Source organism: Jatrophihabitans sp. YIM 134969, from assembly GCF_054456675.1.
Window position 1 is genome coordinate 1 of record NZ_JBTJEQ010000022.1, and the last position, 57,671, is coordinate 57,671.

Below are 57,671 nucleotides of genomic sequence, written 5' to 3' on the forward strand. Positions count from 1 at the left end.
GGGCGGCGGCCGAGTTGCGCGCGGCCGGCGCGGCCCAGCCGGACCGCCGGAGCCGGCCGCCGGTCGGTGCGCTCTCGTCACTCACGGCCCAGGAGTTCGAGATCGCCCACCTCGCGGCCGACGGTTGGTCCAACAAGGAGATCGCGGACCAGGTCCACCTGTCGCACCGCACGGTCGGCAGCCACCTCTACCGGATCTTCCCGAAGCTCGGCGTGCGCTCACGCGGCCAGTTGCGCGACGTCCTGGATCGCTGAGTCCGATCTCCTGCTGCGGGCGTCGGACACGGCACCGACCCGGTCGGCGCCGTGTCCGAGACACCTCCCGGCTCAGTCGCCCAGCACGGTCCAGAGTCGCGCGATCGCACCGTCGGCCACCTGGACGACGTCGAGGCCTCGCAGCACCGGGTCACCCCCGGGCGGTCCGAGCCGCCACGGGCGCATGCCCAGGTCGCCGACGCCGCGGAACGGGCCGTCCGGGACGAACACGAATCCCGGTGCTCGCGCCAGCAACGCCGTCACCGTCGCGGCCAGGTCGTTCCGGCCGGTGACCGTGCGCTCGCCGTCGACGAACACCACATCGGCCGTGAACACCTCGTCGACGGCGGACGCCCGCTGTCCTGCGTCCGGCTGGTTGAAGACGTCCTGCACCATCCGCTCGAGCAGCGCCTCGGCCGAGACACCCGGCATCAGTCGGTCCCGAGGACGCGACGCAGGAACGCGATGCCCTGGGCGATGGCGGCTTCCGCGGCGTACGTGCGACGCAGCGGGTTGAGGCCGACGAAGTCGTGGACGATGCCGCCGTACCGGACCGTCGTGATGGGGACCCCGGCCGCGCGGAGCTTGGCGGCGTACGCCTCACCCTCGTCCCGCAGGACGTCGGCCTCACCGACGACGACCAGGGCCTGCGGCAGTCCCGACAGCTCCTCGACCGACGCCCGCAGCGGCGACGCGGTGATCTCCGCGCGTTCCGCGGGATCGGTCGTGTATTGGTCCCAGAACCACTGCATGCCCTCGCGTGCGAGGAAGTACCCCTCGGCGAACTGGTGGTAGCTCGAGGTGTCGAACGAGGCGTCGGTGACCGGGTAGTAGAGCAGCTGCCCGACGAACGACACCCCGCCACGCTGCTTGGCGAGGATCGTGGTCACCGCGGCCATGTTGCCGCCGACCGAGTCCCCCGCGATCGCGATGCGCGAGGTGTCCAGGCTCTGCTCCGGGCCGTTCATCGACAGCCAGTCCGCGACCGCGTACACCTGCTCGATCTGCGTCGGGTACTTCTTCTCGGGCGCGAGGTCGTAGTCGGGGAAGACCACCGCGGCGCCCGTTCCCACCGCGAGTTCGCGCACCAGACGGTCGTGGGTCTGCGGGCCGCCGAACACCCAACCCAGGCCGTGGACGTACAGGATCACCGGCAGGACGCCGGTGCTCCCGGCGGGCCGGATGATGCGCACGCGCACCGATCCGGTCGGTCCGCCCTCGACGGTCAGGTCGGAGATGTCGGCGGCGGGCAGCACGGGCGGCGGGTCCGACTGCACGCCGTTCACGATCGTGCGCCCCTCCTCGGGCGAGAGCTGGAACAGGAACGGCGGGTTGGCGTTCGCGTCGGCGAAGGCCTGCGCTGCTGGTTCGAGAACGGGTTCCACGGGCTGGGTCATCGGTCTTCCTCTCCGACGGACGACGGTCGTCCGGTCGCACCGTCGACCCTCGGCGAGGTCGGGGCGGCGCACATCAGTCACCTGACTCCGGTTCCGCCACGTCGCCGCACCGCCGCGAGCCGGAGTCAGATGACCGATGCGATCGACCACTCCCCCTCCGCATGGTGGCGGTCCACGGAGCCCGCCCGGGCCTCGCGACACAGGAGACGACATGACGACGATCGGCATCATCGGCACCGGCAACGTCGGGAGTCAGCTCGCCCGGGCGGCGGTGCGCGCCGGCTACTCGGTCGTGCTCGCCAACTCCCGGGGCCCGGAGTCGATCGCCGACCTGGCGACCGAACTGGGAGAACACGCTCGCGCTGCAACGATCGACGACGCGGCGAGCGCCGGCCGGATCGTCGTGGTCAGCATCCCGCTCCAGGGATATCCCGACCTGCCGGTCGATGCGCTCGACGGCCGGATCGTGGTCGACACCGGCAACTACTACCCCGCGTGGAACGGGCAGATCGACGCCCTCGACGCCGCGACGACGACGAGTTCGGAGATGCTGCAGGCGCTCCTGCCCGGCAGCCGCGTCGTCAAGGCGTTCAACAACCTCGGTGCGGCCGACATGACCACCGACGGTGCGCCGGCCGGGCAGCCCGGTCGGCGCGCGCTCGTCGTGGCGGGCGACGACGCCGACGCGCGGCGGCAGGTCGCCGTGGTGGTGGACGCGTTCGGGTTCGACGTGGTGGACGCGGGTCCGCTCGCCGAGGGCTGGCGTTACCAACCGGACCAGCCCGCCTACGGCGTGCGCCACGACGCGGCCGGCATGCGAGCGGCAGTCGCCGCGGCCCGCCGGTGATGAGCATGAGCCCCATCCGCACGCCGTTCTCCGCCCGCAGCACCGCGTCCGACGTCATCGCGGGGGTGAGTCTCGAGGGTCGACGCATGATCGTCACCGGCGGTGCGTCGGGACTCGGGGCGGCAACGGTGCGGGCGTTGCACGACGCCGGCGCCGAGGTCACGGTGGCCACCCGCAACCCGGTCGCGGCGCAACCGCTGGTCGACGAACTGCCTCGCGTCGACGCGGCCGCGCTCGACCTCGCCGACCCTGCCTCGGTGCGTCGTTTCGTCAACGGCTGGACCGGTCCGCTCCACGCCCTGGTGGCGAACGCCGGCATCATGGCGCTGCCGACACGGCAGGTGAATCCCGCGGGATGGGAGCTGCAACTGGCGACGAACTTCCTCGGCCACTTCCTCCTCGCGCACGGTCTGCACGGCAACCTGCGCGCGGCCGGATCGGCCCGACTCGTGATGGTCAGTTCGGGCGCCCAACTGCGCAGCCCGGTCGACCTCGACGACCCGCAGTTCGAACGCCGCCCCTACGACCCCTGGACGGCGTACTCGCAGTCCAAGACCGCCGTGGTGCTGTTGGCGGTCGGTGTGAGCCGTCGGTGGGCCGCCGACGGCATCCTCGCCAACGCGCTCGCTCCGGGCTCGATCCACACCAACCTCCAACGCAGCCTGGGTCCCGAGACGATGCGCGCGATGGGGGCGATGGACGACGAGGGGAACCTCGTGACGCCGGCCCACTTCAAGACCGTCGAGCAGGGCGCCGCCACCTCCGTGCTCCTGGCCGGCTCACCCCTGCTCGCCGGCGTCACCGGGCGGTTCTTCGAGGACAACCAGGAGGCTCCGACGGTCACGGGTGGCCCCGACGCTCCGCCCGGCGTGGCTGAGTGGTCACTCGACCCCGTCGCGGCCGATCGCCTGTGGGACCTCGCCTCGCAGACCGTGTGATCAATCCTGCGACAGCATCTGGGCGTTGATCGCCGGTACCGCCCGCGACTGCTTCAGGCGCAACCCTCGGCGGTTGTCACGGATGAGTGCCGGCGGCGGCGTGATGACGGTCGGCCTCGGCGGTGATCTCCTCGCGGGTCACGGGCGGACACCAGGAACGTTGCACGACGGTCGGGTCACAGCCGCGTCGACGCCGGTCACAGCGCACGCAGCGTCGCGCGCAGTTCCTCCGCGAAGATGTCGGGCTGCTCCCACGCCGCGAAGTGCCCGCCACGCTCGGGTTCACCCCAGTGGACGATGCTGCGGAAACGACGCTCCGCCTGCCGGCGGGACGGGCGCGGCACCTCACCCGGGAAGACGCTCGCACCGGTCGGTACGTCGATGACGTCCGACGTCCGCGAGGTGAGCCACTCGCTCACCTCGGCGATGCTCTCCCAGTAGAGCCGGGTCGAGGACGCGGCCGTCCGCGTGAACCAGTAGAGGCTGACGTCGTCGAGCACCTGGTCGCGGGTGAGACCGTCCGTGCGCGGGTCGGTCCACCTCCACAACTTCTCGCCGAGCCAGGCAGCGAGCGCGGCCGGCGAGTCGGTGAGCCCGTACCCGAGCGTCTGCGGGCGGGTGGCGTGCACCGCTGAGTAGCCCGAACCGGTGCGGCTGCGCTCGTCCAGATCGCGTAGCGCGACACGCTCGGCGTCGGTCAGGTCGTCCGCGTCGCGATCGGGTGGGACCAGCGGTGGCACCAGGTGCAGGCCCAGCAGCCGATCGGGGCGTTGGAGCGCGATGCTCGTCGAGACGCTGGTGCCCCAGTCGCTCCCCGCGGCCACGAACCGTTCGTGACCGAGGCGGGTCATGAGCTCGCACCAGGCCCGGGCGATGCGGTGGATGTCCCAGCCGGGCACGGCCGGTCGGCCGCTGAACGCGTACCCGGGCAGAGACGGCACGACCACGTGGCACGCGGGCGCACCGGGTGGCGGGTCGACCAGACGGAACGCGGCCTGCTCGAACTCCAGGAACGAGCCCGGCCAACCGTGGGTGAGGACGACCGGGAGGGCGTCGGCGTGAGCGGAACGCACTTCGACGTAGTGGATGACGACACCGTCGATCGACGTGCGGAACTGCTGCAGCCGGTTGAGGCGTCGTTCGGTGGCGCGCCAGTCGTAGCCGTCCGCCCAGTACCCGACGAGGTCGCGGACGACGTGCAGCGGCGCGCCTTGCGACCAGTCGGTCACGACCTCGCGATCGGGCCAGCGGGTTCCGCGCAGGCGGCGCCGCAGATCCTCGAGCGCGACGTCCGGGACGGCGATCTGGAAGGGCGTGACGAGGTCGGTCATGCTGCACCTCCTCGGGTGTGGGGTCAGCATCCCGGTGTGCCCCCTGGTGGTCCACCAGGCACGATCCGGGCTTGACCCTCGAGTGGGTCGAGACAGGAGCGTCGTGGACGTGGAGAACGAACTGCTCGGCATCGGCCGGATGTCGTCGCTCAGCGGGCTGCCCCACAGCGCACTGCGCTTCTACGACGGCGCCGGGGTGTTGCGGCCGGCGGTGGTGGACCCGGCGTCCGGGTACCGCTTCTACCGTCCGGACCAGGTGGCGACGGCCCGACTCGTGGCGCACCTGCGCCGGGTCGACCTCCCGCTCGCGGACATCGCGGTCGTGCTGCGGGAACCGGCTCAGGCCACGCGGGTCCTGACCGCTCACCTGGACCGCCTGGAGGCCGGCTTGGCCGACGCCCGCAGGGAGATCTCCATCGTCCGACACCTACTCGAGCACGAGGAGAACACCGTGAACCACTGCACCCTGCCCGCCGCCGACCTGATCCGCGCGTTGCGCGACGTCCGGTACGCCGTCGGTGACGACCCCGACACGCCGCGCCTGGCCGGGGTCTACCTCGACAGCGAACCCGGGCGGCTGCGGGTGGTCGCGACCGACCGCTACCGGCTCGTCGTGAGCATGGTGACGACGTCCGACCCGGTCGACCTGCACCTGCTGCTGCCGACCTCGGCCGTCGACGAACTCCTCGGCAGCGGCGGCACCGGAACCCTCGACGTCGTCGTGGCCGACGGCGAGATCACCCTGTCCGGTGGGGACGTCGTCGTCCGGGCGGAGGTGCCCGACGTCGACTTCCCCCCGTACCGCAGCTGGTTGGAGCTCGGCCGCCGCCGGGAGGTCACCGTCGACTCGGCAGCGCTCTGCGCCGACCTCGACGCCGGGGACACCCACACCCTCACCCGCGACCACGACGGCGTCGCCTTCGACGTCAGCAGCGTCAGCATCACCTCGGACGGCGTCCGCGTCGGCCGCAGCGACGACCCCGACGCCGTGGTGGTCGGCGTCAACCGCGACTTCCTGCGCCAGGCCCTCGCGGCCGGCGATCAACTCGTCCTCGGCCTGGACGACCCCATCACTCCCCTCGCCGTCCGCCACCCCGGACGCGAGGGCACCATGTCGATCCTGATGCCGGTCCGGCTCGACCGACCCGCCTGACCTCGCTACCCGCTGACGGGCGTCGGCAGCGCGACGACGTCGAAGAACACCGCTCCGGTGGCGGACTCGATCTGCGTGCCCATCGGCGGCGGGTCCGGCGGATCGTGGCCCGGATCGGGGACGACCTCGTCCTCCACCTCGAACACGCGGACGCGTCCGACGGTGTGACCGGCGGGCACGGTGTAGACGATCGTGTCGCCGACGGCGCCGTAGCGCACGTCGGGGACGACCGGGAACAGGCCGGGGCCGGTGCGGTGCACGGGCGCGGGCGTGGTGCCGTCCGTGGTCGGCTCGAACGCGACCATGACGACGTTGCCCCACGCACCCTCACTCTGCGGGGTGATCCCCGTCAGCGTGACGGCGATCCGGGTGCCGACGACCGCGACGGTGAGCGTGCGGTCCGGCAGCAGCGGGACGAAGTCGGCGAGCACGACGGCCGACAGCTCGCATCCCGGTTCGCTGCGTCGTTGGTAGCGGGCGAGAGCGGGGCGCATCAGCGGCCGGTAGGAGCCACCGGCCGCCGTGGGCAGTGCGAAGTCGGCGAACCACCGACCCGCGGCGGGATCGGCGAAGACCTCGGCCGGTACGACGTCGACCTGTCGGCCGTCGACGGACCGGACGACGGTGGCGACGGGGTCGCTGCTCGCCACGACGTCGGCCGCCGACGGGAACCGGGGTGGTGTGACGGTGGCCTGCACCGGGTCGCGGCCGACCTCGGTGACGTCGACCGTCGTGTCGCCCGTGGCGGGGCGGGCGAACACCAGCGCGATCCGTTCGTCGTCCCCGCTGTCGAACCACGGACGCTCGAGCTCGACGCGGACCCGATTCCCTCGACGGACACGGGTGATCGTCGAACCCGTCGACGTCGTGTCCCACGCGAAGGCCGGCACCACGGCGGCCACCTTCGGCGGGGCGGGTCGCTCGGAACTCGGCACGTCGACGGTGAGCGTCAGCGGTGCCGCGGCGAAGTCCTCGTCGGGGCCGTCGGGGAAGAACCCGCGGAACCGGCTCACGGCCGTGACGTCGTAGGTGACCTGTCGGTAGCGCGTGTCCGGCAGGTGGTGGACGACCTCCGCGGTGGTGTCGCCGCGGTGGACGACCAGCGACTGCACCGGGACGCCGCCGACCGGTTGACGTGACGGCATCGCGGCGTCCGGCACCGTGGGGCCGTCGGCGACCTCGGTCCACGACGCGGTGACGTCCACCTGCCCGGTGCTCGCGGTGTCGACACCGAACACCGGACGGGTGGGTGTGATCGACACGCTCGCTCCGTCGCGCGCGCCGAGGACGATCGCCCCGCTCGCCGGCAGCAGCGGCCGACGTACGGCGTGCACGCACGACACGGTCATCGTGGGCGTCACCATCGGGTGCCGGCCGACGGTCGCGGCGGTGAGGCCGGCGTCGGTGCCGTGCGCGATCGAACTCGGATCGCTCCATCCGGCCACAGCGAGTTGCTCCAGAACAGCACGGTCGACGGTCGAGGCGAGGGCGACGGTCGCCTCCTGCGCAGGGGCGAGGCTCACGACGAGGCCGTCGTCGGTCCACGCCAACAACGGGCTGTCGGCATCGGCCGGGCGCACCACGATGGTGGTCGCGGTCGTGTCGGGCCACGCCGACCACGGCCGGGTCGCCGGGCCGACGGTCACGGTGTCCGACACCGCGGTCGCGGTCAGCCCGTACGCGGCAGGGTCGGGCAACTGCTGCGCCGCCGCCAACTGCACGAGCGGCCAGGTCGTCTCCGCGTCACCCGAGAGCGCCCCGTGCCACTCGGCGGTGGTCAGCGCGACCGTCGGCCGGGTCAACGTCCGCTGCGTCCGACCCGTGCTGGGCGGGTCGGCCGCGCCACCGGAGGGGTCACCGCCCTCGCTGGTGACGACCAACTGGCCGAGGGGGAAGCCAGAGCCATCCGCGTCGCTGTCCACGGCAGTGATCCCGGGCGACGCCACGGGTTCGTAGCGGGCGAAGGTGAACGCCGTCGTGGCGTGGTCGGTCGGCGAGGCGACGTCGACCGGGACACCGCCGCCGGCGATGTCGGCGACCCTCGCCCGCAGCTGGTAGGACGTCCCGAACCGCAGCGGGGGCAGGCTCGCCGCCGGCACGGCGAACTCGGTGCTCAGTCGGTACGGCAGGTCGGCGGGGTCCGGTGGGTCGGACAGGTCGTCCCCCGCCCCGGGAAGACCCGTGCTGCGCAGGGGAAACGGCCTCGGTACCGCCAGACTCCACCCGTCCCACCGGGTGACGACCTCGTCGGTGCGCACCTGCCCGGACGCGTCGCGCACCGCGGCGTGGACCTTGACGTGGCCTTCCTCGAACGCCGCCGCGGTGCCGACGAGGGTGTCGTCGAGGTGGTACGTCGCCTGTCGCGCGCACAACGGGTTCCAGGTGGTCTCGTCCGCCGCCCGCACGTCGATGCGGTAGCCGAGCACGAGGTCCTCGGCGTGCAGCACCGGGTCCTCGGCGGCCGCCAGGGCGAGCGAACGGGCCCGCCGGGTGTCGAAGACCTGTTGACGGTCGACGCGCAGCAGCAGCAGGCCCGCCGTGCGGAGAGCGGGGAGCACGTCGAGCACCGGCTCCGACCCGCTCCGGCTGGGCGCCTCCATCCGTGACGCTGCGGACTCGGAGTCGACGGCGGCGAGCCGCCAGCGTGTCGGGTCGTCGAGGGGGACGACGCCGTGGTCGATCTCGGCCGGATCAGCCGCGGCCGGCAGGAATACGGCGTCGACGTACGCGGTCGAGCGGGGCACGACGGTCGGAAGAACCGGGGTGGTGTCCCCCGCCCCGGGCCAGTCGACCCGCACCGTCCCGTCGCCGGGCGGCACGGTTCCGGACGGCAGTTCGAGTTCGAAGATCAGCCCGAGCGCCTCGAGCACGCGTGGGTGTTCCCGCAGCAGCCCGTAGATCCGGTTCGCGTCGGTGACGCTCGGCGGGGTGTCCACCCGCGGCTGCGCGAGTTCGGACGGAGGGCCGAGCGAGATCACCGGCGGCGCCCACGCCGGGCTCTGCAGCTCGCGGGCCACCACCGTCGCGTAGGCGTCCTGGGCGCCCGTCGGGTCCGGACCGGCCGTGGCGGCGAACGCCTGCGTCGCGGCCCGGAAGCTCGCGTCGAGCGCGGCGACGGTGAGGCTGGTCGGGGTGACCGTCACGCCGCCCGCGGCCGCCGCCCGTGCGGTCGCGACCGCGGGTGGCACCGTCGCCCGCCCGAACACCAACGGCCACAGGCCTGGCTGGTCCCTCCACCGCGGTGTGACCTCGACCGTCACCGGGTTGCCCGTCGTCGGGGTGAGCGTGACGGACAGGGACGTCCGGAGGGTGGGCGGCGGCCACGCCGCGAGGAAGTTGTCGGCCGGCGGACCGGCGTCGAGACGCGGCACGACGACGACACGCAACACGGCCGAGCCGTCCGCGTCGACGCCGCCCGGAACGGGACACAGCAGCAGCGTGCTCACGCGCCGAACGCCGCGCGATAGGCCTGCCACGCCGCGTGTTGCTCGTCGCCGACGTCGAGTGCGGCCACGTGGTCGTCGCCGCGGCCGCCGGCGATCACCCACTCACCGCTGTCGAGTTCGACGGAGTCGGACCAGATCGTGACGTCGACGTCGATGACCAGGGTCGCCCGGCCGGACAGGGTGCTGTGGTCGCCGTTCCGCGCGTAGCTGAGCTCCAGCGACAGTTCGACCGAGACGGTGACCACGCCGAGGACCTGCAGCGAGCCGCCGAACCGCAGGAAGGCGCTGGCGGTGATGTCCGTGGTCGTGGCGGTGACCTCCACGAGGAAGCGCACCCCGCCGAACGCGTGCACCTCGCCCGCGGCGACGATGAAGTCGACCGCCAGTTGCGCCCCGAAGTCCAACGAGCCCTCGAAGCGTCGCATCCCGCTGGTGTCGACGAGCAGGTCGACGTACCCACCGCCGCCGAAGGCGAGCACGGTGGCGGTGAACGGGTTGTCGCGGGTGGCGAAGTGCATCGCGATGCTGACCGGGTCGCCGGTGAACGGGACGACGGCCGAGGCACCGAAGTCCACGTTGCGCAGGCAGATCACGCCGGCGCTGACCTCGGGTGCGGAGAACGAGTACGACGCCGTGATGCCGTCGGCGTCGAGCCTCACCAGTTGCCCGGCGTCGCCGAAGTCCACGGCTTTCTCGAGCATCGCGATGACGTCGAGGTCGCCTCCGAAGTGCGCGGCGACGCCGGACGCGGTCAGCGTCGGCGGCCGTCCCTGTTGCGCGTCGAACGTCAGCGACCCGAACGTCACCGTCAGCAACGGGTTCGTCCGGTCGGGGATGGCGAGGGCGAAGTCGCTCAGGACGCACTGCACGGTCGAGGCGTCGGCGGAGACCGTGGCGCTCAGGTCGAGGGTGGTGTCGTGGCCGTCGGGTGAGGCCAGGAACGAGTCCTTGCCGAGCGGCTTCAGACCTGTCCAGGTCAGGGTGACGGGCGGCGGCTTCCCGGCCGCGACGTCCTCGGCGGTACGGGCGAGTTGGAGGATCTGGGGAACGGGCAGGTCGCCCATCGTCGTCGGGAGCAGGTCCCGCAGTGACAACCCGAGCAGTTCCGCCTCGCCGAACAGGTCTTTCACGCTGTCGGTGACCGGTGAGTCGGCTGCGGCGGAGAGCAGGGCCTTCGCGGTGGGTCCGAGCTCGCGCGACACGGTGTCGGCGACCAGGGAGGGACTGACCAGCGCGCCGGAGCGTTGCGGATCGCCGGCGAACGCCAGCACCAGCGCCGCGTCCTCGCCGGCCGGGACGTCGGCGACGCGCAGGTCCTGCAGCACGGTGGTCGCCTGCGCACCGACATCCGCGAGTTCGTCGCTCAACGCGGCGTCGACCACCGACGGCACGCCGGGCGGCAGCAGGGTCCGGACGGCCGGCGGGTCCACGCGGACCGAGGAGATCGTGGGCACGTAGCTCAGCGGGTCGTCGACGGCGCCTCCGGCTGCGAGCAGGGTCTGCACCGTGATCCCGTGGACGATGTGCACGTCGGACGGTTTCGGCGCCGCTGCGCGGACGAGGTCGACCGGGACGGCCGGCACCGGGATCCGGGCGGTGGCGAACGCGACGTCGAATCCTGCCGGGGACGGCGGGTCGACGTGCGGCAGGTCGTGGGGTGGCGGCTCGTGGTCACCGCGACCCGGCGGTGTCGCGGCGCTCGACTCGTCGAGGTCGGACGTCTGCGCCCCGACGAACACCATCGCCACCGCGACGTCGACCGGGCCCAGGGCGCCGGACAGCCGCACCGGGACCTGCACGTCGACCGAACCCCGCTGCAACGGTCCCTGGGGCGGGGTGCCGGTCAGGGTCACCGGGTCGAGTCCCGCGATCGTCGTCGTCAGCACCTCGGCGCGGTCGAAGGGGAACGCGTACCCCACACCGGGAGCTCCGGCGACGTACTCGCGGACCGGCTGCACGTGGACGGTCGTCCACACCCGCATCAACGCGACGCCGCCGGAACCCTCGGTCTCCACGGATCTCTCTGCCAGTTCGACCAGGACCGCGGCATGGCCGAACGGCAGCAGGACGCCCGGCTGGGTGAACAGCACGCGGCGGTCGCGGCCGAGCGCGAGATCGTGCTGCCAGGTGGTGGTCGTGACCGCACCGGGGTCCGTGTCGCCGTCACCCGTCACGGACGGCTGCCCCCACGTTCCGTGAGCGGTCAACGTGCCACCGAGGGCGGACAGCCGCATGCGCTCGACGGTCGGGCGGACCGGCGTCCCACTCTGCTCCGCGGCGCGGGACACGGACAGGATGGCCGCCCGCTGGCCCTGGAACAGCGGGCCGTCGGTGGTGTGGGGCACCGAGCCGGTCGGTTGGACGTCGCCGAAGGCGTCGAGCACCATGGCCTGCAACCCCGACGGTGCCGTCACCTCGGTCTGCCACAGCGCGGTCGTGCCGGCGTGAGTCCGGGCGGTGACGGGGTGGTGCAGCGTGACCGGCTCCCCGCTGACCCTCGGCGCCGGGGCGAGGACGAGGCCGGCCGGCATCTCCACCCCGGCGTACCGCGGCTCCGCGGCCGGCGGCACCCACACGGGGAACGAACCGATCGCACCGAGCACCCCGTCGACGGTGACCGGCACGACCGTGCCGGTCGGAACCGTGATCGTCAGCGTCGACAGCCCGGACGGGTCCGATCCGGCCAGACCACCCGGCGGCCACGGGTACTCCTGGTCGAGCTTCTGTTCGTACTCGGCCTGCGTTCCGAAGGTCACCACCACCGCCGCGAGGTCCGCCGCGACCATCGTCACCGGGCCGCCGGGTGTCGGCGTTGCGGTGAAGCTCTGGAAGGAGACCTCCAGCCGGAGTTGGTCCTCCGGCCGGATCACGACCCAGGTCGGGAGTCCGGGTCCGGGGTCGCCCGCCGTCTGCTGGTGCTCCACGGACCGGCCCCTCTCGAGCGGGTGTGATCGGGTCGCGACGGCGCGCCGGCTCACGCTAAGGACTCGGCTGATCCGAGGTCAACGATCGGGGACAACCCTGACGCCGACGTGACCCGTGCCTGATCCTGCGACGGAGATCTGTACGAATGGCGCAGAGTGCAACGCTCCGCCACCACCCACGGCATCGAGTCGCCACCGCGGGTGGGGTGCGACATCCTGTGTCGGTGCACCGTCGCCCGCGAACGCCGCTCATCGTCGCCGCTGTCGCCGTGCTGGTGCTCGCGGTCGGCACGACCATCTTCTTCACCCACTGGCACGAGTTCCCCGGCGGCGCGGAGGTCGGCTACTCCAGCTACCAACCGCTCGAGGCGTTGTCAGCGCCGTCGTCCACGGGCGTGCTGTGGAGTGGGACCGCCGTCGCCGGACTCGCCGTGACGGCGGTCGGCCTCCTGCTGCTCGCGGGCGTCGCCGGGTTCCTGATCGGGCGACGGAACGCGTCAGGGCTGGTCGGGTAGCTCACCGCCCGGTGCGTCCTCGTCGTGGCGGTCACGGCGGTGTTCACGGATGCGCCACACCACCAACGCCACGACGACGACCGCCGCGACGGCGATCGCCGCGCCGCGGCCCACGGTCTTCTCGATGCGCTGGTAGGAGTTGCCGGCCAGGTACCCGAGCATGACGAACCCGGCGCCCCACACCAGACCGCCGGCGGCGTTGAAGGACAGGAACCGCAGGTAGGGCATCCGCGACGTGCCGGCCAGAGCGGGCATCACCGCGCGGAAGAACGCGACGAACCGGCCGAGGAAGACGGCCGTGCCGCCGCGGCGCCGCAGGAAGTCCTGCGCCTGGTCGAGACGACGGCGCCGCGTGCGGAGGAAGCGGGCGCCGAGGATGCGCGGGCCGAGGTGGCGGCCGACTTCGTACCCCACGCTGTCGCCGATCACGGCCGCGGCGACGACCACGACGAGCATGAGGGCGAGCGGCGCCTGGCCGCGGCTGGCGATGACTCCCCCGAGCACCGCGGCCGTCTCACCGGGCAGGACGAACCCCACGAACAGCGCGTCCTCCGCGAACACGAGCGCGCCGACGACGACGTAGACGACGACCCCGTGCACGCCGAGGAGCTTGTCGACGAGTCCGGTCATCGGGAACCCGTCAGCCCGTGCGCCCGGCGAGGACGCCCCGCACACCCGTGCGGAACCGACGGCACGCTCAGGCCGCGGTGACGGGCCGAGGTGGTGTGGACGTCAGGCGCGCCAACAACACCTCGTTCAGCTCGTCGACCTCTGAGGGCAGCGCCGCTTCGAGGAGGGCGATCGCGTCCGGGCCGTACGGGAGCGGCCACGCCTGCCGCGCGCGCGGCAGCGCCGCCGGAAGGTCCCGAGGTGAGGTCACTGTGAAATCGTGACAGACCAGGAGGGCACCGCAACTCGAAGCCCCGATGCGTCACGGGAACTCGGGCGGGACGTCGGCCGCGAACGAGTGGCGGACCAGGGGCTCGCCATGGTGACCCGCGGGAAGTCGGTGTTTCCACGGAGGTCACGAGGAAGAACCGGACGCACGCTGATCCCATGACTCACGACGATGCGCCCGCGATCGAGGTGCTCCACGATCCGCCAGCCGCAGCAGCAGAGCCCGGAACGGTCGCCGCGCCGCGCTCGAGCGACGGGGTCGGACCGGAGGAACCGGCTCGGACGATCACCCCCGAACTCCTGGCGACCCTCGCGGGCAACGCCGCCGCAACCGAGTCGGCGGGCCGACTCGCACCGGCCTCCCTCGACGCGCTCCGAGCGGCGGGGTGCTTCTCGACCGCCGGCACCGTCGCAGCCTGGCAGGACCCACGCCAGCTCGCGGCCGACCTGCAGGTGCTCGGCGCTGCGTGTCCCGCGTCGGCGTGGGTCGTCGCGTTGACGACCGCCGTGACCGGGTTGCTGCCGTTCGCCTCCGCAGCAGCCCGATCGACCCTGGCGGCTGCGAACAGTCCGGTCATCGAGAACTTCGCACCGGGATCGCTGACATCCCACGACGACGGGTTCCTGCTCGACGGCACGTGGCCGTACTGCTCCGGATCGGAAGTCGCGACGTACGCGATGCTCGGGGCGCTCCTGGTGGAGGCCGGCCGGCCTCCGCGCATGCGGATGGCGGTCGTGCCGACAGCGGAGCTCCGACTGGTCCGGACCTGGGACGTCGCCGGACTGCAGGGCACGGGAAGCCACACCTTCGTCGCCGAGAACGTCCACGTGGCGGACGACTTCGTCTTCGACCTGCCCGCCGATCCCCAGGTGACCGGACGCGCGACGCTGCTCACGACGACGCTCACGTCAGCCGCCATCGTCGGTATGGCGAGGGGTGCGCTCGGCGTCGTGACCGCGCTGGTGCACAGCGGGAAAGGCCCGTCACGAACCCGGTACACCTCCTACGCCGCATCACCGGGTGCCCGCGCCCTGTTCGCCCGATCACGCGCACAGATCACGGACGCCGCGGCGCGCGTGGATGCCGTCGCCGCGGAACTCGCCCGCCATCCCGCCGCCGGCGACCCTGAGCCGTTCGACCTGTCGGCCAGACTCGAACTCCGTCGATCCTTGATCGCCGCGGTCCGTGACGCACGCAGCGCCGTCGACGACCTGCTCGACCTCCACGGGTCCGGGTCGAGCGCGTTCCCACGGTCGAACCCACTGCAACGGTTCTGGCGCGACATCGGGGTCGGCAGCCGACATGCCGGGTTGCGCGGCTACCTGCTCGACGAGGACCTCGCCCGCGCGCTGCTCGGTCGAGACGACTACGCATCCACCCGGTGGTGAGCACGGGTCGACCACGGAAGCCCGGCGCCGACGCCGGATGCCCTGCACGTGGATCGTGCGTGCGACGGTGGTGCCGAGGTTCTGGAGCGCCGCCGCTCACCGGGTCCTGTCACGGGCCCACCACGAGCCGCCGACGGTGGCCGACGTGAGCCACCGGGGCGGCCTCGAGCCGGCGGACGACCACACCGACGACGTCGTCGGTGTGGAACAGGCCCAGTTGCCGCGAGTCCAGGCTGCGCGACGCGTTGTCGCCGAGAGCCACGAGCCGTCCGGCGGGCACCTCACCGGCCGGTGTCGACGTGGCGCGGACGGCCACGGGCACGGCGTCGCCGGGTAGCGCGGCCACCCGCTTGATCAGCCGTCGAGGCGTCGGGTCGGGCGGTCGCGGCCCGCGCCGGGCGGCGCGTGCCTCGGCTGGCGGCGCGAGGACCACGACCGCGCCGCGTCGCAGCCCGGCCGGACCACAGCGGCGGACCAGGACGCGACTGCCCGCGGGCAGCGTGGGCTCCATGCTGTGGCCCTCGACCGTCACGACGACCAGAGCCCGTCGCAGGACCACCGTGGTGGCCAGGAGGAACCCGCCGACGCACGCGGCCTTCCGGCTCATCGTGGACCGGCCACGGTGACCGCCGGTCCGGCCGTGGCGACCTCGCGATAGCCGTCGGCCTGGGCCGCGAACAGGTCGGCGTACAGGCCGTCCTCGAGGTCGACGAGATCGGCGTGGCTGCCGGACTCGGCGATCACGCCGTCGGCGAGCACCACCACGCGGTCGGCACCGCGCAGTGAGCCCAGCCGGTGGCTGATGAGGATCCGGGTGGCGCCGACGTGGTGCTGCGCGAGTCGCCGGTGCAGGTCGCGTTCCGCGGCGGCGTCGAGCCCCGCGTTGGGCTCGTCGAGCAGCAGCAGGTCACGGTCCTGCCGCATGAACGCGCGGGCCAGCGCGACGCGTTGCCACTGACCGCCGGACAGCGGGACACCGTCGCCGTCGCCCGGGTCCTCGAAGGAGCGCGAGAGCAGGGTGTCGTACCCGCGCGGCAACTCGCGCAGCATCGGGTCGACACCGGCGCGGGTCGCGGCCGCCTGTACCGCCGACCGGTCGTCCAACCGACCGACGTCACCGAGTCCGACGTTGTCCGCGGCCGACAGGTCGTAGGTCACGAAGTCCTGGAACACGGCGGCGATCCGGGCGCGCAGGTCGGCGGGAGCGACGTCACGGATGTCGAGGCCGTCCCACAGCACCCGCCCCCGGGTGGGGTCGTAGAACCGGCACAGCAGCTTGACCAACGTGCTCTTGCCGGCCCCGTTGAGCCCGACGATCGCGAGCGAGCACCCGTGCGGGATGTGCAGGTCGACCCCGCGCAGCACCCAGGGCCCGTCGTCGGAGTACCGGAACCAGACGTCCTCCAGCGTGATGCCGTGTCGCAGCGTCGTGAGCGGCACGGGCGCGACACCGGGTCGCCGGGGCAGCAGGTCGGCGGGCGTGTCCTCGACCGCGACGAAGTGGTCGAACGCGGCGACGGCCTGGTGGACCGTGGCGACGCGGTTGACCTGCGCCGCCACCGCGGCCTGCAGTCCGCCGATGGCCCCGAGGTACGCGACCAACGCCCCCACCGCCTGCGCGCCCACCGGACCGGCGACGACCGTCCACAGCAGGCCGGCGCCGGAGACCACGGCGGCGAGCGCGGCCAGGGAGATCTGGACCCACAGGTCGCGACGGTCGACGCAGCGACGCCGACGATCGGCCTCGGTCAGTTCGGTCAGCATCCGCCGACGGAACAGACCACCCAGGCCCAGCAGGCGGACCTCCTTCGCGGCGTCCAGGCTGGTGAGCAGCTCGCCGTAGAAGAACTCCCGCCGCTCCACCGGCGCGGTCCGGAGCAGGACGTCGGCGCGCAGCCGGCTCACCCGGATCTCGGCCACCAGCGCCGGGACGGCGGCCAGCAGTGCCACCACGGTCATCACCGGGTTGACCCGCGCGAGGACGAGGGCGAGCCCCACGATCGTCACCGCGCCCTGCACGACGCCGACCACCCCGTCGACCACCTGGCCCGGCCCGGTGCGACCCCCGTACTGCGCGAGTCGCAACCGGTCGCGGAAGGCCGGGTCCTCGAACCGGACGAGGCCGGACAACCGGTCGGTGGCCGCGAATAGGGCGTCCTGGGCCGCCCGGCCGGTGGCGCGCAGGAGCTCGGCGAGCATGAACTGCGCGACCGAGGGCACCACGGCGGCGACGAGGCCGGTGACGACGATCGCGAGACCGGTCCCGACCAGCGCCCGACCCCCCGCGACCGAGGCCGCGGCCGTGCTGAGCAACCACACCGCCGCCACCGGCAGCAGACCACTCAGCGTGCAGACGGCGAGGTACGCCGTGACGACACCCGGCCGGGCGCGCCACGCGAGTCGCCAGGCCGCCCAGCACGACCGACCGAACCTCGACGTGCCGGTCACCGCGTCGCTCAGCGGCCGACGGGCAACGGCAGGTCGCTCAGGTCGTACCCGCTCGCCACGACCCGTCCGCCCACGTCCACCACGGCCACGACCGGGAAACCCTGGACGCCGAAGGAGACGGGCACCTGACCGCCGTCGACGTCGCGCACGACCTTCGCGACGGGGGCGAGCTCGGACCGGAACTGTTCGTAGACGTCGTCGTCACCGCCCTCGGGCTCGCCGACCACGACCCCCAGCACCCGCTCACGGCCACCGGGCCACGACCGGGCGGCGTCGACGACACCGGGAAGCGCGTCGCGGCACGACGAGCAGTGGGTGGACAAGAAGGCCACGAGAGTGGGCCCGGACAACCCTTCGCGGGTCACGGGTTCGTCCTCGGAGCTCAGCGCCATGAAGGGGTGGACGGTGCCGCCGTCGGCGATGCTCATGGCGGGTTCGGGCGCCCACGGCGTGGCCGCGGCGACGACGCCACGAGCCAGGCGGGTCTCGTGGTCCTGCAGCCTCCGGACCACCCCGAACGTCAGGACGAGATTGATGCACAGGGCAACGGCCAGTACGACGACGACGGCAACGAGAACGGCCATCTCAACTCCCGGAAGCGGTGGGGACGGGGGTGAACAACGCGACGACGTCGTCGAAGCGGATGACGAGCAGGGCGCCGACGAGCGCGAGACCGGCGGCGAGGACGGCGGGGGCGACGGCGGGAGCGGTGGTCGCCGGTGCCGTGACCGTCGTCAGCACGGCGACCGCCAGCAGGGCCAGGTTGCGGACCACGTGACGGGCCCCGACCGGAGCCGTCGAGGCGCCGAAGCAGGCGCAACCGGTGACGACGCCGCGACGCAGCAGCAGCACCAGTCCGGCGGTGAGCCCGAGCAGCAGCAGCGCGGCGAGCACGCTCACGGCGAGGCGGAACCCGGCGACGGGCAGGAACACGGAGGTCAGCAGCAGCACGGTGGTCACCAGTTCGAGGCCGGTGACGGCGGCGGCGACCCGACCGGCGTACCGGTCGGGCGCCACCCGCCAACCCCGCACCGACGACACGAACCGCCGGCGGACCTCCCGGCTGTGGAGCTTGCTCCACGACGACACCGCGAGGACCCCGCCGAGCAGGACGACACCGAACAGATGAAGGGAGGACACGTCGTCGTCTCAGGCGCAGTTGCGGACGACGTAGTAGCAGGGCCCGCAGCTGAGCTGGCACGTTGGCGTGTACGAGCAGTTCTGCACCCGGGCCTTCCTGTAGGGCGCCGGACAGTACGGGCTGCAGTTCCGCGTGAAGTTGTCCGGCGGGCAGCCGGCGGCGGCGTCCATGCCCGGCACGACGGTGACGAGCAGTCGCTCGCCGAGTCGCTCCAACGTCTTGCGCATGTGGTGCTCCCTTCGCTCCCGGGAACGGGGGTCGTCCCAGCGGGGTGCAGGTGATTCCAGCGCCAAGTCCCCGTGGACGACGGCCCTGATGGACAATCGTGGACGTTCCCGGACACCGGACGGACCGGCAGCGAGGAGGGGGTCGGACGGGTGACGGGTGCATCCGGGCCGCCCGAGCCCGATCGGATCGAGGACCTGGCCGACCTCGCCTCCCACCTCGACGCCCTGCGCCGCCGCGCGGCCGACGGCACGGGCAAGGCCCGGGTGTCGCTCGCGGCGTTGGCCGGTGCCGTCGGCATCCCACGCTCGACCACGCACCTGTACGTCACCGGTCGGTCGCTGCCGCCTGCCGACGTGCTGGACGGGATCGTGATCGCGTTGGGTGCGACGCCGGAGGAGCAACGGGCGTGGGCCGAGGCCTGGTACCGGGCAGGCGTGCGGCGCGACGTCCCCCCGCCGCCCCCGGGCGAGGCCGACCGCCCACCACTCGTCCCCTGGTCGGCCCCGACGCCGCGCCAACTGCCGCCGGCCAGCCGGTTGTTCGGCCGCGACGACGCCCTCCGCGACGTGGTCGACGCCCTCACCGCCCCACGAGCCCCGTCCGCCGACGACGTCCCGACCGTCGTGCTGCTGCACGGGTTGGCGGGTCAGGGCAAGACGGCCCTCGGGGTGCGCGCGGCCCACCTCGTCGCGGACGGTTACCCGGACGGCCAGCTGTACGCGGATCTCGGCGGCGGGCCGGGCGGTCGGTCGCCGGCCGACGTCCTGGCCATGTTCCTGCGGGCACTCGGCGTCGACACGACAGGTTCTCGCACCGACCTCGACGAGCTGTCCGCCGCGTTCCGCACCGCGACCGCCGACCGCCGGTTGCTCATCGTGCTCGACAACGCCCACGACGAGGCCCAGGTGCTCCCGCTCGTGCCGGGGTCGAACGGGTGCGCGACGCTCGTGACCAGCCGCGCCGCGCTGCCCGACCTCGACGTCGCGCTCCGGCACCGCGTCGCGCCGCTGGACGAGACGGCGTCGCTGTCACTGCTCGCCGCGGTCTGCGGCGCGGAGCGCACGGTGGCCGAACCGGCCGCCGCGGCCGCGGTCGTCGCCCACTGCAGCGGCCTCCCCCTCGCCCTGCGCATCCTGGGTGGTCGGCTCGCGACCCAGCCGCAGCTCGGGCTCGCCGAGCTCGCCGCCCGCCTCGTGGACGAGGACCGGCGCGTGCGGCACCTCGCCTCGGCCGGGCGCAGCGTGCACGCGGGTCTCCGGCAGACGACAGGAACGCTCGGCCGGCACGCGGTGCAGGCCCTGAACGCCGCGGCGGCCTTCGGCCCCGTCGACTTCGGGTGGTGGCTGGTCGCGCCGCTCGCGGACGTGGAGCTCGACCAGGCCGCGAGCGTCGCCGAGGAGCTGGTCCTCGCGGGGGTCCTGGAACCCGCGAGCCGACCCCCGGCGCCGTCGCGGTACCGCCTGCACGACCTCGTGCGTGCCTTCGCCGCGCCGTCGGCGGACCCCGCCGCTGTCCAGCGCGCGGTCAGGTGGGTCCTGGACCTGACGGCCGTCGCCGATGCGGCGTTCACCGGTCGCACGGTGGACAGCGGGCCCGTGACCGGCGCGACCGGCCGCCGCAACCCGCAGGTGACGGCCCTGGTCGGCGCCGTCCGGTCCGACCCCGGGAGCTGGAGCGGGAGGGACCTCGACGTCGCCGGAGCTGCGCTCACGCTCGCGGTCCGCCGCGACGACGCCGCCCTCGCCGCGAGGCTGCTCACCCACCTCGCCCCGCTGCTGACCCGACTGCAGGACGTCGACCGGGTGGTCGAGGCGGTGGCGACCTGCCGGACGGTGGTCGGCGAGGACCCGGAGGCCGCCGTCAGGTGCGACGTGGTGCTCGGACAGGCGTTGCTGCAGCGCAGCGAGTACCCCAGGGCCACGCAGCTGCTCACGGCTGCCGCCGGCGCCTCGGACGCACTGCCCCTCCACGTCCAGGCCGACGTCTGGCGCAACCTCGGCTTCGGCCGGACCTTCTGCGACGACCCGGACGGGGCCGTCACCGCGCTGCGCGCCGCGCTCGACCGGTCACTGGACGCCGACGACGTCTGGGGCCTGGCGGAGGCGCACCGCGGCCTGTCGGTCGTCCACCGCGAGACGGACGTCGCGGCGGCCGTGCGTCACGGTGAGACCGCACGCGAGCTCGCCGACGCGACCCCGGACCACCGGGCGCGGTCGATCGCCCGCTTCGGGCTCGCCCGGTTGGCGCTGCGCGTGGGCGACCCGCGGCTCGCGGTGAGACACGCGGAGCAGGCGTGGGAGATCGCCCACGCGCAGCACGACCCGACCGCCGAGGGTTGGTGTTCGGTGCTCCTCGCCGACGCCCACCGTGCGGCGGACGACCTGGTCACCGCCCGCGTGTTCGCGCAACGCGCGGCCGAGATCGCCGACTCGACCCAACGCGCGGACCTGCGGGCCGCGGCGTACGCCGCGCTCGGGCGGGTCGAGCAGCGTCGCGGCGACGGCGCGGCCGCGGAACGGTGGCGGCGTTCCGCGACCGGCTTGCACCGCCGTTTCGACAGTCCGAGGGAACGACGCGAACTCCGGGACGGGACGCACGACCACGACGCCCGCACCCCCGACGTCGACACGGCCTGAGGCGCGGCAGCCCACGCCCGGTCGCAGGTGCCACCACCTGCAATCTCGCAGTTGCACACCCGTCCGTGACATGCAACTGTGGAGTTGCACAACACGTCACCGACCGAGGGAGGTCCTCATGGACGACACGGACACCACCACCGTCACCCCTGACGTCGACGGGCTCGATCCCCTCGACCGCATCGACAAGAGCATCGACATCGACGCCAGCGCGGAAGAGGTGTTCGCCCTGGTGTCGCGGCCCGGCTGGTGGATCAACACCGGCAGCATCGACCCCGCGCCCGACCTGCGGTCGGACGACGACCTGACAGTGCTCACCCACGCCGAGTACGGAGAGTTCCGGTTGCAGACGGTCGAACGGCGCTCACCGTCGTACGTGTCGTTCCGGTGGCATCACCGGTTGCCCGACGACGGCAAGCACCGTTCCACCCTGGTCGAGTTCCACATCCGGGATCGAGCCGAGGGTGGGGTGACACTGCGCGTGGTCGAGAGCGGGTTCACCGCCCTGCAGAAGCCCCGGGAGGAATGGCTCGAGGACCGGTCGGACAACGACACGGGCTGGGACATGGAACTCGGCGCCGCCCGGACCTTCCTCGAGGAGAAGTGACCGCGAGCCTGACACCGGTCTTCACGGCGCTGGCGGACGACACCCGCTGGCTGGTACTCACCCGCCTGGGCCACAACCCGGCGTCAGCATCGGCTCTCGCCCGCGACCTGCCGGTCAGCCGGCAGGCCATCGTCAAACACCTGGAAGTGCTGCGGGCTGCGGGTCTCACCGAGACCCGGCAGCAGGGCCGCGAACTCGTCCACTCCGCGCGGAGTGGACGGCTGGAAGATCTCGCTCGTGACCTCCAGGGGATCGCACGGGGCTGGGACGAGTCGCTCGCCCGGATCAAACGGCTCGCCGAGGGAACCCCGTGAACTGACCTCCTGCGTCGCAGCCGACCTGCCTGCGACTCGAGGACGCGGTGGTCGATCTCCGCAGCTCCGTCAGCCCGGGAGCTTGTCGGCGATGATGTCGATCTTCTCGATCCGCGGCTCGGAGAACAGGACGCCGGTGTTCGGCCCCAGGGCTTGACCCACGCCGCCGGCGAGGTGGGCGTCCCTGGCCGCGTCGTCGGGGAACACGTCGTAGACGCCGAAGCTCGACGGACCGAAGCGGAGGGCGAACCACGCCACCGTCCCGGGCTCCCCCATCACGATCGACCTCGCGCCGGACAGGAACTCGGCCAGGTCGCTCTCCCTGCCAGGCAGTGCTTCGAGACGCACGAGCAGGGCCTTGGTCACCATGGTGGACTCCTCGACACGCGCTGATCCGCACGCATGGACGCTTCGGCGACTGCGTCCACCGTCCGGGCCCACCGGGAACGGCCGGTTCCGGTGATGGTTCTCGCCGCGTGTTCGACGTGGTGCCACCTGCCGCGAACGCTAGCGCTCCCGCACCGCGCAGACAACGGGCTCACCCGATGGGAGCAACGTCGCCCGAGCCGGGTCCGGACCGACACGGACCAGCGTCGCGAACGACTCGTTGGACAAGAGGTGCGACGTCGGCCAACCCGGAGATGCGCAGTGCCTGTCGACACCCTCGTGTCGTGCGACGACGCTCACGGCTGCGCCGAGCGGTCAGGCCTCGCCCATCACCAGGCCCTCGATGGTGTGCTTCTGGGTGATCGGGGTCAGCCGGTCGACGACCGGGCAGGCGAGGTGCCGGCGCACAGCGTCGGGAAGCGTCTCCCACCAGTCGCGGGTGACGGCCATGTCGTGGCGCTCGAAGTTGGTGCCGTCCGGGCCGTCCATCCCCACCACGAGCACGGGACGCCGCTTCGGTGACACGTGCCGGGTTCCGCGGTGCAGCGTGAGGGCGGTGCGGGCGGAGATGTCGCCGCGCTGCGGGTACCGCCGGACCGCGCGTTCCTCGTAGCGGGGGTACAGCGACGCCGGCGGGAACATGCCGTGCTCGAAGGTCTCGCCGTCGTCCCACTGCGTCCCGGGCGCGATCTCGAACGGACCCATGTCGTCCTCGGTGTCGACCGCCGTGATGTTGAAGTGCAGCGACGTGAGCCGCCGCTCGCGGTGCGCCTCGTCGGGCATCGCGAAGTCGCGGTGCCAGGGCTGGTTCATCGCGCCGGGACCTGGGACGTCGAAGCCGACCTCGGTGACGGTCCACTCCGGGCCGAGCACCGCCTCGGTCGCGGCGACGACCCACGGGTGGGTGACGATGTCGACGAAGCCGCGCAGGGCCTGCGGGTGGATCTCGACGTAGTACCGGTTCGGGCCACGACCCACCGCCCCGCCGGGGCGTGCCATCGCCTCGGCGAACGCGGCGTCGACGTCCTCGGCCAGGTTGTCGACCCACCCGCGCTCGAACGCGCCCGTGCGGCCGATGATGCCGTCGGTGTGGATCGCGCGACGGATCTCGTCGCGGTCGATGTCGTCGCCGACGGGAGTGACGGCAGGGCTGGTGTGCGCTTCGGTGGAGGTCACGGGCTCAGTATTGCCACGTTGCATGCAACGTGGCAACAGGGCTCTTCCCGCCCCGGACTGGAAGGATCGGGCCCCGTGACCGTCAGCCTGCGTGCCGTCGCCGCTCGGGCGGGTGTGTCGGTGCGGACCGTGTCGAACGTGGTGAGCGGCGCGCCCCACGTGGCGCCCGCGACCCGCGCGTCGGTGCAGGCCGTGCTCGACGAACTCGGGTACCGCCCCAACCTGGCCGCCCGGCAGTTGCGGCGCGGTCGTACCGGCGCGGTCGGCCTGGTGGTTCCGGAGGTGCACTCGCCGTACTTCGGGCAGCTGGCCTCCGTCGTCGTGCGCCTCGCCGAAGCCCGCGGTCTGACGGTGCTCATCGATCAGACGGAGGGCGACCCGGAGCGGGAACGGCGCCTGCTCGGGGGGTCGTCGGGCTTCGCCGTGGACGGCATGATCCTGTCCCCCTGGTCGCTCGACGTCGACGAGATCGCGCGCCGGACCGGTGCCCTGCCGCTGGTCCTGCTGGGCGAGCGCGGCGGTGGGTCGACGGTCGACCACGTCGGCTTCGACAACGTCGCGGCGGCACGGGAGGCGACGGCGCACCTGCTGGCGCTCGGCCGGCACCGGGTCGCAGCGGTCGGGGTGCAGCCGCACCGCACGAACGACACCGGCCGGCAGCGACTGGAGGGCTACCACGCGGCCCTGCGCGACGCCGGTCGCACCGCCGACCCGCGGCTCGAGGTCGCGGTGGAGTCGCTGCACCGTGCGGACGGCGTGGTGGCCATGCGCTCGCTCCTCGCGGGGTCGGTCGTGCCCGACGCGGTGTTCTGTTTCACCGACGAACTCGCGCTCGGCGCTGTCCGAGTGCTGGCCGACCACGGGTTGCGGGTGCCGGACGACGTCGCGGTGGTCGGGTTCGACGACATCGAGGACGGCCGGTTCAGCGTGCCGACGCTGACGACCGTCGCCCCGGACAAGGAGCAGATCGCCGCCGGCTGCCTCGACCTCCTGGCCGAGCGGCTCCGCGATCCCGCAGGCCCCGCCCGCGAGGTCGTCACCGGCTTCCGCCTGGAGGTCCGGGAGAGTTCCGGGGGACGACGCGAGACGGTCACGGTCGATGGACCGGAGGTGGTGACCGGAGCAGATCGGCGAGGTCGGTCAGGGCGGCGTCCAGGTCGCCGCTCAGAACCCCGGGAAGACCGTGCGCACCGCCTCGAGCGTGGTGTTACCGGTGACAGTGACAGTGCTCGGGGTGTGCGTGGGATCCAAGCGGCCGGTGAGCAGCCGTAACGCGGCGTCCGGCCCACCGGTGAACGTCGCAGTGGTGGCCGTGGGCGCGGCAACCAGGGCCACGGTGTCGGTCGCCACGAGGGTGAGACCGGTCCCGGCCACCTCCAGCGACACCGGCTCGGCGAGCGCCTCGGCCGTGCCCAGCAACCCCAGCAGGAAAGCCATCCCGCCGCTGAGGTGCTCCAGCACCACGGTCGCCGAGTCGGGCGCGACCGTCGCGTGCGGGTCGAGGGCCACGCGGACGTCCCAGGCGTGCAGCGTCAGCTCGTCGAGGCGCATCCCGGCGAACGTCGTCATCGTGATCGGCTCCGGCAGGCGCCGGAACGGCAGCCTCACGTTGTCTCGCTGATCGGCGTCCAGGGCCTCGAAGCGAGAAACGAGTGCGGCATCCGCGGCGACGAAGCCATCTGCCTGGTCACGCGGCGACATCGCGTTCCAGCGGTCCCACACCGACTGGTTGAACCCGTCCGGCGCTGCGCCACCCCGGAGGGTCGCCTCCATGCCTGCAAGCGTGATCTGCGCGCCGCTGCCCAGGTGCGACAGCACGTCGGCGACCGACCACCGCGACGCGCCCGAGGGCTCGGTCAGCTGGTCGTCGTCGAGGCGACCCACCACCTCGACCAGGGCATCGTGCTCCACGCGCATCGCCTCGATGGTGCGGTCCGCGAGAGTGGTCACGGAGCCGACCCTGCCAGACGCCGACGGACGCCCCCGAGGTCGGCTCGCGCGTTGCAGCCCCCCACGCCACCGTGCGACCGCCACACCACGCCGAAGCCCTCCGACAACAGGCGCAGCTGATGATGATGATCGGGTTGTGAGGTCTACTGATGGCACGAGTCCACCACCGTCGGATCCGCGCTGAGGTGCGGTCGGAGAAGCGAGTCATGGAAGCCGTGGAGCACGACGTCAGCCAGTACTTCCAGACAGCGAAAGTCAACTGCGGGTACACCGCACTGGCCATGCAGCTGTCGTACCACGGATCAGTCCTCACTCCCGAGGACATCTCCCGGTCGGCTCCGCGGGCCGTGGTGGACGGCGTGGAACTGCCCGGCAGCCTCGCGACCCAACTCGCGACCTGGGCCGTCGGACAGGGGTTCCGAGCTCACCTCACGACTTTCGACTTCCTGATCGTCGACCTCTCGTGGGCCTCGCTCGACCGTGCATCGTTGATCTCCCGCCTCACCGCGGTGCGAGACACCCGTGACGTGCCCTCACTCGGCCCGGCACTGTCGCGTGCCTACGTCGACGCGTACGTGCAGTACCTGGATGCCGGCGGCGAGCTGTCGATCGCTCCGCACGTGAGCGCGGGAAGCCTGTACGAGAAGCTGCGTCGCGGTCCCCTCGGCGTGAGCGTGTGCACGGCTCCGCTGTACGGCCACGGGCGGATGTCCGAGGCGCTGCCCGGTCGCGAGGTCGCCGACGATGTCCACGGAACCATCGGAACCCACAGCGTCGTGATCATCGGGAACACCACGTCCGGCGACTTCCGCCTCGCCGACCCGTGGCGCGGCCGGACGCAGGTGTCAGCGGATGCCCTGATCTGCGCGATGGCTGCCGCCGAGATCGAGTGCGATGCCCTCTGCATCGAGTTCGACCGGCGGTAGGCCACGCGCCGTCCAGCCATCGTGGTGGCCGATCCGTGCACGGAAGTGGTCCGTGCGTCAGGGCACGGCGGTGACCACGCCTTGAGCCGGCGGGCCTCGACCCTGCCGGTGCGCGGCGTGAGCCTGATACGCCACGCGTCGCCCGGGGTCGTCGAACCTGGCCAGCCGCGACTGACGATTCCCCTACCGGTGATCAGGACGCGGTACTGGCCGGCGGGAACACCGATCTCGGTGACACCCATGGTGGGACTGTCGTACCGAAGCCCGTTGTCGTCGACGTCGATCGAGGCCTCGAAGGCCTCGTCCCACGCGTCCAGGTCGTCAGGCATCGGAGCCGACACCACCTCGACTCGCAGCGTCATCTCGACGTTGTTCTGATGCGGCACGACGACGGTCACCAGCGATCCGTCCTGGGCGATCCCGGACTCCATGGCCCGGTCCAGCAGAGCCGCCTCGTCGACCTCGTCATCCCATTCGCCCGCCCAGATCTGGAATTGGCCGTAGTCGAGCCCCACAACGCCGTCCCACTCGAACTCGACACCACCGTCACGTCCGGCCGACGACGCCTTCTCCGGCGATCGCATCGGGGCCCCAGCCTGCTCAACGCCGGAACCGGGCTCGTCGCGTCGGTCCCACCCCTCGGCCAGCGCCAACGGGTTCGCCGGCCAGAACTGCATCAGGAACCGCTGCTGCTCCCCCACGGGAGGATCAGCGACGTAGAGCCAGAAGAACCTGTTCTCCCCGGGCAGGTTCAGGCTCCCCGGGCAGGTTCAGGCCGACCTCGCCAGGGGCGCCGCTCCGGTCGACAGTGCAGCTCACCCGCATGCCGGGGAAGATCTCGGCTCCGCTGACCGTCGACTGCCATCCGGGAAGTTCCCACGACGGCTCACCGTCCAGCAGTTGCAGGGTGAACAGCGGCCTGTCACGGGAGACGGGCACTCTGACGAAGCCCGGTCCGACGCGCACCGAGCGCCCGGGGTCGCACGCGGATTCGGAGTTGTACTCAGCCAGGACATGCCGCGCTCGTGGCGGCCGCGTCCACCCGACGACGGACACCGTCCCATCCACGGGCACCAGCGACTCGTCGCTCACCTCGCGCACGGTTCGCACGCGCGGAACGTAACAGCCCGCTGCAGGCCCGTCGCTGCGGTGCGACCTACGCCTGCCGAGCGCATCGTCCAGGCAGGCGCCACTGGTCGGTCGGTCAGTGTGGCGACGCCGGGCGGAGCGGACACGGCAAGCGCCTCCATCGAAGGCGTGTCATGCTCCGCCCGTCGAGTACCTCGAGGCGTGGTCACGTGAACGGGTGTGCGCATGATTCGGATGAACCACGGTCGCCCGATGGCACACGTGGCGGTGGCGGCAGTCGCGTTGGTCGGCTCGTTGCTGCCCTCGGCAACCGCCGCCGCGAGCACGGTCGACGTCCCGACCGGGCACGTCGTCATCTTCGGTGAAGGGCCGGACTGCACCATCGAGGTCGACGTGACCGGGTTCGTTCGGGAGAGCGACTCGCGGTGACATGGCACCGGCCCGCTGGTGACAAACTGCTGGGTCACCTCAAGGCGAACAGCACCGGCGGTTGGTCCTCGGCCGGCGGTCAGCCCATCTCGACTCCGGCCACCGCGCCGGTGGGTCCGTTCCGCGGCGCCATCACCGGCGAGACCTCGGGACGAGTCCTGCAATGGGCGGGAGAGGTCACCGCGCCCACGGCAGAGCTCTTCACGAGCCCGTTCGGGGTAGGGGGAGATCAACTGGAGCTGGTCGTGACCGGGTTCGGCCGCCGTACATCGGACCCCATCGACGTCACGATCGACGGTGTACTGCAGGACTTCCGGCCCGTCTCCAACCTCAACCCGCTCACCGCGTACCTGTCCGTGCCGGCCCTGCTCCTGCCGGGCCAGCACCGGTACCAGCTCACGCAACACAGCACGCCGACACGGACAGCGGGCTTCGACTACACCATCGTCACGCCGACCCTCCGGGTTCGTGGTGGACCGCAGGGCAGCGCCGTGCGGCTGCAGGCGTTGCTGGCCGACTTCCCGGGCGACGACCGGGTCACCGTTGCTCTCACCGATGCCACCGGCCGCGTGTTCACCACGCCTGAGCGCGACCCTCAGACCGCCGACGCCCTGTTCACCGCATCGCCCGTGGCGCCCGGGCCCGCGCGGTTGACGGCGACCAGCGCCGCCAACGGTGTCACCGTCGCGGTGCCGCTGCAGATCTGGCCGGCCACCGCGCGCTCCGCATCCACACTCTCGACTGGGCAGTCGCTGGTGAGCGCCCAGGGTCGTTACGCCCTCACCCTGCAGTCCGATGGGAACCTCGTGCTGCGCGGCCCGTACGACTCGGTTCCCGCAACGGGGATCACGCCGCCCGCGGTGTGGAACAGCCGGACCGGCGGACACCCCGGCGCCAAGCTGAGTGTGCAGACCGACGGCAACGTCGTCCTGCGCGACCGCGGCGGCAAAGCCCTGTGGGTCACCAACACCGTCGGCGCCGGAGCCGTGGCACTTGCGGTCACCGACCAGCCCAACCTGACCCTCCGCACATCCACGGGCCGCCTCGTCTGGAAGGCCCGCTGACCGCACGTCTCGTGCACGGACACCCAGCTGAAAGGCCAGCCGCTGGCGGCGCTCTCGACGCCGTGCGAAAGGGGTCGGCTGCCGCAGTGTCCCGGTGGCGAAGCGCCGCCCTGACAGTCGGAGTTGCGCCCGGCGCGACACTGACCGGGTGGAGTGGTCGTCCCGGGTCGATCCGGGTGGGTGGATCGCGCCGCGACTGGCCGCGTTCGGTAGCGGAGGTGCATCGGTCGTACCAAGCGGATTCGAGCGGTACGCGCGGCTGTTCCACCCTGCCGGCAGTGACAGGCCGCAGGACGCCGGTTCACCGTGGTCGGTCGTGGCGGCGTGGGCCGGCACCACACTGACGGCGGCTTCGACATGGTTGGAGCTGGCACTGCCCGAGCGCAGGCCTGAAGCCTGCTTGCCGTGGGATGGGAACGGCCCCGACATCGGCGCGTATCCCTCCGCGACGTCAGCCGCGTTGGTGCAGGCACTGACGGACCACACGTCCGACCCCGGCGACGTGTGGGCCGGCTGGCGGGAAGGGTGGGGCGACCTCGCGGTGACTTCCGACGTCCCTCGGCTGCACCACCCGGCCCGTGCCTACGCGCTGCGCCACGGGACGCTGACCGGCACGTCGCGGATCGCAGGCGATCCGCCGTGGCTGTCGCGGCCACCGAACCTGTGGTGGCCGACGGACCGCAGCTGGTGCGTCGCGACGGAGATCGACGCCGACTGCACCTACATCGGCGGCAGCGCCTCACTCGTCACCAGCCTCCTCGCCCACCCCGACCTCGAGGCCGCACAGGTCGATCCCGCCGCATCATCACCCGCACTGACCTCGCCGGCCTGGCTCGCTGAAGTACTCACCCACGCTCAGACCCGCCTGCACGACAGCGGCACCGCCGTCCTCGAGCTGTCCAGGGGGGCGATCACAGCGAACTTGAGCATTCGACGCCGCGGCCGCGCCGGGGAGCTGACCACCAGCAGCGTCGACGACCGCGGAGGAAGGCGCGGCAGCACCTCGACACTGCGCGCCTCAGAAGCGGACCTCGACACCCAGGTATCGGCCGCGCTGCTCTGGGCCGTGTACGAACTGACCATCTGACGCCGTCGCCGAGGGCGACACCACACAGGACCATCCTGCGTCGGCAGCCCACCGAGAGATCCGCTGCTGCGAGGTCGGGTCTGTCGGCGTCCTCGAAGGCGTTCGGAACGGTTCCTCGGTTGAGGGGATCGCATCGTGACACCGGGCGACCGCGGTCTGGCTGGTCCACGACACACGCACGGTCGGCTAGCGCAACGTCAGTACTCGACCGGCTCGGGCGAGGTCTGGCGGCTCATCGTCGATGGCCGTGCCGACCGGACCGTACGTGGTGGCGTCGATGATCAGTTGAGCGTGGCTACCGGTAGGGGCGGCCGTCACCGAGAAGCAGGTGTCACAGACGTATCGGGTGGGGCCGGAGATGTCCACCAGCCAGACGCGGGCGGTGTCGACCGGCGCCGAGGTCCCGGAATCCAGCACGGCGTCAGCGACGGTCCGCGTCGTGAGGACAGCCGCGACGTGGGCGGCGGTCCCCTGGTACGTGGTCGCCCTGCTGTCTGCAATCGCCAGCAGTCTTGCCGCCACCAGGTCAGTTGGTGTCTGGCGTGTCTCCGACGCCGGCACCGGCTGCGTGGACGCGGTGGACAGCGGTGCAGCAGCGGTGTGCCTGACCGACGCGCCCGCGCAACCGCACACGAGCAGACACATCACAGCACCGACGGCCAGACCTGGAGATCTGACGACGGGACAACTCGCGAGGGCCGGGAACAGCCTGCGGATCATCGACGGCCCCGCTCCCGCTCAGCCACGGCGATCACGGATGGAGTGTCGGGGTCCGGTGGGATCGCTGTCCAGGGCTTCGAGGTCAGCTGGGTGGGTGCGGAGCTGCAGACCGGCACGTCCAGAGAGGGCCTTGTGTCGCAGACGTCGATCCCCTGCTGCAAGACCAGAGGCGTCGGCACGCTGAACGGTGCGCGGAAGGGATTCCCTGTGAGACGCCTGCGTTGGAGGCACTAAAGCCCAGCAGTGTCTCGGGCAGAATCGAGCCCGTGGAGATCAGAGACGCCGGCATGAGTCGGGAGGAGGCATCGCAGCTCGCTGACCAGGTTCGTGAGACAACCGGACTGGACGACATCGAAGTGGGTGCCCAGGACGGCTTCTACGTCGTCCACGTCGTCACCGTGTCGCCTGGCGCGCGCAACGTGTTCACGCTCCACGACGAGAACGACTGGGACTGGCTTCGCCCGCGAATTGTTGGCCTAGAAGATCCCTCAGGCGCAGCTGTCCGAACCACGGCCGACGGACTGACACCCGAGACGCTCGCGGATTTGCCCGACGATGGCGGTGGGCGGGCCGAGCTGATCAAGGGCCTTGTCGGACCCGGGGGGGCTGACCAAGCGTGCCGACGCGCGCTGGAGGCCGGCGCGGTACGTAGTACGAGCACGGAGCGAGTGGCCGTTGCAGAGCTGGTCACGATCTACGGCCGTCGGATGAGGCATCTGCACGACCGGGGCATCCCGATGATTGGGTCCGAGACGGCGATTGCTCGGCTGAAAGCATCGGGGTGCGTGGAGGTTCGTTTGGCCCGGATCCATTCTGTTGAGTTCGACTTCGTGGTGTTCTTGGACGACGTCGCTGGAGTCGTCTCGAGCTTAGGCGTGGCGGCATCGACTGCTACTCCGGGCGTAGCTTGGCCCGGCTCCTGATCCGGGGCGATCAGGTCGTCCGCACTGCTGCGACTTGCCGGGCGGAGGGTGCGCCCGTGCGTGAGGGCACGACGCCCGCCGGCGGACGGCGCGTCCCCGTGCACCCGTTCCCGCGAGGATCGGCTGCCGCGACAGTCACGCAGTCAGTGACCCCGACGGTGAGCGGAAAGGACCCATTCCTGCTGCAGCCGGCGACGCCTGCAACCCGCGGCACCAGTTACTCGGTGGCCTCGGTCCGGACTGCGCGGGTCCGACCTGGGGGCCGGGTGGTCGCTGGCCCGGCCGGCGCGGTGGCGTTGTAACGAAACGCTCGGTGCAGGGAGTATCCACTCGTGGGCCGAAGTGACGTGGATGCCAGGGCGTCGTTCGAGGCGCTCTACCGCGCCCACCACGCCGCGGTGTGGGCCTACGCCCGACGACGCGTCGGCCCGGGCCACGACTGCGACGACGTGACCACCGAGGTGTTCGCTGCGGCATGGCGCCACCGCGACGACCTCAACCGGATCGACCTGCCGTGGCTGCTACGCGCGGCCCACAACGAGGTGCTGCACGAATACCGGTCGAGTGGACGGCGAGACCGGTTGGCCTCGCGCCTCGACGCGCTGCAGCCGCCACCCGCCGTCGACCCGATCGAGCGGATAGCCGACGACATGGACACCGCCACCGCTGTGTCCGTGGCAATGGCCCAACTCATCGACGGTGACCAAGAACTGCTACGCCTGCTCGTGTGGGAGCAACTGCGGCCCCGCGAGATCGCCACCGTGGTCGGTTGCTCACCTACCGCGGCCCGGGTCCGCATCCACCGTGCGAGCCGCCGCCTCGCAGATCTGTTGAACACACCAGCACCCGAGGTGCCGTCCCCCGAGCCACTCAGGAGGGTCCCGTGAACCGCAGACAAGCCCTCACCCTGCTCGCGCAGGCCGACCCGATGACAGCTGTCGAACCACCCGTCCAAGACCACGGCGAGACGGCTGAGCGGATCACCGGCCGGGCGCCGGGAGCGGCCGAGGAGATCACCACGGTCATACCTGCGAGGCGCCGCCGCACGATCGCTGGACCGGTGCTGGCCACCGTCGTCGCAGCAGTGCTGATCGTCGTGGTCGGGGGTGTCCTGCTGGCCGTTCGACAGCAACAGAAGCCGGCCAAAGGGGTGACAACCGATGCAACAGCTGACGTCATCGAGTTCCCTGTCGACGCGGACAACGTCCTGACCCGCGACGTCATCGTCTTCAGTGTCGACCTCCGCGTTCCCGGACCAGACCAACGAGGCGACTTGACGGCCGCACAAGCTCTTGAGGCCTGCCGCACCCAAGGTGTGGGCTGCGACCCGCTACCCGAACCGCTCTCGATCGCCTTGGCGTCGGCGACGTCGGACACACCCGCCAAGATCAACCCCGACGGCACCTGGGCCAAGGAGAACGACAACCGCCTCGTCTGGGCGATCATCTGGCGCTCCGATTGTTTCGACGTCGGCGGCCCCGGGCTCCAGGTCTCCGGAGCTCCACCCACGCCACCCGCCGTCACCCACTGCGACAACCTCGTACTCATCGACGCACACACCGGCGCCTTGGCAATTGACACGTCGGGCTCAAATCCCGGCCGCTGAATTCCGCCGCTGCGTCGCGACGACGTACACGCTGACCAGAGGGGCAGCAGGCGACTGCTCGGCTGCGTCGAGGTGGAGAACGCGGTAAGTGCAACGCGCCGCCGATGCGCATGGAGGGATTGTGAACCGTAACGACGGCCAGCCCGCGGGCCACCAGGTACCCGTAGGCTTCGATCCGTGTCTTGGCGAGGCGCTTTTCAGAACATCGGCATGGCCCTGATCTTCTCCTCTGCGCTGCTCTTGCTGTTGAAGTACATGCCGCTGCCCGACGACGAGAAGCGCCGACCGTCCATGGTTCGGCTGCGTGGCGCCCGACTTGGCCTCCTTGGCGTCTACTTCGCGGTCGGGGCGGTTCTTGTCGGCGTCAGCTACCTGTAGCGGGCTGTCCCCAAGTCGCCCAGCCAATCTCAGCTCGCCGCATTGGCGGAACTTTCCGATGGCCCGGTCGGACAAGCACGAGGTCGGCGACGCCGACAGGGCCGACGGTCGCCCTGCGGGGCGTCCACTGCGACCACGGGCAGCCCCACCCCCGTCGTGTGGCAAGGGATCCGCCGCTGCGAGGTTGAGGCAGCCATGACCGTCGGTGGCGTGCGGAACGGATCCCGATCTGCGAAAGTTCACCACCTGGAGCACTCTCGCTACGTCCGAAAGGTCCGTCACTGGCGCCTCTCGCCCAGTCGACGAGCGAGTTGGGGCGCGGCGCCGGTAGCGTGCCGCGCGATGAAGATCAGTCAGTACGTGTACCTGTGCATCTACAGCCAGACCATCGATGCAGAACAGATCACGGACGCCTTGGGAGTTGCCCCAGACGCCGTCAAGATGCGGGGCAGCCGAACAGCTCAACCACCGCGACCTCTCGAACACAGTTGGCAGATTGAGTGCCGAGACGCTGGCATGGCGATTGATGATCAGGTGGAAGCGCTGCTAGACCGCATCACGCCTGTGGTTGCCAAGCTCCGCGCCCTCGTTGACGAGTCCGATGTCTCCGTAGGTCTGCAGATGGTCCGCTCCTTTGATGATGAAGGTGGCGAAGACGAGCTGCTTCCCGAGATCAAGACCGAGGATGGACGCCACCTAGTGAAGCTGTCCGGTCAGCATCAGCCTCTTGGCTGGGTGCTCAAACCCGAACAGATTCAGCTGCTCGGCTCCGTGGGCGCCTGGATCTCCGCCGATGAGTACGCCTGAGCCCACCCGCACTGACGCACCACACCGACCGCCAGCCGCTGCCACCCGTCACAACGACGATCCGGTAAAGCGATGTCACCGCCGTCGGTACTCCCGGCGGCGGCTGGATGGGTTCGGCTACTGCGACGGACAGCCACACGCGACCTCAGATGTCACCTAGTCGTGCAGCGGATCCCGACGCCGCCTAAGTCCCGGCCGCGTGCGGAAGGTATCGCCCGGCGGGTGGACACGGTCGATGTGACAACCTGGTCGCGTGCCGCTTATCCGGGCCAACTTGCTCCTCAGGTCCTACGGCACGCGCGCCGGCGTCGCACCTCACGACCTCGCTGAGGTCGAGAACACCCTAGGTGTAAAACTGTCGCAGTCGGTCCGTGAGCTGTATGAGTTCAGCGATGGTCTGTACGACTCCCTCGGCTACCCGTGGATCTGGCCGGTGGCGGACCTGGTGGCGGAGGACCGTCGGCTCCGCGACACAACGCCTTTCGATCGGTCGTTCGTCGGCATCGGAGGAGACGGCGCCGGCGCCGTGTTCTGCGTGCGCAGCGCGCCGAGCTCGCCGGTGCACTGCTGGTACCCGATCGAGATGGAGACCCGGCAGCTCGCAGACGACCTCAACGCCTTCCTGCTGGGCTGGGCGGACGGGGCGATCACTACCTGAGCCGCGACCTCTCCCGATCAGGACGGGCAAGAGCGACGGTCACTTCGACGTTCACGCCCCCTGCCGGAGTCGACCTGTTGCAGCGTCTCAAAGCTGACGGCCCCGTCCTCCCCCGCAGGATCATTCGGGTCAACGTCGACGCTGAGTCTTGGCATGGTCAACGCAGGTCGACGTCTTCGACTCGCCCAAGATGCGGGGTCAGAGCCGACTCGACCTCGCGGGTGACGCGACCCCGCAGCATGACCCAACGCTGCCAGGGCTGCGTGATGAAGTTGTGGTCCAATGCATGTAAGACGCCGTACGAGCCGGGCGCGGCGACGGCGACGGCGACGGCGACGGCGACGGCGCGGAAGAAGTTGATGGCGGGCTCGTGACGATGATTGTGGTTACCGGCAAGCCAGAGATGCAGCTCACCGTTCGCGTTCCGGAGGTCGAAGACCTCATTGCGGTCGCCGGCGAAGGTCTCGACCATCGCTCGTACCTCAGCCTCCGCGCGTCGCTGCGCGGCGTCGACCGCGTCGTCGTCGTCACTCGCGGCGCCCGCTCGGATGGTCGCCCAGCCATGCCACTCGAACACCCGGATACGGTCTCACCCTGAAACGCCCGGAACATAGTCAACGGCGGGATTTGCATGAACGAGACGAAGCCGCACAGGCGGATCCGCTGCTGACAGATGGACATTGTCAGCGCCTCCGACGCCGCGTGGAACAGAACCTTCGCTGCGCGTCCGGCTGTGTCGAGCCGCACGAGAGTGTGCGGAACAACTGGTCGTCTGCAGCAGCGGTGAAGACTCGGTTGAGCAGCTGATCTGGTTAGTTGGGCTGGCCGGTGACCTCGAGTCTTGGAGTCGGACGGACGCTCGTCGGTGTACAGGCGCGTCGGGCTTACCGACACGGACTTCGACACCTGTTTGTGGGCTGGGCCTAGCGTCGCGGCTGTGGCCACGCGGGTCGACAACGGCGCCTTGTCGGCACCCATGTACCCCCGAAGCGGATCAAGCTGAGCTAGCTCAGTCCGGCACTGAGATCGTGCATGTCACCGGCAGGTGGTCAGAGATTCCGAGACGTGACCGCGGGTCGTATGGACGCGGAACTCCGCGCTCGGAGCACCAGCGTACGTCGTGCGCTCCGACTGAAACAGTCCGCGGCGCCACGAGGCGCACCGAACCGGGAACGAACCTGACTCCGGCGCCGGCGACCATCCCCGGTGAGTACAACACCTGATCGAGCAGATACCAGTCGGCGTTCCAGTACACGCTGCCGGGAGGTTCGCCGGCGAGCAGTGGCCAGCACGGGTTCACCAACGGGAACTGCTTCGACAGGTACTGGTCTACTGAACCCTCTGTCAACGACGCCAGGGCATCCAGCGCCGCGGTGGCACGGCGGGGGTCGCGCACGCCGTTGACCACCTGGGCGATGCTCGTGTCGTAAGGCGAGTCGTTGAAGTCGCCCATGAGCAGTACCGGTGTGGCGGCGCGGGCCTCGAGCTGCTGCGCATCGGGCAGCCGCCGCACGCCGTCGACATCGCGGAGTCGGCTGTACTCCACACGAGGCAGCCCGTCGACGAGGCGCCGGCACCAATCACCGGCTGCGATCCGAAGCGCCTCAGAGTTCGACATCATCCGCGATGGCCAGTGGCAGGCAATGACGTCGAGTGGGAAGCCGGAACGCGTGCCCAACTGAACGTGGTAGATGTCTCGAGTCGTGAACCTGTTGCTGATGTTGTAGGCCGTGGCGCCGCGCACCTGTGGGAACACCTCCGGGTCGACGAGCAGCACTACGTCGGCCCCCTCGAATCCTTCGGCGTCGCTCCGCACAACCTGCATTCCCAGGTCCGCGACGCGGTTTATTCGTTCGGCTAGGTCGTCGTCGGCCACCTCGGCCAGGCCGATGATTGCTGGGCGACCGGAGCCCGCGACCGCGCGCAGCGTCGCCGCGGTCCGCGCGAGCTTCTCGGCGAACGTGGTCCGCGTCCAGCCATCGTCACTCGTCGCCTGCAACGTGTTCGACAAGTTCGACCGGTTCGGTCGCAGCAACCGCTGGACGTTCCACCAGATGACCTGGTGATCGGTCGGCCCCCGTTGTCGACGTCTGGTCACGCCGCGATGGGCTGGTTCACGTAGCCCGCGAATTTGCGTTCGGTGTAGGGCGCGCCTTTGCGGAGCTTCAGTGTCTCGTCCCCGGAATCGTTGGTGACGTCACCCCAGTGGTAGGTGTACTTCTCGTAATCCTGCTGGGTCCGGACCTTGTAACGCGCGTACACCTGTTGACCATCGGCGCCACCGATGTCGTTTTGGTAGGTGAAAGTAGTGGTGTCCGTGTGCGAGCTACCGTCCTGGCCGCCGTACGAACCGCCGATCTCGCCGCCTACCTTGATTCCGCCGACCTCTTTGGTCCCGGAGATTTTCGGGTAGACGACCCAGGATCGGCCAGTCGACCAAGTTTGCGCCCTGCTTGCGCTCCCCCCTCGTGGCACGGTAGCGACCCACTGCAGTTCCTCGGTGTCACCGACGGTGTCGGTACCGCCCCCGTCGTCGGTGACATCAACCTGGGCGGTACTCAGGTTGCAACCACAGTTGTAGTGGACCGGAAATGGGACGCTGGTCCACCGCCACCCGCCGTCGAAACCTTGACACTCCTCGCAGGCGCCCGCCTCGGCCTCGAACTCCTGGTAGTCACGGGCCGGCAGTGCATCAACGTAGGTGTCGGTCACTTTCCGCTCCTCTTCTGGGCTCCTGCTCGTTCGCGGTACCGCCGTACAGCGAGAACCACCTCGGCGTCCGCAGCCTGGAGCTTGAAGTCGGGGGTTACCGCGAGGACGTCGCCCACCTTCGACCCGCTCGGGATGAGCCGCGCGGGAGACTCCACAACGGAGTCGACGACCAGGTCACCGGCGCGGCTGTGCACCGCTGAAATTAGGACGCTTCTGTCTGCTCCCATTTGCTCGATTAGCAACAGGGAGCCGACACTCAGGCCTCGTACACTCGCAACACCAACTCGCACGACGTTCCGCGCCGGAGCAACGACAGCTCCCGCGGCCCTTTTCACGTCATCCAGCTTGGCCACGACGGCCCGATCGTTGATCATCAACGTCTGCACCTGCACGGGGTTGGTCGTGCCGGCCATCACGGTGAGAGTGCACCAGCCGGAACCCACGCGGAGGGCGAACAGTGCAACGTTTCCCCGTGACAGACTCGGTCCGAGCAACCTCCCTGATCGATCCGCACCAATGGTCCAACTCGTCGTCGCGCCCGAGCCGGCCGGGCCCGCGACGAACAGTTGCACGCCGGTCTCGGGTCCGTCTGCGCCCTGGGGCAGGAGCAGGACTTCAAACATGGTCATTGCTCTCGCGGCCAATCTCTGCAGCTCTTCGCACGCGCGACGGGTTGGCGCTGGCCTAAGCGCGGCGAGAGCGGCGACGACGGTGCCGGCTGGAGCGGCCACGAGATCTGCGTAATCTGCGAAGCCGGCCGCGACAAGCGCCGCCGCGCCCTTCTCGCCGAGGTCGCCTAGCATCACGAACCAGCACTGCGAGAGGATGCTCGAAGACTCGGCTGCCAATGCTGGGACGGCAGAGCTGATGCGTGAGGGGGCATCCGTGCCGGCGGCTACGACCTCTTCGACGCTGCCAAGTCCGAACGCGGTGAGGCGCGCTGCCTGGCTACGACCGACGCCGTCAATCGACCCGATGAAGCGCAACTTGGTCCTGGAGACAGGCATGCTACCCACCTATTTAGGGGCGTGAATACTTGGTAACTGAAGATTCCGCTCTGCCTCGAGACGTTGTCAATCAGGCGTGCCCTATCGGGCCATTCATAAAATGACAACGGCGTCCAAGCCTTGAACCTCTTCTGCGTGATGTTTGGAAAGGGAAAGCGACGCGTAAGGCCGTAGTTCCTGACCGGTCCTTAATTGACGCACGCATGCGTGCGGACAGCCCCAGCCCCAGCGCCACCGTCATCAGCAGCCCGACCCGCTGGGCCTGACGCGCCAGCGGGTCTTCCGCTGCCTGTCCGGCCGCGCCGAGCCGCCCGAGCGTGTGCGGAACAGGTGGTCGTCCGCAACAGCAGCGGAGCCTTGCGCAAATCGGATCCGCGTGTGGGACGCACCCGGGTGGCCACTGCCCGAAGCTGTAGCGGAGCTCGGCGTTGATCAACCGGTTGAGCCGCTTGCACATGTGGCCGTGAGCGCCGCGTCTCGCGGCGGGGCCTCCATGAGCAAGGTCCACTGCAGGTCGGTGCCGCCGTCGGAGCTGAGCGGCAAGTCGAAGTGGACGCGCGCGTCAGGGCGCCGAGTCCAGATCGAGGACCATGTAACCGCGCCGGGTTTGATCACTACCACCTCCGGCCGCACCTCATCGTGGAGCAGAGTGAGCTGCGGTCGAGCGGGATCATGGTCCGGCTCGGCGAGAGCTACGAGAACCACATGCGGTGGTGCGGGCTGCCGACGCCTCCGCCGTCCGATCTCCTCCACCAAGCGAGGCTATGACCGCGGCCCAGAGGGATAGAACGCGCTCGCGACTCGCCCTTCCGGCGTGCAGTTGCGCATCCACTACTGCGAGGCCGCGGTCGCCGGCCCCCCGACGGCGTGCGGAAGCTTCCCCTGCAGACAGCGATCGTCCTCCAGCGAGACGTCGCAGCGGATGTGTCGACGACGGGCGGAAGGATGTCCTACGGTCGCGGTGTGCGAGTGGGTCCCGAGCTCGGTCGGCAACTGGTCGCTGCGGTTCGCCGGGCCGAGGGGCGTGTCTTAAGTGACGACCTGGCCGCCGAGTTGGGACGATTGCTCACAGACGCACTCTTGGCTGGTGCGACGGAGCGGGAGCTTCTTGAGCTGGTGGGTGACCGGGTCGATGTCGGGCGGCTGCTGACGCAGGAGCGTTTTGCCCGCGACACCGAGGAGGCACCAAGGTCGTGCTCGGTGCGTGAGGCCGCCGACCAGTTGTCGCTGCCAGAGGACGTGATCCAAGGCTGGGTGGAGGCAGATGCGATCCCTTCGTGGGGTGTGGACCGGTCGACGGAAAGGGTCATCACCCAAGCGACAGTCGACTCTCTCCGTGCCCGACCCCGAGATCGCCCGCCGTCCTGATCCAGTTGAACCCGGTTGATCCCGCCTGCCCGGCTACATCATCAACTGGGCCGTGCCGCTCTTCGGTTGACCGTGTACGGCGCGCCCGCGGGCCTGTCATCGTTGCGCTGGACGGACTAAAAACTGCACCCTGACTCGACGGCTGGGCCGCTCTCGCGGCGGCCGGCGGCCCAGATGAGGATCCCCGCCGAGTCTGGTTCACTTCTCGCGGTCTCGCCACCGCGGCACCAGGTCGTGGCGGGCGATAGGTTCGGCGCGTGGGGATTGTTCGTGAAATGTTGGTCGACTCGCTCGTGCCCGTTGATGGGACGGTGACGATTGTCGGATGGACCCGGCCGCCTCGCGCCCGGCTCGTGTTGGCTGAGTACCGCGACGGCGACCGGGACGTGCCCGTCGGACCGGGTTTCATCCGGGTTCACGTCGCCGGTGACCGGTCGGTGTTCACCCTGCAGCTGTTTGACGACGATCCTGGATGGGACGTGGTCGGCTGGCGAGAGATGCTCGGCGGCAGCGGAACCTTCCCCGGGATGCGGCTGAGCTGCACCGTCGACCGGAACGGCGCTCCCGGCCCGCTCGGTCTGAACCTGCCGGAGGAGAACATGCAATTCCGGCTTTACACCGCGGTTCCCCCCGACTCCGAGCAGCAGCGGTTCCTACTGCACTGCTGGCCCGCGAACCCGCTGGCGTTGGTTGAGGGGTGGGAGCTGATCGACGAGCCCGGTTCAGGCGATACCGCGCGGACGGTCGTGACGCGACCGCCCGCGCCGGTGGCATCACCCGGGCGTGACGAGGGTATCGAGTTCGAATGGGACGGCGTTGTGGGGCTCGACTACGGCCAGTTCCAGATCTGGGCGGGTGAGTGGGACGACGAGACCGACGAGGCGGCCCTGTTGGAACGGGCCTTGGAGTCCGGGATCGCGCGGGACCGCTCACTGCTGACCGTCGTCGTGCCGCATCAGAACAATTTCGAGATGCCGCTGCGGGTGGAGGTGCTGGCGGCTCCGGTGCCGGACGACTTGGACGCGTGGGACGAGGCCTTTGAAGCGTCCATCGAGGTCGACGACAACGGTCTGCGGTACGACAGTCCGACCATGGGTGTCACTGAGATCGCCGTTCCCGCCGGCCGGTACCGGGCGCTGATCACCGGGGCAGGGATTGTCGCTCGTGGTTGGCCGGGCTCGACGACCCCCGGCGACTCGTGGCGCATCAGGTTGACACCGGTCACCGGCAACGTTCAGGCTCGTCGGCTCAAGGCATGGACCCCACCACGTTGACGCGCCTCGGGTCTGCGCCCGGTTCAGTTGACCCCACGTGCACCCGGCCGCGCGTCCGAGCCGACTCAGATGACGAACGTTCAGCGCACACCTTCGCAGCTGCGGTCCGCTCCGTGCGACAGCCGATGGAGCGCGGGGCGCAGGAAATCCGGGGCCTGTGGGGGCGTCGCAGACACCCCGTCCGTTCAGAAGTCGCGCTGAGGTCCGACATACGAACTGGTCGCGCGGGCGCGGGCGCGTGCGCCCCGTGCAGCGGTCGGCCACCGGGAGGCGTGACGCGCACCCACTCCCCCGCACGAACCGGTCGTCAGCTCGACCGATGTGCATCGGAAGAGCCGAGCGGGGCGGCGCCGCCCGGTGGGCGGCGCCGCCACCTCAGCAGCTGACGCAGTCCGCCGCAGCTGTCGCCTCGACCGGCCGCAGGTCGCCGGTGGGGTCAACGGGGACCTCGGTCGCCGCACGTCGACGGTCGACCACGATCCGCACCAGCGTGAACAGCAGACCGGCGCCGGCGACGGCGGCGACCACGGTGACGGCCGTCGTCATGCCGTCGAGCAGCTGGCCCGGACGTGAGTTGTCACCGGTGCCGAGCACGGCGGTGATCGCGGCGAGGACCACGGCACCACCGATCTGGATGCTCGTGTTGACCAAGCCGGACGCGAGACCCTGCTCGCTGTCCTGCACCCCGGCCGTGGCCTGCGCGTTGACGGCCGGGAAGGTGAGCGCGAACCCGACGCCGAGCAGCAACATGGTCGGCAGCAGGAAGTTCCAGTACGACATGGACGGGTCGACCCGCAGGAACAGCACGTACCCCACCACGAACGCGCCGAGCCCGCCGAGGATGAGCCGCGCGGAGTCGACACGGGCGAGCACCCGGTCCATGCGGGTCGCGCTCGCGATCACCAGCAGGCCCGCCGGCAGGAACGCCAGCGCCATGGACAGCGGCGACCACCCCAGCGAGTTCTGCAGGTACAGCGTGGCGATGAACTGGAACGAGACGTACGCGCCGAACATGGCGGCGCCGGCGAGGTTCGCGTGCACCAGCGACGCCGAACGCAGGATTCCCAGTCGCAGCAGCGGACTCGCGTGGCGTCGCTCGATGACGACGAAAGCCACGGCGAGCGCGACGACCAGCGCCAGCGACACCACGGTCTGCGGGTCGGCCCACCCGACACGCGGAGCCTCGACGACGGCGAACACCAGCAACAGGAGGGCGACGGTGCTGGTGAAGGCACCGGCGAGGTCGAAGTGCGCGAGGCGGAACGACGGCCGGGCGTGGACCGGGATGACCCGGAACCCGACGACCAACAGCGCGAGCGCGATCGGGCCGGGGAGCGCGAAGGTGGCCCGCCAGCCGAGTTCGGTGAGCAGGCCGCCGAAGATCAGTCCGGAGCTGAACCCGCTGGCGCCGCAGACGGTGTAGATGCTGAACGCGCGGTTGCGCGCGGGTCCCTCCGCGAACGTCGTGGTGATGATCGAGAGCCCGGCGGGGACGGTGAACGCCGCGGCGGCGCCCTTGACGAACCGCAGGGCCACGATCGCGTCGGGCGCGCTGAGGAACGCGCTGACCACGGAGGCGACGCCGAAGACGCCGACGGCGGCGAGGAACACCGGGCGCCGGCCGATGAGGTCGGCGGCACGGCCACCGAGCAGCAGCAGACCGCCGTAGCCCAGCACGTAGCCGCTGACGATCCACTGCAGGGCCGACGAGCTCATGTGCAGGTCGGCGCCGATCGAGGGCAGGGCCACGCCCACCATCGAGATGTCGAGGCCGTCGAGGAACAGGGCGCCACACAGGACGACGAGCAGGCCCCACACGGCGGGGGTCCACGCGGTACCGCGGACGGTGGAAGGAGTACGACGCGCCCGGGCGGTCCCGGGATCGGTGTCGAGGTCGAGTGATGTCACGCAGAGCATCATATGCATGTGCATCTAATGTGCAAGCATCATGTGTACGCGCATCAGATGTACATGCACGTGTTACCCTGGCGCCATGGGAGGGAGCGACGACGACCTCGCCCGCGAGTGGCACGAGCTCATGGGCCGCTACCACCGCATCAGCTGCGTCCTCGACCGTGAACTCGAGCAGGCGCACGGCATCTCCGGCAGTGACTTCGAGGTGCTGCAGCAGCTCGCCCTCCACGGCGACGACGGTTCCCTGCGCATGCACGAGCTCGCGGGCCACGTCCACCTGACCCAGAGCGCCCTGTCCCGTCTGGTGTCCCGCCTGGAGCGCGACGGCCTGGTCGACCGCTCGATGTGCCCGGACGACCGCCGCTCGGTCTCCACCTGCATCACCCCGGCCGGTCGCGAGCGGTTCGAGCAGGCGCGCGCCACCCAGCGCCACGTCTTGCGCAACGCCGACACCGCCTCACCGGCCGCCGACTCGCGCCGCTGAGGCCTCGGCCGGCGTCACCACCTCGGCACGTCGTCCAGCCGTCCCCGCCCACCGCCGTCCGAGCCCAGCCCCGCTCCGAGCTGCCCCGCTCCGATCTGTCCCGCGTCGTGGCCCGGTACGCGCGTCCGGAGCTCACGACGGGACCGCAGGCCCAGCTTGGTGAAGATGTTGTGGAGGTGGTACTCCACCGCTTTGTCGCTGACGTAGAGCTCGGCCGCCACCTCACGGTTGGTCATGCCGGTCGCGACCATCCGCGCCACGACCTGCTCCTTGTCCGTGAGGCCCTCGAGTGACGGGGGACGCGGAGGCGGCGGGACCGAGTCGACGACACGGAGCAACCGGTCGCACTCCGACACCGGCGCCAGCACCGGCAGCACGGCGAGACCGTCGAAGATCTTCCGGGCGCGCAGCAGTGGTGCCACCGCCTGGGTCGACGCCCCCGTGGCGATCGACACCGCTCCGTACTCGACCGCCAGCAACGCCTCGTCGAACCGGCTGGCTCGATCGCCGGAGCGCTGCCACCACTCGGCCAGAGCGACCTGCGCCTTCTCCGAATCCCCCGTACGCCGTTGGGCGAGTGAGCGCACACGCAACACGCCCGCAGCCGTGACCCCACCGTGAGGGGGCGTGCTCTCGAGCAGACGCATCCCCAGATCGGTGCGACCGAGCATGATCGCGGCCTCAGCCGCGCGCAGCCGTGTGAGCGTGAGGTTGGGGTGCCGGCGCCCGGCATCGTCGTCGCCGAGGTGCAGGAGGTCGGCCCACCGTTGTTCGGCCCAGGCGATGTGGACGGCCGCCGACGTCGCGTATCCCTGCGCTTCCACCGTCCCGGCCGAGGCAACGGCCGCGGTCGCGGCCCGCGCGTGCTCGCGCGCCGCGACCAGGTCCCCCTGGGTGGAGTACAGCTGGGTCGCCACACCGTGCGCGTACGGCACGTGCCACGGATGCGCCAGGTGCTCGGCCAGCGACAGCGCCGACCCGACGTGCTGGACGGCGGATCTCCAGTCGCCGCAGCGGAATTCCGCCTCGGCCAACGCCGCGTACACGTGGGTGGTGTGACTCGTGGCCACCCCGTCCTGGATCCAGCCCGTGACCACGCTCAGATCGGCGATCGCCTCGTCGTCACGTCCCTGCCACACGAGGGTCAGCCCCCGCGCGGCCAGCAGTTCCGCCTCGGACGCCGACGGGGTGCGTCGGTGTCGTGAGGCGGTGGCGAGCGCGCCCGCGCTGCTCTCGAAGTCGAGCAGGTGGGCGTGACCGAGTCCCAGAGCCTGCGTCGCCATGGCCTCGGCGTGCGAGTCGGGCGCACTGAGCCGCAGAGCCGCGTGCGCACAGCGCACCGCGTCGGCCGGGCGCCCACACATGATCTCCACGAGGGCCAGGACGCCGCCGGCCCGCGCCCACAGGTCCGCGTGGTCGGGGGGTGGTGACTCGGCGACCAGCGCACGCAGACGCGCCACCACCGACTCCAGCCGGCCGTCGACCAGGTCGAAGATCGCCTGCGTGTACCTGCGGTCCGGCGTGTCCGGACGCGCCTCCACCGTCGCGACGTCCCGCACCAGACCGGCGAGGTCGCCACCGAACAGGCGCAACTCGAGTCCGGCGTAGAGGCTGCAGTCCCGACGTTCCACGTCGGGCTCGACCGCAGCCGCGTCGTTCAGCAGGTCGGCGGCCGTCAGCGTGCGTCCCCCGCGCCGGGCCTGTTCGGCTGCGTCGCGCAGGTCCTGCGCCAGCTCCGCGTCGCCGTCCGGTCCGGTCGCGGCCACCCGGTGACGCAGTGACGTCGGAGGCGGGAGGACCTCTCCGGCCGACGCGTGCAGACGGCGCCGACGAGCGAGCGACAGGTCGGTGTACACCGCTGCCTGCACCAACGGGTGGGTGAAACCGAGGGTGGGGTCCGGCCCCTCGACGACGACCTCGATCAGTCCGGCCCGCAGAGCGGCGTCCGCCGCGGCGGCGTCCGCCGCGGCGGCCCCGTCCGCTGCCGTCGCGGCGCTGTCGCCCACTACCGCGCACACCGCGGACAACGGGGCTCGACGTCCCAGGACCGACAAGGCGGAGACGAACTCGCGGGCCGGTGCCCCGATGCGCGCCATCCGGGCGTGCACCGTCGCGGCGAACGCTCTCGGTGCGGGCAGCACGCCCAGTCGCTCCGCCAGCGCTTCGGGCGCCACTTCGGACAGCAAGGCCCTTATGTACAGGGGGTTTCCCGCGGTGTGCTCGTGCAGGTGTTGCGTCGCACCCGGGGTGGAGGTCAGACCGGAGGCGGCGGCCAGCTCCCCGACCTCGGCCAGGTGGAGCCCGCTGAGCCGCAGCCGCTCGACCCGACCACCGTCGGCGAACAAGTGCGCCCACCCGGGCCCGAGAGCGTCCACCTGACCGGTACGGACCGTGACCGCCGCGACGACCGCATCACGGTGCAACCGTCGTAGGCAGAACAGCAGCGCCTGGGTCGAGGAGTGGTCGGCCCAGTGCAGGTCGTCGACGACCACCGCCACCGGACCGTTGTCCTGGCGGGCGCCCAGGCCGGCGAGCAAGGCGGTTCCCACCGCGGGGAAGCCGTCACCCTCGCGGACCCGGACGCCCGGTAGCGCGGCCGCCAACTGCGCGCAGACACCGAACTCCAGTCCACGCTCGCTCTCCTCACCGCTCGCCCAGATGACCCGATCGGGGTCGAGCGACGCGACGAAGCGGCGGAGCAGGGCGGTCTTCCCGATTCCGGCGTCGCCCTCGACCACCACGATCCGGGGCCGCCCGAGGGCCGCCTGCTCGAGGGCAGCACCCAGCGCCTCGAGCTCGGCCTGACGTCCGACGAACGTCTGCGGCGCTCTTGCCGTCACCGTCCACTCCCAGCTCCGACCCCCCGCACGGTGTGCACCGATGCTAGGGCTGACCGACCGGTTCGGCGCCCTCCCGGACGTCGGTGTTCTCGTCGCTGGTCGACCGCGGTGGGGTCGGCGCTCCAGTGGGGTCGGGCGGCTCCTCCGCCGCGGCCGCCCTGGCGAGGTGCTCGGAGCCCTCGATGTCGATGTTCGGCGTGATCCGGTCCAACCACCCCGGGATGTACCAGGCGTGGCGGCCGAGCAGCGACATGACGGCGGGGACGAGGACCATCCGGATCACGCTGGCGTCGATGAACACGGCGACGGCCATGCCGACGGCCAGCATCTTCACCGTCGGGTCGTCACTGAGCACGAAGCTGAGGAACACCACGACCATGATCGCGGCCGCGGTGGTGATCACCCGGGCCGTGCTGCCGATGCCGATGGCCACGCTGCGCGACGCGTCCGCGGTCTTCACCCACGCCTCGTGGACGCGTGAGATGAGGAAGACCTCGTAGTCCATCGACAGGCCGAACACCACCGCGAACATCAGCATCGGGACGAACGCCGGGATGGGGAGCTTCTCCTCGATGCCGACCAGCGACGAACCCCACCCCCACTGGAAGATCGCCACCACGACTCCGTACGCGGCGCCGACCGACAGGAGGTTGAGCAGGGCGGCCTTGATCGCGATGACGATCGACCGGAACGCCACGGTCAACAGGACGAACGCCAACGCCACCACGACGAGGATCAGGTAGAGCATGCGCGCGGAGATCTTGGCGGTGAAGTCGACGTAGGACGCCGTCGCACCCACCACGTACGTCGTGGTCGGCACCGTCGGCAACACGTCCGAGCGCAACCGGTCGACCAGCTGGGTCGTCGCGGCGTCCTGCGGCGAGGTCGTCGGGACGATCGTCTCCGTGGCGACGGTCCCGGCCGTGTTGACCACCGGCGGCGCGGCCGCAGCGACGCCCGTCGTCGTCGACAGCGTCTTCTGCGCGTTGGCCAGCAGCGTGTTCGTCTGGTCGTCGCTCTGCCCGGCCGGCAACGCGTAGACGACGGTCAACGGCCCGTTCGCTCCTGGTCCGAACCCCTGGTCGATGAGGTCGTACGCCCGGCGGATGCTCTCCGAGGTGGGGTTGGTGCCGGCGTCGAGCTGACCCAGCCGCAACGCGAACAACGGGATCGACAGGAGCACCAGCACCAGCGTGGCGGCGACGGCCCAGGGCACGGGCCGCCGACTCACCATGCGTCCCCACCGCGCGAAGGCGCTGCGCTCGTGCGCCTCGTCGCTCGCGGCGACCAACTCCGCCAGTCGGCCCGCGCGACTGGTCTCATCGCCTTCGGCCGCGAGGATCCGCTTCGCCGTGCGACGGTCGCGGAACGACCGCACGTTCCCGCCCGCGATCTGCAGGAAGGCCGGCATGAGGGTGAGGGCGGCGAGCATGGTCACCGCGACGACGATGGCCGAGGCCAGCCCCATCGCTCCGACGAAGGGCACTCCTGCCACGTAGAGCCCGAGGATCGCGATGACGACCGTGCTGCCGGCCACCAGGATCGCCGCGCCCGAGGTCGCCGACGAGCGGCCGATCGAGGTGGGCACGTCCATCCCGTGGTCGACCTGCTCACGATGTCGCGCGACCAGGAACAGGCCGTAGTCGACGGCGACCCCCAACCCGAGCAGCGTCGCCACCGTCGGCGCAGTCGTCGGGAAGGTCGTCCCCGCCGACAGCAGCCCCACCAGTGAGAGTCCGGCGGCGACGCTGAACACCGCGCTCAGCAGCGGCAGGGCCGCGGCCACGACCGACCCGAACATGAACAGCAGCAGGGCCAGGGCGCAGACCAGCCCGATGATCTCGGAACTCTTGTCGTCGGTGCTCTGGCCGATCTGACCTGCCCCGGCGCCGTACTCGACCTGGAGGCCGGCGTCACGGGCCGGCGCCACGGCGTCGTCCATCCGGTGGAGGTACGACTCGTCGAGGGACGCCGGAACGACGTTCCAGGACGCCGTGCCGTACGCGATGGTGCCGTCCTGCGACACCTGCGGGGAGTTCGCGGTCGCGAACGGACTGATCGCGCTGATGACGTGGTCGAGCCCGGCCAGGTTCGCCATCGAGGTGTTGACCGCCGCGGTCTGCGCGGCGACCGTGCCGGTCCTCGCGTGGAAGACGATCTGACCGGCGTAGCCGCTCTGCTGCGGGAAGTCACTGCGCAGCAGGTCGATGCCGTCGGACGACGGACTGCCGGGGACCGTGTAGTCGTTGACGAACTCGCCGTCGGCCGCGGTGCGCGCCACCGCCAGGCCGGCCAGCAGCACCAGCCACCCGATCACGACCACCCAGTGCTTGCGCGCGCACCAGCGGCCGAGGGACTCCAGGACCTGGTTCACGGTCGCTCCTGTCGCTGCGGGGCCCGGCTCCGGCACCTGCGTGGGTCACCGTCTCGCACACGGTCGCCGCTGTCCCTAGGGACGTTCCCTAGTGTCGAGCCCCGCCCGACCCGAGAGGGTGGGTCCGTGAGCGGAGCGGTGACGGTCGCGCTGGTGGGGGCGTCGGTGCTGCTCATCGGCTTCACGTCCGCCGCCGTCGCCCGGCTGGCGCTGCGTGGGCGCGGGAACGCCTTGAGCTGGTCGGCGAGCACGCTGTGCGGCATCGTCGGTGCCGCGTCGGGGAGCACGGTGACCGGGCTGCTGCTCGAACGCCCGCTGCGGGATGCGCCGGTCGTGGTCGTGTTCGGCGGGCTCGCGGGAACGGTGGTGGTGATCGCCGTGGCGGACGCCGTCGTGCGGCGGCGCCGGCCGTCGCCGCCGACGGTCGCCGAGCTGGTCCACGCCGGTGAGAGCCAGGACGTCGAGTTCAAGTCCTCGGCCCGGTACAACCTCCACACCCGGACCCGCGACGCCCGCCTGGAACTGGTGGTCGCGAGGACGGTGGCCGGGTTCGCCGACGCGCGCGGCGGCACCCTGCTCATCGGGGTCAGCGACGACGGCACCCCCCTCGGACTCGAGGAGGACTACTCCCTGGTCAAGAACGGTTCCCGCGACGGCTTCGAGTTGTGGCTGCGCGACCTGTTGGCCACCACCCTCGGCGGGCCGGTCGCCGCGGCGACGGCCGTCGGTTTCGACCAGCTGCAGGGCCACGACGTCTGCGTGGTCCGGGTCGCCCCGGCCGCCCAGCCGGTGTTCTTCCGGGCACCCAGGCAGCAGGGCACGGAGTTCGTCCTGCGGGTCGGCAACTCGACGAGGGTGCTGCCACCGCACGAGCTGCTCGACTACGCCAGCACCCGGTGGCGGCGCCGGACCTTGCGGAGCGGCAGCCTGCGGCCGGTGCGACGCGACCCGCCGGACCCGGATGGTGCGGTCGAGGACGTCGGGGTCCACGACCCCGAACGGGTCGTCGAGCGGTGACGGACACCCGTCACGGGTGGGACGCCGCGGCGCGGTGCTGGACCGGCGGCCCGGCTGCGAGGCGCCGTACCGCGACCTCGGCGAGCACGCGCGCGATGCGCGCGACGACGGCGTCGTCGAACTGCGCCTGCGCGGAGTGGTTGGTCGCGAGCTCATGCTCGGGTCGCTCCCCCACCGCAGCTCCGACCAGCGCGAAGGCGCCGCCCGTGCGCTCGAGGAACAACGAGAAGTCCTCGGCGATCATCTCGGGTGCCACGAGGGGGGCGTACGCGGACGCACCGAACAGGTCGACGACGACCTGCTCGACGAGTGCCGCGCCGTCGACGTCGCTGACGGTCTCGGGCAGGTCGACCGTCCGCGTCGCCGCAACCGTCAGCCCGTACGCCTCGCACAGGCCACGACTGACCGCGACGACCTGGTCCGCCGCACTGCGCGCCCGGTCGGAGGTCACCGCCCGCAGGCTGATCGACAGCCGGGCCTCGCTGGGGATGACGTTCGCCGCCGACCCCGCGTGCAACGCACCGACCGTGACGACCAGGGGGTCGTCCGGCGCACCGCGCTGCGCGACGAAGGTCTGGATGCCCTGCACGACCGTCGCCGCGACCGTGACCGGATCCAACGCGGTGTGCGGACGGGCCGCGTGCCCGCCTCGGCCCCTGACCACGAGCTCGAGGTTGACGACCGCACCCATGACCGCGCCGGCCCGGCAGGAGAACACACCGGCCGGTCGGTAGGAGAGCACGTGCACCCCGAACGACGCGACCGGCGTCGACCCGGTGACGGCGAGGATCCCCTCACGGAGCAGGAGTTCCGCTCCCCCGGCGCTCTCCTCGCCGGGCTGGAAGACGGCCAGCACGTCGCCGCGGAGTTCGGCCCGACGATCGACCACCTCGATGACCGCGCCGACCAGCCCGGCCATGTGCAGATCGTGGCCGCACGCGTGCATGTTGCCGTTCGTGGCGGCGAAATCGGCGCCGGCGGGTTCGACGACCGGCAACGCGTCCATGTCCGCGCGCAGCAGGACCGTCGGTCCACCCGACCGTTCCGCCCGGACCACCACAGCCACCGCCGAGCTGGTCGGCCAGGTGTGGACCTCGACCGGCAGGGGGTCGAGCACCTCGAGCAGGATCGCGCGGGTCGCCGGCAGGTCGAGCGCGATCTCCGGGGACGCGTGCAGGCGGCGTCGCAACGCGACGAGGTCGACGCCGACCCCGGGCGCCCGGCTGGAGTCGAGTGGCGCGATCGCGCTCACCCGGCGGCGCCGGTGATGGCGGCGAGCGGCGCGGCGGACCGGTCGCGGTGTGCGGCCCAGAACGCGAACCGCTCGGCGTGGAGGGCTGTTTCCACGCGTGGTTCCAGGTCGATCACCATCGTCGCCGGCCGGTCACCGGTGTACGCGGGCCAGGCGCCCAGTGGACCGGACGGGTCGCCCGTGCGCACGAACCTCGCGAGAGCGCCGCTCACCCGGCCGGCGAAGGTGGCAACCGCCGGGTCGTGTCCGACCTCGTCGCCCAGCAGGTCCGCCACGCCAGGTTGCCCGAGGTTGTCGAAGAACAGCGGCACGTCCACGAGGTGCGCGGCCCCGAGCCCGGGGACCGACGACCGCCACGCGAACTCGAACACGTGGGTGCGCCCGCCGGATCCGGCGTGCAGGGAAGCCAGCGTGAACACGGGTTCCCTCCAGCTGTGGTCGACCGCGACGGCAACGTGCAGCTCCTCGTCGGACAACCCCCCATCCCGTTGCACGCGCTCGTAGAGCGCCGACGCCTGCGCCTGCAGGTCGAGACCCGGCAAGCGGGAGGCGATCAGCTCCCCCACGGTGGTGGCCGGGGGCCCGCCGGCGACGACGTGGAACAGCCGGTCCTCCTCGGTCATGTGGCCGATGAGGACGTCGACGCCCCGTGCCGCACCCGCGGCGAGCGCCCGCTCCGGATCGGTCGGCAGCGTCACGCCGTCGGCGACGAGCGGGACCGTGCCGAGCGACAACCCGTGGCGTCGCTGCACCGCGGCGAGGCGCAACACCGTCGTCTCCCGCAGCTGTCCGAGCACGTCACCGGCCGGGTCGACGTGCAGGTCGCGCAGGATCAGCTCGGTCGAGTGCCGGGCGGCCTCGACCGACTGCACCAGACCGAGGTGACCGCTCTGCAGGACGGCACGTCGGAACAACCCGTGCGCCGCAGGCGCGACCAGCAGGGCCGACACGGCCATGGCCCCGGCCGACTCCCCGCCGACGGTCACGGTGTCCGGGTCACCGCCGAACGCGCCGATGTTCTCGCGCACCCACCGCAGGGCGGCGACGACGTCCTGCAGGCCGAGGTCGGCCGCCGACGGGTCGTGGTCGCCGAGCCAGAGGTTGCCGAGCAGACCGAGCCGGTAGTTCAGCGTCACCACCACGACACCGTGCTCGCGGGCGAGCGGTGCGCCGTCGCACCAGGGGCCGGTGCCCGAGCCGTAGAGGAAGGAACCGCCGTGCACGTAGACGTACACCGGCGCCGACCCACTCGGATCGGACGTCCAGACGTTGAGGCTCAGGCAGTCCTCGTCGAGACGCGGACGGCGGCTGTGGAAGGCGTTCTCCGTCCCCGGGAGCACGTCCGCCAGCGGATCGATGTCCTGGACCGAGATGGGCCCGAAGCGGGTGGCGTCGAGGTCGGCCACGAACGGTGCCGGCTGCGGCGGGGCGAACCGCAGGTCACCGACGGGGGCCGCGGCGTACGGGATGCCCCGGAACACGTGGACCACGTCCTCACGCGCGCCGTGGACGACACCGCACGGGGCGACGACGTCCGTGGTGTCCGTCCGCGGGGTGGGGCGGGTCGAGGTCGTGGTCACGACACGGCTCCGAGCGGCGCCGCCCGGTGGTCGAGCCGGGCGTCGAGCACCGACACCGCCCGCTGCAACCGTCTCACCAGCAGGTCGGGGTCGGCCCCGGACTCGACGGCACAGCGCATCGTCCAGACCGACGACCGCTCACCGGTCCAGTCCACGCGGAGGTCACGGACGGCGTAGCCGCGTTGCCGGAGCATCGAGACCACCCTTTCGACACCGAGCAGACCGTCGGACCCAGACACCTGGACGGCGTTCACGCGTCGGCGAAGCGTGCGGCCGTGCGACGCTGGGCGCGCGCGACGATCTCCGCCGGTGCAGACTCCAGCGACCCCGACTGGTACGGCGGTTCCGGTGCGTACTCGATGATCAGCTGCACGGTCTGGGCCACGTCGTCGTCCGCGAGCGACCCGGCCAGCGAGAGCGCCATGTCGATGCCCGCCGAGACACCGGCGGCGGTGACGTACTTGCCGTCCACCACCACCCGCTCGGTGGACACCGTGGCGCCGTACCGGGCGAGGTGGTCGCGGGCCCCCCAGTGGGTCGTGGCCCGGCGACCGTCCAGCAGACCGGCCGCGGCCAGTACCAGGGCACCCGTGCACACCGACGTCGTCCACGTGCTCGTGCGGTCGACGGCGCGCAACCACTCGTGCAACGGGCCGTCGGCCATCTGGTCGACCTGACCGGGTCCACCTCCGACCACGACCACGTCCGGCGACGTGACGTCGGCCAGCGCCACCGGCGCCTCGAGCGCGAGGGAACCCAGGTCGTTGTGGAACAGACCCGGCTGCTCGGCCACGAAGACCACCTCGGTGTCGGGCAGCCGCCCGAGCACCTCGTACGGACCGACGACGTCCAACGACGTGAAACGCGGGTAGAGAAGGATGGCGACCTGCATGGTGGACCTCCGTGGGAGATGAACGGTCACGAGCCACTGCGGACGGGACGTCCGGGAAGTGTTGTTGTCTGCAACGCTCCGTCCCGGACCACGAACTCGCCGCTGACGACGACGTGGACGAAGCCCGAGGACGGCCGGGTGGAGTGCTGGTAGGTGGCGTGGTCAGTGACCCGGTCGGGGTCGAACACCACGAGGTCGGCGTCGCACCCCGGCTGCACCCGACCCTTGCGGCGCAACGCCGGCGCCGCGTGCTCGAGGATGCGGGCCGGCTCGAGGGTGCACCGCCGCACGGCCTCGACCAGTGACAGGACACCCGTCTCCCGCACCGCGACACGCAGCGTGCGGGCGAAGGTCCCGGCACTGCGCGGATGCGTCCGCAGCGACGGCGGCGGCGGCCAGGTGAACGGGTCGACGGCCACGCCGTCCTCCGCGGTGAAGGGCACGGCGTCCGACGCCACCACGGCTCCCGGCAACGCCAGGATCTGCGCCACCCGCCCCGCCGAGGTCTCGTCGTCGAAGGACCGGATGAACGCCAGGCCGGACGGATCGGCGGCGCGCAGTTCGAGCAGACGGTCCACGGTCGCCACCGTCTCCCCGGTGCGCGCGTACACGACGTCGTGCGGGGTGCCGGTGGCGCCGAGGACGTGCAGGCGGTCGGGGCGGAAGTAGTCCGAACCGATGGCGGTCATCCCGGCCCCGTAGGGGTAGACCTCGGTGGTGACCCGGGCGCCTTCCGCGCGCACGTCGTCGAGCACCGCCTGCACCCGGTCGAGGTGGTGGGTCGACGTCGAGTTCACGTGGCAGTAGTGCACGTGCGCGCCGGTCTCCCCGGCCAGGCGCGCCAGTTCCTCCGCACCGTCGACCACGACACCCGGGTCCTGCTCGACCAAGGGGCGGGCGTGGGTGAAGACCGGCACGCCGGCCCGGGCCGCGAGGTGCGCCGTCCGCGTGATCTCGGCCGGGTCGGTGGACGGCGCGTACCCGAGCAGCACACCGATGCCCAGTGCACCGTTCGCGAGTTCGTGGCCGAGCCGGTCGAGCAGGTCGTCGACCTGTGCGGCCGAGGCCGTCCGGCGCCAGGCGTCCTCGCCGAGGCCGGCGAGCGGTGGCAGGTCGACGTCGCGGGGCACCCCGCCGACCACTTCCCCACGCAACGCGGCCCAGGAAGCCGAGAAGCCGTAGTTGATCGGGCGGCCCTCGGCCGCCGACCGTTGCAACGCCCGGGCAGCGGACACCGCACCCGCCTCGAGTTCCAGGGCCGTGGTCACGCCGTCGAGCGCCTGCAGCCGAGCCTCGGCGACGGCCTGGCCGTGGCTGTGCAGGTCGATGAACCCCGGCGCGACGACCAGGCCACCGACGTCGAGGACCTGGCGTCCGGTCAGGGGTTCCGCGGAGACGGCCACGATCCGGTCGCCGGTGAGACCGACGTCCCGGACGGCGTCGAGACCGGTCTCGGGGTCCAGTGTCCGACCGCCCCGCAGGACGACGTCGTACAGCACGGGTCCGGTCACCTCAGCGCAGCGGATCGACCGGACGGAGGGCGTCGGGCGTGCGCCCGGTCACGACCTGCTCGGCGAGCAGCTTGCCCGTCACCGGACCGAGCGTCATGCCCCACATGCCGTGCCCGCCCGCGACGAACACCCGCTCGTGGCGGCTGCGCCCGACGAGCGGCAGGCCGTCAGCGGTGCACGGACGCGCCCCCACCCACTCGTCGCGCCGGTCGGTGAGATCGGCGCCGCGCACCAGTGGCGCGGCGGCATCGGCGATCGCCGTGACCCGCCGCGGGTCGAGGGGTGCGTCCGCGGCCCGGAACTCCATCATCCCGGCCAGTTTCAGCCGCCCGCCGCTCGGACTCAGCGCGACCCGCTGCGCCGGGAAGTACACCGGAGAAGGGGGAACGTTGTCCGCTGCAACGGTGAAGCTGTAGCCGCGCCCGGCCTGCACCAGCTGCCGGACACCGAACTTCCGGGCGTGCCGCCCCAGCTGGGCACCTGTGGCCAGGACGACGGCGTCGAAGCGCTCCCCGGCGACGCGGACGTCGCCACTCGTGGGCGCGACCTCGTCGACGGGGGTTCCGGTGCGGATGAGACCGCCGCGCTGCTTCACCGCCTCCGCCAGGCCTCTGACGAACACGGCCGGGTCCAGGAACCGACCGCCGTCCACCCGCAACCCGGCCACGACGCGGTCGGACAACAATGGCACCGCGTCGCGGACCTGTTCACCGCTGAGCAGCTGGTGCGGGACGTCCAGTCCCGCCCCCTGCGCGTGCGCGAACTCCTCGAGCAGCGCCTCACGGTCGTGCTCGTGCAGGTACGCCGCGATCAGCGGGGCCGCCGGGCGGGTCACGACCTCGAGGTCGGGGTCGTCGAGTTCCGCGAACGCCGCCAGGGCGCCGCGGTTGAGCCCCGCCAGCGCCGTCAGCGCCCGGTCGAAGCGCGCCCGGGTGCAGTTGCGGGCGAACTGCAGCAGGAACCGCACCAGGGTCGGGTTCGCGGTCGGCGGTACGTACACCGGCGACGCCGGGTCGAACAGGGTCCGCACGGCGTAGCGCAAGACCCCCGGCTCGGGAAGGGGAAGCGCGAAACTCGGGGTGAGCCACCCCGCGTTGCCGTGACTCGCGCCCGAGGCGACGCCGTCGCGGTCGAACACGACCGTCTCGACCCCGCGTTCCTGCAGGAACCACGCCGTGGCCAACCCGACCATGCCGGCGCCGACGACCGCCACCCGCTCGGGTCGGGCGCCCGCGCTCACTCCTCGGTCCGGTCGATGAGCCGGCGGACGGCGTCGGTGAGCCGCGTGAACGCGCGGTCCGCCGAGGCCACCCGCGGGGCGTAGTCGATCCAGCCGTGCACCTGCTCGACGTCGAGCAGTTCGGTGACCGGAACCCCCGCGGCGCGCAGACGTTCCGCGTACTCCTCGTTCGACGTGCGCAGCAGGTCGGTGCCGGCCACGGCCACGACGGCGGGCGGCAACCCCTCGAGCGACGCGGCCCGCCCGGGCAGGGCGTACGCCGAGCCCAGGGCGGCGTCGTTCGACCCGTACCGACGCAGGTGGAAGCCGATGTCCTCGCGGGTGTTGAGCGGACCGTGCGCGAACGCGAGCATGCTGGGGGTGTCGAGGTCGTCGTCGATCCCGGGGTAGACCAGGACCTGACCGTCGATGCTCGGACCGCCGGCGTCACGGGCGTACAGCGCGACCGCGGCGGCCAGCGTGCCGCCCGCGCTGTCGCCCGCGACGAGCAGCGGGAGACCCGGGCGCAGCGCCGCGGCCCAGACGGTGGCGTCGTACGCGT

At 71.3% G+C, this 57,671-nt stretch carries 54 protein-coding genes (1 of these 54 running past the window's edge); 23 read left to right on the forward strand and 31 right to left on the reverse strand.

Annotated elements, in window-relative coordinates:
• Window positions 1-254, forward strand: a 254-nt coding sequence (locus ACXR2U_RS13000; protein WP_458825471.1) for a helix-turn-helix domain-containing protein, incomplete at its 5' end; no start/stop codon positions are given.
• A 72-nt stretch (window positions 255-326) separates the two neighbouring features.
• Here the strand turns inward: ACXR2U_RS13000 and ACXR2U_RS13005 are convergent.
• Together ACXR2U_RS13005 and ACXR2U_RS13010 are read right to left on the reverse strand one after the other, a co-directional pair.
• On the reverse strand, window positions 327-686 hold the full coding sequence (locus tag ACXR2U_RS13005) for a nuclear transport factor 2 family protein (protein WP_458825472.1): 360 nt from the start codon (window positions 684-686) through the stop codon (window positions 327-329).
• Window positions 686-1,651: an alpha/beta hydrolase gene (locus ACXR2U_RS13010; protein ID WP_458825473.1), complete on the reverse strand. Its 966-nt coding sequence runs from the start codon at window positions 1,649-1,651 to the stop codon at window positions 686-688. The genes ACXR2U_RS13005 and ACXR2U_RS13010 overlap by 1 nt, the downstream gene beginning before the upstream one ends.
• Before the next feature lie 211 nt (window positions 1,652-1,862).
• Between ACXR2U_RS13010 and ACXR2U_RS13015 the strand changes: the two genes are divergently transcribed.
• Window positions 1,863-2,498 carry an NADPH-dependent F420 reductase gene (locus tag ACXR2U_RS13015; RefSeq protein WP_458825474.1) on the forward strand — a complete coding sequence of 212 codons (636 nt, stop codon included), beginning with the start codon at window positions 1,863-1,865 and terminating at the stop codon, window positions 2,496-2,498.
• Window positions 2,499-2,503: 5 nt separating this feature from the next.
• The gene (locus ACXR2U_RS13020) at window positions 2,504-3,436 is read left to right on the forward strand and encodes an SDR family NAD(P)-dependent oxidoreductase (protein WP_458825475.1); all 933 of its coding nucleotides are present in this window, start codon (window positions 2,504-2,506) and stop codon (window positions 3,434-3,436) included.
• A gap of 197 nt (window positions 3,437-3,633) precedes the next feature.
• On the opposite strand, the gene ACXR2U_RS13025 is transcribed toward ACXR2U_RS13020, so the two are convergent.
• Window positions 3,634-4,767, reverse strand: coding sequence for an epoxide hydrolase family protein (locus tag ACXR2U_RS13025; protein WP_458825476.1), 1,134 nt, complete (start codon window positions 4,765-4,767; stop codon window positions 3,634-3,636).
• Between the two features lie 103 nt (window positions 4,768-4,870).
• On the opposite strand from ACXR2U_RS13025, the gene ACXR2U_RS13030 reads away from it, so the two are divergent.
• Window positions 4,871-5,920: a DNA polymerase III subunit beta family protein gene (locus ACXR2U_RS13030; RefSeq protein ID WP_458825477.1), complete on the forward strand. Its 1,050-nt coding sequence runs from the start codon at window positions 4,871-4,873 to the stop codon at window positions 5,918-5,920.
• Between the two features lie 5 nt (window positions 5,921-5,925).
• Here the strand turns inward: ACXR2U_RS13030 and ACXR2U_RS13035 are convergent, their stop codons facing one another.
• Window positions 5,926-9,366 carry a hypothetical protein gene (locus tag ACXR2U_RS13035; RefSeq protein WP_458825478.1) on the reverse strand — a complete coding sequence of 1,147 codons (3,441 nt, stop codon included), beginning with the start codon at window positions 9,364-9,366 and terminating at the stop codon, window positions 5,926-5,928.
• On the reverse strand, window positions 9,363-12,290 hold the full coding sequence (locus ACXR2U_RS13040; protein WP_458825479.1) for a hypothetical protein: 2,928 nt from the start codon (window positions 12,288-12,290) through the stop codon (window positions 9,363-9,365). Before ACXR2U_RS13040 ends, ACXR2U_RS13035 begins: the two co-directional genes overlap by 4 nt.
• A 224-nt stretch (window positions 12,291-12,514) precedes the next feature.
• Here ACXR2U_RS13040 and ACXR2U_RS13045 point away from each other — a divergent pair, with 224 nt between their 5' ends.
• Window positions 12,515-12,805, forward strand: a complete 291-nt coding sequence (locus ACXR2U_RS13045; RefSeq protein WP_458825480.1) for a hypothetical protein — start codon at window positions 12,515-12,517, stop codon at window positions 12,803-12,805.
• On the opposite strand, the gene ACXR2U_RS13050 is transcribed toward ACXR2U_RS13045, so the two are convergent.
• Both ACXR2U_RS13050 and ACXR2U_RS13055 read right to left on the reverse strand, forming a co-directional pair.
• Window positions 12,788-13,435, reverse strand: coding sequence for a DedA family protein (locus ACXR2U_RS13050; RefSeq protein ID WP_458825481.1), 648 nt, complete (start codon window positions 13,433-13,435; stop codon window positions 12,788-12,790). The two genes, ACXR2U_RS13045 and ACXR2U_RS13050, sit on opposite strands and share 18 nt — an antisense overlap.
• A gap of 67 nt (window positions 13,436-13,502) precedes the next feature.
• Window positions 13,503-13,685, reverse strand: a complete 183-nt coding sequence (locus tag ACXR2U_RS13055) for a hypothetical protein (RefSeq protein ID WP_458825482.1) — start codon at window positions 13,683-13,685, stop codon at window positions 13,503-13,505.
• Window positions 13,686-13,861: 176 nt separating this feature from the next.
• Here ACXR2U_RS13055 and ACXR2U_RS13060 point away from each other — a divergent pair, with 176 nt between their 5' ends.
• The gene (locus ACXR2U_RS13060) at window positions 13,862-15,091 is read left to right on the forward strand and encodes an acyl-CoA dehydrogenase family protein (RefSeq protein ID WP_458825483.1); all 1,230 of its coding nucleotides are present in this window, start codon (window positions 13,862-13,864) and stop codon (window positions 15,089-15,091) included.
• A gap of 109 nt (window positions 15,092-15,200) precedes the next feature.
• Here the strand turns inward: ACXR2U_RS13060 and ACXR2U_RS13065 are convergent, their stop codons facing one another.
• The 5 genes from ACXR2U_RS13065 to ACXR2U_RS13085 are packed head-to-tail and all read right to left on the reverse strand — an operon-like array spanning window position 15,201 to window position 18,907.
• On the reverse strand, window positions 15,201-15,698 hold the full coding sequence (locus ACXR2U_RS13065) for a S26 family signal peptidase (protein WP_458825484.1): 498 nt from the start codon (window positions 15,696-15,698) through the stop codon (window positions 15,201-15,203).
• Window positions 15,695-17,539, reverse strand: coding sequence for an ABC transporter ATP-binding protein (locus ACXR2U_RS13070; RefSeq protein WP_458825485.1), 1,845 nt, complete (start codon window positions 17,537-17,539; stop codon window positions 15,695-15,697). Before ACXR2U_RS13070 ends, ACXR2U_RS13065 begins: the two co-directional genes overlap by 4 nt.
• Window positions 17,540-17,547: 8 nt before the next feature.
• On the reverse strand, window positions 17,548-18,123 hold the full coding sequence (locus ACXR2U_RS13075; protein ID WP_458825486.1) for a TlpA disulfide reductase family protein: 576 nt from the start codon (window positions 18,121-18,123) through the stop codon (window positions 17,548-17,550).
• A 1-nt stretch (window position 18,124) separates the two neighbouring features.
• Window positions 18,125-18,679, reverse strand: coding sequence for a MauE/DoxX family redox-associated membrane protein (locus ACXR2U_RS13080; RefSeq protein WP_458825487.1), 555 nt, complete (start codon window positions 18,677-18,679; stop codon window positions 18,125-18,127).
• Between the two features lie 9 nt (window positions 18,680-18,688).
• Window positions 18,689-18,907 carry a hypothetical protein gene (locus tag ACXR2U_RS13085; protein ID WP_458825488.1) on the reverse strand — a complete coding sequence of 73 codons (219 nt, stop codon included), beginning with the start codon at window positions 18,905-18,907 and terminating at the stop codon, window positions 18,689-18,691.
• Window positions 18,908-19,057: 150 nt separating this feature from the next.
• Here ACXR2U_RS13085 and ACXR2U_RS13090 point away from each other — a divergent pair, with 150 nt between their 5' ends.
• The 3 genes from ACXR2U_RS13090 (at window position 19,058) to ACXR2U_RS13100 (ending at window position 22,465) form a co-directional block, all read left to right on the forward strand.
• Entirely contained in the window at window positions 19,058-21,544 is a 2,487-nt protein-coding gene (locus tag ACXR2U_RS13090) for an NB-ARC domain-containing protein (protein WP_458825489.1), read from the forward strand.
• 118 nt (window positions 21,545-21,662) lie between these two features.
• Window positions 21,663-22,151, forward strand: coding sequence for an SRPBCC family protein (locus ACXR2U_RS13095; protein ID WP_458825490.1), 489 nt, complete (start codon window positions 21,663-21,665; stop codon window positions 22,149-22,151).
• Window positions 22,148-22,465, forward strand: coding sequence for an ArsR/SmtB family transcription factor (locus ACXR2U_RS13100; protein WP_458825491.1), 318 nt, complete (start codon window positions 22,148-22,150; stop codon window positions 22,463-22,465). The genes ACXR2U_RS13095 and ACXR2U_RS13100 overlap by 4 nt, the downstream gene beginning before the upstream one ends.
• Window positions 22,466-22,534: 69 nt before the next feature.
• On the opposite strand, the gene ACXR2U_RS13105 is transcribed toward ACXR2U_RS13100, so the two are convergent.
• Window positions 22,535-22,834 carry a putative quinol monooxygenase gene (locus ACXR2U_RS13105; protein ID WP_458825492.1) on the reverse strand — a complete coding sequence of 100 codons (300 nt, stop codon included), beginning with the start codon at window positions 22,832-22,834 and terminating at the stop codon, window positions 22,535-22,537.
• 333 nt (window positions 22,835-23,167) lie between these two features.
• Window positions 23,168-24,052, reverse strand: a complete 885-nt coding sequence (locus tag ACXR2U_RS13110; RefSeq protein ID WP_458825493.1) for a phytanoyl-CoA dioxygenase family protein — start codon at window positions 24,050-24,052, stop codon at window positions 23,168-23,170.
• Window positions 24,053-24,103: 51 nt separating this feature from the next.
• Between ACXR2U_RS13110 and ACXR2U_RS13115 the strand changes: the two genes are divergently transcribed.
• Entirely contained in the window at window positions 24,104-25,300 is a 1,197-nt protein-coding gene (locus ACXR2U_RS13115) for a LacI family DNA-binding transcriptional regulator (protein ID WP_458825494.1), read from the forward strand.
• Here ACXR2U_RS13115 and ACXR2U_RS13120 read toward each other — a convergent pair.
• On the reverse strand, window positions 25,193-25,978 hold the full coding sequence (locus ACXR2U_RS13120; RefSeq protein WP_458825495.1) for a maleylpyruvate isomerase family mycothiol-dependent enzyme: 786 nt from the start codon (window positions 25,976-25,978) through the stop codon (window positions 25,193-25,195). The two genes, ACXR2U_RS13115 and ACXR2U_RS13120, sit on opposite strands and share 108 nt — an antisense overlap.
• Window positions 25,979-26,184: 206 nt before the next feature.
• Here ACXR2U_RS13120 and ACXR2U_RS13125 point away from each other — a divergent pair, with 206 nt between their 5' ends.
• Entirely contained in the window at window positions 26,185-26,904 is a 720-nt protein-coding gene (locus tag ACXR2U_RS13125; protein WP_458825496.1) for a hypothetical protein, read from the forward strand.
• A 708-nt stretch (window positions 26,905-27,612) separates the two neighbouring features.
• Here the strand turns inward: ACXR2U_RS13125 and ACXR2U_RS13130 are convergent.
• Window positions 27,613-28,014 (reverse strand): hypothetical protein, encoded by a 402-nt coding sequence (locus ACXR2U_RS13130; RefSeq protein WP_458825497.1) that lies wholly within the window; start codon window positions 28,012-28,014, stop codon window positions 27,613-27,615.
• A gap of 231 nt (window positions 28,015-28,245) precedes the next feature.
• Between ACXR2U_RS13130 and ACXR2U_RS13135 the strand changes: the two genes are divergently transcribed.
• From ACXR2U_RS13135 to ACXR2U_RS13145, 3 genes are all read left to right on the forward strand, one after another.
• Entirely contained in the window at window positions 28,246-28,422 is a 177-nt protein-coding gene (locus tag ACXR2U_RS13135; protein WP_458825498.1) for a hypothetical protein, read from the forward strand.
• The gene (locus ACXR2U_RS13140; RefSeq protein WP_458825499.1) at window positions 28,419-29,486 is read left to right on the forward strand and encodes a hypothetical protein; all 1,068 of its coding nucleotides are present in this window, start codon (window positions 28,419-28,421) and stop codon (window positions 29,484-29,486) included. The genes ACXR2U_RS13135 and ACXR2U_RS13140 overlap by 4 nt, the downstream gene beginning before the upstream one ends.
• 316 nt (window positions 29,487-29,802) lie before the next feature.
• Complete coding sequence (locus ACXR2U_RS13145) at window positions 29,803-30,573, forward strand: hypothetical protein (protein ID WP_458825500.1); 771 nt, start codon at window positions 29,803-29,805, stop codon at window positions 30,571-30,573.
• Between the two features lie 186 nt (window positions 30,574-30,759).
• On the opposite strand, the gene ACXR2U_RS13150 is transcribed toward ACXR2U_RS13145, so the two are convergent.
• Window positions 30,760-31,293, reverse strand: a complete 534-nt coding sequence (locus tag ACXR2U_RS13150; RefSeq protein ID WP_458825501.1) for a hypothetical protein — start codon at window positions 31,291-31,293, stop codon at window positions 30,760-30,762.
• Between the two features lie 266 nt (window positions 31,294-31,559).
• Here ACXR2U_RS13150 and ACXR2U_RS13155 point away from each other — a divergent pair, with 266 nt between their 5' ends.
• The 6 genes from ACXR2U_RS13155 to ACXR2U_RS13180 all read left to right on the forward strand — a co-directional run bounded on the left by ACXR2U_RS13155 (window position 31,560) and on the right by ACXR2U_RS13180 (window position 35,665).
• Window positions 31,560-32,216, forward strand: coding sequence for a hypothetical protein (locus tag ACXR2U_RS13155; RefSeq protein ID WP_458825502.1), 657 nt, complete (start codon window positions 31,560-31,562; stop codon window positions 32,214-32,216).
• Window positions 32,217-32,548: 332 nt separating this feature from the next.
• Window positions 32,549-33,103, forward strand: coding sequence for an RNA polymerase sigma factor (locus ACXR2U_RS13160; protein WP_458825503.1), 555 nt, complete (start codon window positions 32,549-32,551; stop codon window positions 33,101-33,103).
• A gap of 173 nt (window positions 33,104-33,276) precedes the next feature.
• Window positions 33,277-33,822: a hypothetical protein gene (locus tag ACXR2U_RS13165; protein WP_458825504.1), complete on the forward strand. Its 546-nt coding sequence runs from the start codon at window positions 33,277-33,279 to the stop codon at window positions 33,820-33,822.
• A 210-nt stretch (window positions 33,823-34,032) separates the two neighbouring features.
• A complete protein-coding gene (locus ACXR2U_RS13170) occupies window positions 34,033-34,200 on the forward strand; it encodes a hypothetical protein (RefSeq protein WP_458825505.1) in 168 nt (55 codons plus the stop codon).
• 342 nt (window positions 34,201-34,542) lie between these two features.
• Window positions 34,543-35,007: a DUF4279 domain-containing protein gene (locus tag ACXR2U_RS13175; RefSeq protein ID WP_458825506.1), complete on the forward strand. Its 465-nt coding sequence runs from the start codon at window positions 34,543-34,545 to the stop codon at window positions 35,005-35,007.
• A gap of 253 nt (window positions 35,008-35,260) precedes the next feature.
• On the forward strand, window positions 35,261-35,665 hold the full coding sequence (locus ACXR2U_RS13180) for an SMI1/KNR4 family protein (RefSeq protein ID WP_458825507.1): 405 nt from the start codon (window positions 35,261-35,263) through the stop codon (window positions 35,663-35,665).
• Between the two features lie 157 nt (window positions 35,666-35,822).
• Here ACXR2U_RS13180 and ACXR2U_RS13185 read toward each other — a convergent pair whose 3' ends face one another.
• The 4 genes from ACXR2U_RS13185 to ACXR2U_RS13200 form a co-directional block, all read right to left on the reverse strand.
• On the reverse strand, window positions 35,823-36,242 hold the full coding sequence (locus tag ACXR2U_RS13185; protein ID WP_458825508.1) for an Imm7 family immunity protein: 420 nt from the start codon (window positions 36,240-36,242) through the stop codon (window positions 35,823-35,825).
• Window positions 36,243-36,674: 432 nt separating this feature from the next.
• A complete protein-coding gene (locus ACXR2U_RS13190; RefSeq protein ID WP_458825509.1) occupies window positions 36,675-37,763 on the reverse strand; it encodes an endonuclease/exonuclease/phosphatase family protein in 1,089 nt (362 codons plus the stop codon).
• Window positions 37,760-38,377: a hypothetical protein gene (locus tag ACXR2U_RS13195; protein ID WP_458825510.1), complete on the reverse strand. Its 618-nt coding sequence runs from the start codon at window positions 38,375-38,377 to the stop codon at window positions 37,760-37,762. The genes ACXR2U_RS13190 and ACXR2U_RS13195 overlap by 4 nt, the downstream gene beginning before the upstream one ends.
• On the reverse strand, window positions 38,374-39,384 hold the full coding sequence (locus tag ACXR2U_RS13200) for a hypothetical protein (RefSeq protein ID WP_458825511.1): 1,011 nt from the start codon (window positions 39,382-39,384) through the stop codon (window positions 38,374-38,376). Before ACXR2U_RS13200 ends, ACXR2U_RS13195 begins: the two co-directional genes overlap by 4 nt.
• A 1,625-nt stretch (window positions 39,385-41,009) precedes the next feature.
• Here ACXR2U_RS13200 and ACXR2U_RS13205 point away from each other — a divergent pair.
• On the forward strand, window positions 41,010-42,026 hold the full coding sequence (locus tag ACXR2U_RS13205; RefSeq protein WP_458825512.1) for a hypothetical protein: 1,017 nt from the start codon (window positions 41,010-41,012) through the stop codon (window positions 42,024-42,026).
• A 375-nt stretch (window positions 42,027-42,401) separates the two neighbouring features.
• Here ACXR2U_RS13205 and ACXR2U_RS13210 read toward each other — a convergent pair whose 3' ends face one another.
• On the reverse strand, window positions 42,402-43,943 hold the full coding sequence (locus ACXR2U_RS13210; protein WP_458825542.1) for an MFS transporter: 1,542 nt from the start codon (window positions 43,941-43,943) through the stop codon (window positions 42,402-42,404).
• A 76-nt stretch (window positions 43,944-44,019) separates the two neighbouring features.
• On the opposite strand from ACXR2U_RS13210, the gene ACXR2U_RS13215 reads away from it, so the two are divergent.
• Window positions 44,020-44,424 carry a MarR family winged helix-turn-helix transcriptional regulator gene (locus ACXR2U_RS13215; protein ID WP_458825513.1) on the forward strand — a complete coding sequence of 135 codons (405 nt, stop codon included), beginning with the start codon at window positions 44,020-44,022 and terminating at the stop codon, window positions 44,422-44,424.
• 14 nt (window positions 44,425-44,438) lie between these two features.
• On the opposite strand, the gene ACXR2U_RS13220 is transcribed toward ACXR2U_RS13215, so the two are convergent.
• Complete coding sequence (locus ACXR2U_RS13220; protein ID WP_458825514.1) at window positions 44,439-47,264, reverse strand: ATP-binding protein; 2,826 nt, start codon at window positions 47,262-47,264, stop codon at window positions 44,439-44,441.
• Between the two features lie 43 nt (window positions 47,265-47,307).
• Window positions 47,308-49,638: an MMPL family transporter gene (locus tag ACXR2U_RS13225; protein WP_458825515.1), complete on the reverse strand. Its 2,331-nt coding sequence runs from the start codon at window positions 49,636-49,638 to the stop codon at window positions 47,308-47,310.
• Between the two features lie 126 nt (window positions 49,639-49,764).
• Here ACXR2U_RS13225 and ACXR2U_RS13230 point away from each other — a divergent pair, with 126 nt between their 5' ends.
• Window positions 49,765-50,655, forward strand: a complete 891-nt coding sequence (locus ACXR2U_RS13230; protein ID WP_458825516.1) for an AlbA family DNA-binding domain-containing protein — start codon at window positions 49,765-49,767, stop codon at window positions 50,653-50,655.
• Between the two features lie 10 nt (window positions 50,656-50,665).
• On the opposite strand, the gene ACXR2U_RS13235 is transcribed toward ACXR2U_RS13230, so the two are convergent.
• The 7 genes in view from ACXR2U_RS13235 to ACXR2U_RS13265 are tightly spaced (at most 26 nt apart) and all read right to left on the reverse strand, a layout consistent with a single transcriptional unit that may run on beyond the window.
• Entirely contained in the window at window positions 50,666-51,907 is a 1,242-nt protein-coding gene (locus tag ACXR2U_RS13235; RefSeq protein ID WP_458825517.1) for a M20 metallopeptidase family protein, read from the reverse strand.
• The gene (locus ACXR2U_RS13240) at window positions 51,904-53,487 is read right to left on the reverse strand and encodes a carboxylesterase/lipase family protein (protein WP_458825518.1); all 1,584 of its coding nucleotides are present in this window, start codon (window positions 53,485-53,487) and stop codon (window positions 51,904-51,906) included. Before ACXR2U_RS13240 ends, ACXR2U_RS13235 begins: the two co-directional genes overlap by 4 nt.
• Window positions 53,484-53,741, reverse strand: a complete 258-nt coding sequence (locus ACXR2U_RS13245) for an ACT domain-containing protein (protein ID WP_458825519.1) — start codon at window positions 53,739-53,741, stop codon at window positions 53,484-53,486. Before ACXR2U_RS13245 ends, ACXR2U_RS13240 begins: the two co-directional genes overlap by 4 nt.
• A complete protein-coding gene (locus ACXR2U_RS13250; protein WP_458825520.1) occupies window positions 53,738-54,379 on the reverse strand; it encodes a DJ-1/PfpI family protein in 642 nt (213 codons plus the stop codon). Before ACXR2U_RS13250 ends, ACXR2U_RS13245 begins: the two co-directional genes overlap by 4 nt.
• 26 nt (window positions 54,380-54,405) lie before the next feature.
• On the reverse strand, window positions 54,406-55,890 hold the full coding sequence (locus ACXR2U_RS13255) for an amidohydrolase family protein (RefSeq protein ID WP_458825521.1): 1,485 nt from the start codon (window positions 55,888-55,890) through the stop codon (window positions 54,406-54,408).
• A gap of 1 nt (window position 55,891) precedes the next feature.
• On the reverse strand, window positions 55,892-57,130 hold the full coding sequence (locus ACXR2U_RS13260) for an NAD(P)/FAD-dependent oxidoreductase (RefSeq protein WP_458825522.1): 1,239 nt from the start codon (window positions 57,128-57,130) through the stop codon (window positions 55,892-55,894).
• On the reverse strand, window positions 57,127-57,671 hold the 3' portion of the coding sequence (locus tag ACXR2U_RS13265; RefSeq protein ID WP_458825523.1) for an alpha/beta hydrolase. Its footprint extends 424 nt past the window's final position; only the last 545 of its 969 coding nucleotides appear in the window; its start codon lies beyond the right edge, outside the window; it ends in the stop codon at window positions 57,127-57,129. The genes ACXR2U_RS13260 and ACXR2U_RS13265 overlap by 4 nt, the downstream gene beginning before the upstream one ends.

Excerpts from the sequence above, each read along its gene's own strand:
- ACXR2U_RS13005 (WP_458825472.1), bottom strand. The coding sequence starts at position 686 with ATGCCGGGTGTCTCGGCCGAGGCGCTGCTCGAGCGGATGGTGCAGGAC.
- ACXR2U_RS13010 (WP_458825473.1), bottom strand. The coding sequence starts at position 1,651 with ATGACCCAGCCCGTGGAACCCGTTCTCGAACCAGCAGCGCAGGCCTTC.
- ACXR2U_RS13015 (WP_458825474.1), top strand. The coding sequence starts at position 1,863 with ATGACGACGATCGGCATCATCGGCACCGGCAACGTCGGGAGTCAGCTC.
- ACXR2U_RS13020 (WP_458825475.1), top strand. The coding sequence starts at position 2,504 with ATGAGCCCCATCCGCACGCCGTTCTCCGCCCGCAGCACCGCGTCCGAC.
- ACXR2U_RS13025 (WP_458825476.1), bottom strand. The coding sequence starts at position 4,767 with ATGACCGACCTCGTCACGCCCTTCCAGATCGCCGTCCCGGACGTCGCG.
- ACXR2U_RS13050 (WP_458825481.1), bottom strand. The coding sequence starts at position 13,435 with ATGACCGGACTCGTCGACAAGCTCCTCGGCGTGCACGGGGTCGTCGTC.
- ACXR2U_RS13060 (WP_458825483.1), top strand. The coding sequence starts at position 13,862 with ATGACTCACGACGATGCGCCCGCGATCGAGGTGCTCCACGATCCGCCA.
- ACXR2U_RS13065 (WP_458825484.1), bottom strand. The coding sequence starts at position 15,698 with ATGAGCCGGAAGGCCGCGTGCGTCGGCGGGTTCCTCCTGGCCACCACG.
- ACXR2U_RS13075 (WP_458825486.1), bottom strand. The coding sequence starts at position 18,123 with ATGGCCGTTCTCGTTGCCGTCGTCGTCGTACTGGCCGTTGCCCTGTGC.
- ACXR2U_RS13085 (WP_458825488.1), bottom strand. The coding sequence starts at position 18,907 with ATGCGCAAGACGTTGGAGCGACTCGGCGAGCGACTGCTCGTCACCGTC.
- ACXR2U_RS13095 (WP_458825490.1), top strand. The coding sequence starts at position 21,663 with ATGGACGACACGGACACCACCACCGTCACCCCTGACGTCGACGGGCTC.
- ACXR2U_RS13105 (WP_458825492.1), bottom strand. The coding sequence starts at position 22,834 with ATGGTGACCAAGGCCCTGCTCGTGCGTCTCGAAGCACTGCCTGGCAGG.
- ACXR2U_RS13110 (WP_458825493.1), bottom strand. The coding sequence starts at position 24,052 with ATGCAACGTGGCAATACTGAGCCCGTGACCTCCACCGAAGCGCACACC.
- ACXR2U_RS13125 (WP_458825496.1), top strand. The coding sequence starts at position 26,185 with ATGGAAGCCGTGGAGCACGACGTCAGCCAGTACTTCCAGACAGCGAAA.
- ACXR2U_RS13135 (WP_458825498.1), top strand. The coding sequence starts at position 28,246 with ATGGCACACGTGGCGGTGGCGGCAGTCGCGTTGGTCGGCTCGTTGCTG.
- ACXR2U_RS13150 (WP_458825501.1), bottom strand. The coding sequence starts at position 31,293 with ATGATCCGCAGGCTGTTCCCGGCCCTCGCGAGTTGTCCCGTCGTCAGA.
- ACXR2U_RS13170 (WP_458825505.1), top strand. The coding sequence starts at position 34,033 with ATGGCCCTGATCTTCTCCTCTGCGCTGCTCTTGCTGTTGAAGTACATG.
- ACXR2U_RS13175 (WP_458825506.1), top strand. The coding sequence starts at position 34,543 with ATGAAGATCAGTCAGTACGTGTACCTGTGCATCTACAGCCAGACCATC.
- ACXR2U_RS13200 (WP_458825511.1), bottom strand. The coding sequence starts at position 39,384 with ATGCCTGTCTCCAGGACCAAGTTGCGCTTCATCGGGTCGATTGACGGC.
- ACXR2U_RS13210 (WP_458825542.1), bottom strand. The coding sequence starts at position 43,943 with ATGCTCTGCGTGACATCACTCGACCTCGACACCGATCCCGGGACCGCC.
- ACXR2U_RS13215 (WP_458825513.1), top strand. The coding sequence starts at position 44,020 with ATGGGAGGGAGCGACGACGACCTCGCCCGCGAGTGGCACGAGCTCATG.
- ACXR2U_RS13250 (WP_458825520.1), bottom strand. The coding sequence starts at position 54,379 with ATGCAGGTCGCCATCCTTCTCTACCCGCGTTTCACGTCGTTGGACGTC.